General features: G+C 46.5%; 49 protein-coding genes, 1 tRNA gene and 1 pseudogene (1 of these 51 cut by a window edge). 32 read left to right on the top strand and 19 right to left on the bottom strand.

Translation table 11 applies throughout. From position 1 onward, the window contains the following. Positions 1-96 precede the first annotated feature (96 nt). A complete protein-coding gene (locus CRO03_RS07930; protein ID WP_097111085.1) occupies positions 97-1,866 on the top strand; it encodes an N-acetylglutaminylglutamine amidotransferase in 1,770 nt (589 codons plus the stop codon). Positions 1,867-1,939: 73 nt separating this feature from the next. Here the strand turns inward: CRO03_RS07930 and CRO03_RS07925 are convergent, their stop codons facing one another. Next, positions 1,940-2,392, bottom strand: coding sequence for a PA2169 family four-helix-bundle protein (locus CRO03_RS07925; protein WP_097111084.1), 453 nt, complete (start codon positions 2,390-2,392; stop codon positions 1,940-1,942). A 3-nt stretch (positions 2,393-2,395) separates the two neighbouring features. Here CRO03_RS07925 and CRO03_RS18390 point away from each other — a divergent pair, with 3 nt between their 5' ends. The 3 genes from CRO03_RS18390 (at position 2,396) to CRO03_RS07915 (ending at position 4,698) form a co-directional block, all read left to right on the top strand. After that, positions 2,396-2,665 (top strand): hypothetical protein, encoded by a 270-nt coding sequence (locus CRO03_RS18390; protein WP_141397739.1) that lies wholly within the window; start codon positions 2,396-2,398, stop codon positions 2,663-2,665. A 121-nt stretch (positions 2,666-2,786) separates the two neighbouring features. Beyond that, positions 2,787-4,151 carry a PP2C family protein-serine/threonine phosphatase gene (locus CRO03_RS07920; protein ID WP_097111083.1) on the top strand — a complete coding sequence of 455 codons (1,365 nt, stop codon included), beginning with the start codon at positions 2,787-2,789 and terminating at the stop codon, positions 4,149-4,151. Positions 4,152-4,173: 22 nt separating this feature from the next. Continuing rightward, positions 4,174-4,698 carry an STAS domain-containing protein gene (locus CRO03_RS07915; RefSeq protein WP_097111082.1) on the top strand — a complete coding sequence of 175 codons (525 nt, stop codon included), beginning with the start codon at positions 4,174-4,176 and terminating at the stop codon, positions 4,696-4,698. A gap of 90 nt (positions 4,699-4,788) precedes the next feature. Here the strand turns inward: CRO03_RS07915 and CRO03_RS07910 are convergent, their stop codons facing one another. Next, entirely contained in the window at positions 4,789-7,365 is a 2,577-nt protein-coding gene (locus CRO03_RS07910) for a chemotaxis protein CheB (protein WP_245861530.1), read from the bottom strand. Positions 7,366-7,373: 8 nt separating this feature from the next. Continuing rightward, complete coding sequence (locus tag CRO03_RS07905) at positions 7,374-8,000, bottom strand: PAS domain-containing protein (RefSeq protein WP_097111081.1); 627 nt, start codon at positions 7,998-8,000, stop codon at positions 7,374-7,376. Positions 8,001-8,104: 104 nt separating this feature from the next. On the opposite strand from CRO03_RS07905, the gene CRO03_RS07900 reads away from it, so the two are divergent. After that, positions 8,105-9,472, top strand: coding sequence for an amidohydrolase family protein (locus tag CRO03_RS07900; RefSeq protein ID WP_245861528.1), 1,368 nt, complete (start codon positions 8,105-8,107; stop codon positions 9,470-9,472). A 68-nt stretch (positions 9,473-9,540) separates the two neighbouring features. Here CRO03_RS07900 and CRO03_RS07895 read toward each other — a convergent pair whose 3' ends face one another. The 3 genes from CRO03_RS07895 to CRO03_RS07885 all read right to left on the bottom strand — a co-directional run bounded on the left by CRO03_RS07895 (position 9,541) and on the right by CRO03_RS07885 (position 12,463). Next, entirely contained in the window at positions 9,541-9,906 is a 366-nt protein-coding gene (locus CRO03_RS07895) for a hypothetical protein (RefSeq protein WP_097111080.1), read from the bottom strand. Positions 9,907-10,084: 178 nt separating this feature from the next. Next, positions 10,085-10,732: a hypothetical protein gene (locus CRO03_RS07890; protein ID WP_097111079.1), complete on the bottom strand. Its 648-nt coding sequence runs from the start codon at positions 10,730-10,732 to the stop codon at positions 10,085-10,087. Between the two features lie 27 nt (positions 10,733-10,759). After that, positions 10,760-12,463, bottom strand: coding sequence for a phosphate ABC transporter substrate-binding/OmpA family protein (locus CRO03_RS07885; RefSeq protein ID WP_212682385.1), 1,704 nt, complete (start codon positions 12,461-12,463; stop codon positions 10,760-10,762). Between the two features lie 117 nt (positions 12,464-12,580). Here CRO03_RS07885 and CRO03_RS07880 point away from each other — a divergent pair, with 117 nt between their 5' ends. Continuing rightward, the gene (locus CRO03_RS07880; protein WP_097111077.1) at positions 12,581-12,880 is read left to right on the top strand and encodes a 5-fold beta-flower protein; all 300 of its coding nucleotides are present in this window, start codon (positions 12,581-12,583) and stop codon (positions 12,878-12,880) included. 20 nt (positions 12,881-12,900) lie between these two features. Here CRO03_RS07880 and CRO03_RS07875 read toward each other — a convergent pair whose 3' ends face one another. Then, positions 12,901-13,539 (bottom strand): hypothetical protein, encoded by a 639-nt coding sequence (locus CRO03_RS07875; protein ID WP_097111076.1) that lies wholly within the window; start codon positions 13,537-13,539, stop codon positions 12,901-12,903. 205 nt (positions 13,540-13,744) lie between these two features. Between CRO03_RS07875 and CRO03_RS07870 the strand changes: the two genes are divergently transcribed. From CRO03_RS07870 to CRO03_RS07845, 6 genes are all read left to right on the top strand, one after another. Next, positions 13,745-14,164 carry a secondary thiamine-phosphate synthase enzyme YjbQ gene (locus CRO03_RS07870; protein ID WP_097111075.1) on the top strand — a complete coding sequence of 140 codons (420 nt, stop codon included), beginning with the start codon at positions 13,745-13,747 and terminating at the stop codon, positions 14,162-14,164. Between the two features lie 388 nt (positions 14,165-14,552). Then, the gene (locus CRO03_RS07865; RefSeq protein ID WP_097111074.1) at positions 14,553-16,910 is read left to right on the top strand and encodes a heavy metal translocating P-type ATPase; all 2,358 of its coding nucleotides are present in this window, start codon (positions 14,553-14,555) and stop codon (positions 16,908-16,910) included. Between the two features lie 302 nt (positions 16,911-17,212). Then, positions 17,213-19,900, top strand: coding sequence for a TonB-dependent receptor (locus CRO03_RS07860; protein WP_097111073.1), 2,688 nt, complete (start codon positions 17,213-17,215; stop codon positions 19,898-19,900). A gap of 69 nt (positions 19,901-19,969) precedes the next feature. Continuing rightward, positions 19,970-22,501: a glycoside hydrolase family 3 protein gene (locus CRO03_RS07855; protein WP_097111072.1), complete on the top strand. Its 2,532-nt coding sequence runs from the start codon at positions 19,970-19,972 to the stop codon at positions 22,499-22,501. A 64-nt stretch (positions 22,502-22,565) separates the two neighbouring features. Continuing rightward, complete coding sequence (locus tag CRO03_RS07850) at positions 22,566-23,627, top strand: sensor histidine kinase (RefSeq protein ID WP_212682383.1); 1,062 nt, start codon at positions 22,566-22,568, stop codon at positions 23,625-23,627. Further along, positions 23,624-24,430, top strand: a complete 807-nt coding sequence (locus tag CRO03_RS07845) for a LytR/AlgR family response regulator transcription factor (protein WP_097111071.1) — start codon at positions 23,624-23,626, stop codon at positions 24,428-24,430. The genes CRO03_RS07850 and CRO03_RS07845 overlap by 4 nt, the downstream gene beginning before the upstream one ends. Before the next feature lie 354 nt (positions 24,431-24,784). Here CRO03_RS07845 and CRO03_RS07840 read toward each other — a convergent pair whose 3' ends face one another. The 4 genes from CRO03_RS07840 to CRO03_RS07825 form a co-directional block, all read right to left on the bottom strand. Continuing rightward, the gene (locus CRO03_RS07840; protein ID WP_097111070.1) at positions 24,785-25,237 is read right to left on the bottom strand and encodes an Hsp20/alpha crystallin family protein; all 453 of its coding nucleotides are present in this window, start codon (positions 25,235-25,237) and stop codon (positions 24,785-24,787) included. A gap of 25 nt (positions 25,238-25,262) precedes the next feature. Further along, complete coding sequence (locus tag CRO03_RS07835; RefSeq protein ID WP_097111069.1) at positions 25,263-25,733, bottom strand: CBS domain-containing protein; 471 nt, start codon at positions 25,731-25,733, stop codon at positions 25,263-25,265. 132 nt (positions 25,734-25,865) lie between these two features. After that, positions 25,866-26,507: a response regulator transcription factor gene (locus CRO03_RS07830; protein WP_097111068.1), complete on the bottom strand. Its 642-nt coding sequence runs from the start codon at positions 26,505-26,507 to the stop codon at positions 25,866-25,868. Next, positions 26,504-27,547, bottom strand: a complete 1,044-nt coding sequence (locus tag CRO03_RS07825) for a PAS domain-containing sensor histidine kinase (protein WP_170948967.1) — start codon at positions 27,545-27,547, stop codon at positions 26,504-26,506. The genes CRO03_RS07830 and CRO03_RS07825 overlap by 4 nt, the downstream gene beginning before the upstream one ends. A gap of 283 nt (positions 27,548-27,830) precedes the next feature. Here CRO03_RS07825 and CRO03_RS07820 point away from each other — a divergent pair, with 283 nt between their 5' ends. The 4 genes from CRO03_RS07820 (at position 27,831) to CRO03_RS07800 (ending at position 32,201) form a co-directional block, all read left to right on the top strand. Further along, on the top strand, positions 27,831-28,880 hold the full coding sequence (locus tag CRO03_RS07820; RefSeq protein WP_097111066.1) for a sugar phosphate nucleotidyltransferase: 1,050 nt from the start codon (positions 27,831-27,833) through the stop codon (positions 28,878-28,880). A gap of 342 nt (positions 28,881-29,222) precedes the next feature. Continuing rightward, positions 29,223-30,596 (top strand): oxygen-independent coproporphyrinogen III oxidase, encoded by a 1,374-nt coding sequence (gene hemN, locus CRO03_RS07810; protein ID WP_097111065.1) that lies wholly within the window; start codon positions 29,223-29,225, stop codon positions 30,594-30,596. Between the two features lie 83 nt (positions 30,597-30,679). Further along, positions 30,680-32,011 (top strand): prephenate-dependent tRNA uridine(34) hydroxylase TrhP, encoded by a 1,332-nt coding sequence (gene trhP, locus CRO03_RS07805; protein WP_097111064.1) that lies wholly within the window; start codon positions 30,680-30,682, stop codon positions 32,009-32,011. Position 32,012: 1 nt separating this feature from the next. Next, positions 32,013-32,201 carry a YfhL family 4Fe-4S dicluster ferredoxin gene (locus tag CRO03_RS07800; RefSeq protein WP_097111063.1) on the top strand — a complete coding sequence of 63 codons (189 nt, stop codon included), beginning with the start codon at positions 32,013-32,015 and terminating at the stop codon, positions 32,199-32,201. Positions 32,202-32,628: 427 nt separating this feature from the next. On the opposite strand, the gene CRO03_RS07790 is transcribed toward CRO03_RS07800, so the two are convergent. Both CRO03_RS07790 and CRO03_RS07785 read right to left on the bottom strand, forming a co-directional pair. Continuing rightward, a complete protein-coding gene (locus tag CRO03_RS07790; RefSeq protein ID WP_097111061.1) occupies positions 32,629-33,300 on the bottom strand; it encodes a DUF2306 domain-containing protein in 672 nt (223 codons plus the stop codon). A gap of 2 nt (positions 33,301-33,302) precedes the next feature. Further along, positions 33,303-34,019: a hypothetical protein gene (locus CRO03_RS07785; RefSeq protein ID WP_097111060.1), complete on the bottom strand. Its 717-nt coding sequence runs from the start codon at positions 34,017-34,019 to the stop codon at positions 33,303-33,305. A gap of 369 nt (positions 34,020-34,388) precedes the next feature. On the opposite strand from CRO03_RS07785, the gene CRO03_RS07780 reads away from it, so the two are divergent. The 3 genes from CRO03_RS07780 to CRO03_RS07770 all read left to right on the top strand — a co-directional run bounded on the left by CRO03_RS07780 (position 34,389) and on the right by CRO03_RS07770 (position 37,060). Further along, positions 34,389-35,078, top strand: a complete 690-nt coding sequence (locus tag CRO03_RS07780; RefSeq protein ID WP_097111059.1) for a response regulator transcription factor — start codon at positions 34,389-34,391, stop codon at positions 35,076-35,078. Next, positions 35,075-36,379, top strand: coding sequence for a HAMP domain-containing sensor histidine kinase (locus CRO03_RS07775; RefSeq protein ID WP_097111058.1), 1,305 nt, complete (start codon positions 35,075-35,077; stop codon positions 36,377-36,379). Before CRO03_RS07780 ends, CRO03_RS07775 begins: the two co-directional genes overlap by 4 nt. 207 nt (positions 36,380-36,586) lie before the next feature. After that, on the top strand, positions 36,587-37,060 hold the full coding sequence (locus tag CRO03_RS07770; RefSeq protein WP_097111057.1) for a hypothetical protein: 474 nt from the start codon (positions 36,587-36,589) through the stop codon (positions 37,058-37,060). 287 nt (positions 37,061-37,347) lie between these two features. Here CRO03_RS07770 and CRO03_RS07765 read toward each other — a convergent pair whose 3' ends face one another. Further along, entirely contained in the window at positions 37,348-38,004 is a 657-nt protein-coding gene (locus tag CRO03_RS07765; RefSeq protein WP_097111056.1) for a hypothetical protein, read from the bottom strand. Positions 38,005-38,239: 235 nt separating this feature from the next. Continuing rightward, complete coding sequence (locus CRO03_RS07760; protein ID WP_097111055.1) at positions 38,240-39,397, bottom strand: helix-turn-helix transcriptional regulator; 1,158 nt, start codon at positions 39,395-39,397, stop codon at positions 38,240-38,242. A gap of 219 nt (positions 39,398-39,616) precedes the next feature. Between CRO03_RS07760 and CRO03_RS07755 the strand changes: the two genes are divergently transcribed. The 11 genes and pseudogenes from CRO03_RS07755 (at position 39,617) to CRO03_RS07705 (ending at position 51,198) form a co-directional block, all read left to right on the top strand. Then, the gene (locus tag CRO03_RS07755; protein ID WP_097111054.1) at positions 39,617-40,318 is read left to right on the top strand and encodes a DUF4386 family protein; all 702 of its coding nucleotides are present in this window, start codon (positions 39,617-39,619) and stop codon (positions 40,316-40,318) included. Between the two features lie 5 nt (positions 40,319-40,323). Then, the gene (locus CRO03_RS07750; protein WP_141397736.1) at positions 40,324-40,980 is read left to right on the top strand and encodes a DUF2306 domain-containing protein; all 657 of its coding nucleotides are present in this window, start codon (positions 40,324-40,326) and stop codon (positions 40,978-40,980) included. 238 nt (positions 40,981-41,218) lie between these two features. Continuing rightward, positions 41,219-42,148: pseudogene (locus CRO03_RS18525) on the top strand (alpha/beta hydrolase). 267 nt (positions 42,149-42,415) lie between these two features. Beyond that, on the top strand, positions 42,416-43,015 hold the full coding sequence (locus CRO03_RS07740) for a CIA30 family protein (RefSeq protein WP_212682381.1): 600 nt from the start codon (positions 42,416-42,418) through the stop codon (positions 43,013-43,015). Between the two features lie 73 nt (positions 43,016-43,088). Then, positions 43,089-44,324 (top strand): acyltransferase family protein, encoded by a 1,236-nt coding sequence (locus CRO03_RS07735; protein ID WP_097111052.1) that lies wholly within the window; start codon positions 43,089-43,091, stop codon positions 44,322-44,324. Between the two features lies 1 nt (position 44,325). Next, positions 44,326-45,354 carry a serine hydrolase domain-containing protein gene (locus CRO03_RS07730; RefSeq protein ID WP_212682380.1) on the top strand — a complete coding sequence of 343 codons (1,029 nt, stop codon included), beginning with the start codon at positions 44,326-44,328 and terminating at the stop codon, positions 45,352-45,354. 107 nt (positions 45,355-45,461) lie between these two features. Beyond that, a complete protein-coding gene (locus tag CRO03_RS07725) occupies positions 45,462-47,081 on the top strand; it encodes an RNA polymerase sigma factor (protein WP_212682379.1) in 1,620 nt (539 codons plus the stop codon). A gap of 437 nt (positions 47,082-47,518) precedes the next feature. Beyond that, positions 47,519-48,520, top strand: coding sequence for an alpha/beta hydrolase family protein (locus tag CRO03_RS07720; RefSeq protein ID WP_097111051.1), 1,002 nt, complete (start codon positions 47,519-47,521; stop codon positions 48,518-48,520). A gap of 241 nt (positions 48,521-48,761) precedes the next feature. Further along, positions 48,762-49,157, top strand: coding sequence for a hypothetical protein (locus CRO03_RS07715; RefSeq protein ID WP_097111050.1), 396 nt, complete (start codon positions 48,762-48,764; stop codon positions 49,155-49,157). Further along, complete coding sequence (locus CRO03_RS07710) at positions 49,150-49,374, top strand: helix-turn-helix transcriptional regulator (RefSeq protein WP_097111049.1); 225 nt, start codon at positions 49,150-49,152, stop codon at positions 49,372-49,374. The genes CRO03_RS07715 and CRO03_RS07710 overlap by 8 nt, the downstream gene beginning before the upstream one ends. Before the next feature lie 27 nt (positions 49,375-49,401). Then, positions 49,402-51,198 (top strand): alpha/beta hydrolase family protein, encoded by a 1,797-nt coding sequence (locus tag CRO03_RS07705; protein ID WP_097111048.1) that lies wholly within the window; start codon positions 49,402-49,404, stop codon positions 51,196-51,198. Between the two features lie 102 nt (positions 51,199-51,300). Here the strand turns inward: CRO03_RS07705 and CRO03_RS07700 are convergent. Next, a tRNA-Val gene (locus CRO03_RS07700) sits at positions 51,301-51,377 on the bottom strand. Between the two features lie 275 nt (positions 51,378-51,652). On the opposite strand from CRO03_RS07700, the gene CRO03_RS07695 reads away from it, so the two are divergent. Next, on the top strand, positions 51,653-54,517 hold the full coding sequence (locus CRO03_RS07695; RefSeq protein ID WP_097111047.1) for a prolyl oligopeptidase family serine peptidase: 2,865 nt from the start codon (positions 51,653-51,655) through the stop codon (positions 54,515-54,517). Positions 54,518-54,533: 16 nt separating this feature from the next. On the opposite strand, the gene CRO03_RS07690 is transcribed toward CRO03_RS07695, so the two are convergent. Both CRO03_RS07690 and CRO03_RS07685 read right to left on the bottom strand, forming a co-directional pair. Then, complete coding sequence (locus CRO03_RS07690; RefSeq protein ID WP_245861526.1) at positions 54,534-55,568, bottom strand: DUF3080 family protein; 1,035 nt, start codon at positions 55,566-55,568, stop codon at positions 54,534-54,536. After that, entirely contained in the window at positions 55,504-56,913 is a 1,410-nt protein-coding gene (locus tag CRO03_RS07685) for an MATE family efflux transporter (RefSeq protein ID WP_097111045.1), read from the bottom strand. The genes CRO03_RS07690 and CRO03_RS07685 overlap by 65 nt, the downstream gene beginning before the upstream one ends. A 56-nt stretch (positions 56,914-56,969) precedes the next feature. Here CRO03_RS07685 and CRO03_RS07680 point away from each other — a divergent pair, with 56 nt between their 5' ends. After that, positions 56,970-57,596, top strand: a complete 627-nt coding sequence (locus CRO03_RS07680; RefSeq protein ID WP_097111044.1) for a riboflavin synthase subunit alpha — start codon at positions 56,970-56,972, stop codon at positions 57,594-57,596. 24 nt (positions 57,597-57,620) lie between these two features. Here the strand turns inward: CRO03_RS07680 and CRO03_RS07675 are convergent, their stop codons facing one another. Then, positions 57,621-57,671, bottom strand: the 3' portion of a protein-coding gene (locus tag CRO03_RS07675; protein ID WP_097111043.1) for a CPXCG motif-containing cysteine-rich protein. Its footprint extends 150 nt past the window's final position; only the last 51 of its 201 coding nucleotides appear in the window; its start codon lies beyond the right edge, outside the window — the gene reads right to left on this strand; its stop codon occupies positions 57,621-57,623.

Genomic DNA, 57,671 nt, shown 5'->3' with positions numbered 1-57,671 from the left:
ATTTAAGTCAGCGTTTGATCATTTAATTGCCTGATCATCTATCAGGGCAGTGGAGTTAGGTGCGGCTACTGTTGGTTACTTAGGCAGAGGAAAAGTATGTGTGGAATAGCAGGAGAAATTAACTTTCAGGGTAAAGCATCAAGTCATTATGTTAATTCAATGTTGGATCATCTGGCGCCGCGCGGTCCGGATGGCTGGGGTTTAGCCGCGCAGGGCAACATGTGTTTTGGCCATCAGCGCCTGAAAGTAATAGATTTATCGGCGGCAGGGGCGCAGCCGATGCATGACGCCAGCCTGGGGCTGACTATTGTGTTTAATGGCTGCATATACAACTACAAAGCGTTGCGCCATGAGCTGGAGCAACTGGGCCATACGTTTTTTTCAACCAGTGACACTGAGGTAATTCTGAAGGCTTATGCTCAGTGGCAAGAGCAATGTATGAGCCGCTTTAATGGTATGTTTGCCTTTGCTATCTGGCATCGCGACAGTAACAGTACCTTCTTTGCCCGCGACCGGTTGGGTATAAAACCATTGTATTATCACCATAATCGCGATGGTTTCTGGTTTTCATCAACATTACCATCGTTATTAAAGTGCCCGGAAGTGCCAGCAAAGTTAAGCCCGCTGGGCGTGCATCAGTATATGTCTTTCCGGGCTATTGTTGGCGCTGACACCTTATTCAGTAACGTACATAAATTATTACCCGGTCATTGGTTGAAAGTCAGCGCCGATGGAGAGCTGAGTCAGGGCTGCTACTGGCAGCTGACCAGCAAAGTGGACGACAATGACCAGCGCAGTGAGCAGGACTGGCAACAGGCACTAAGGGCTGCCCTATTTACCAGTGCCAAACGCCGGCTCGAAGCAGACGTGCCGGTAGGCGTGTTACTGTCTGGCGGAGTAGACTCGTCGTTACTGGTGGGAATGCTAAGTGAGTTGGGTCAGAAAAAGTTACATACATTTTCAATTGGTTTTGACAATGTGGCGGAGGAGGAGGGCAATGAATTTAAATACTCTGACATTATTGCTGAACATTATGCTACCGAACACAACAAGATTTTTGCCCGCCACAATACTTTGCTAACGCATTTACGCCCTTGTATTGACGCGATGTCTGAACCGATGGTCAGCCATGACGTTATCGGCTTTTATTTGCTGGCACAGGCGGTAAGCCAGCATGTAAAAGTGGTGCAAAGTGGTCAGGGAGCAGATGAAGTGTTCGCCGGTTATCACTGGTATCCACCAATGACGGATGTTGCAGATAATGATGCTGCTGAGCGTTATGCACAGGCCTATTTTTCTTGGGACGAAGCAGAGCTGGCCCGGGTACTGGCGCCCGAATATTGTCTGCGTAATGAATCGTTAAACCTGGTACAGCAGCATTTTGCCAGCTGTGGTTCACGCTTACCGGTAGATAAAGCGCTGCATCTGGATACCGCAGTGATGCTGGTCGATGATCCGGTGAAACGGGTTGATAATATGACCATGGCATTTGGCTTGGAGGCGCGGGTACCGTTTCTGGACCACGAACTGGTCGAACTAGCCTTTCAGATGCCGCATCCGTTAAAACTGCGTGACGGAGGTAAATACCTGTTAAAGCAGGTTGCCAGAGACATTATTCCCAGTGCCGTTATTGACCGGCCAAAAGGCTATTTTCCGGTACCGGCCCTTCGCCAGATGCAGGGCGAGTATCTGGAATTGGCGAAAGAGGTGTTTAGTCAACCTGCAGCCCGGCAGCGTAAATTGTTCAATATGGACTATATCGATGCCATGCTGGCGGCACCTGAGCAGTATACCGGTAAATTTGGATCAAAACTGTGGCAGGTTACTCTGCTGGAACTTTGGTTACAGCAGCACGGCATTCACTAAGCAGATGTGATAGCAGCATTAAATGCAGAGCAAAAAAAACGGCCATTACGGCCGTTTTTGCTGGTAGTCGGTGTTAGTGACTAGTGGCTTTTTTCAATGCCCGCATTTCATCATGGCATTCCTGCATTGTGGTTAGCGACTGCCGCAATGCCGTTTCAAACTGCGGCGGCTGGTTTTCTTTCAGAGCTGCCTTTAGCTCTTCCAGCGTTTTATCTTCGACTTCTTCAAGTTGGCTGATGTAGGTGTGCTCTTTATCAGATGAAACTGCGCCTATTACTTTGGTATACACCTTACGGGCTTCAACAGTAAAGGCAGAGCCATCTTCACGCTTACCATCTTCCTGAATAGCAAAGGGTTGCAGGCGTTCTTTAACCAGGCGACGGGCATTTAGCATCCGGTCAAAAAACTGCGCCAGCTGACGATCATCAACTTTTTCTTTGGCATCACCATAAAAGTCGATGCCACTGTTAAGCACCTGAATAATGTCGTGTACATGTTTAATGTCTGGATTATTTAACTGTGCCATAAGGTGAGTTCTCCATTTCATTTAAAATTTCAGCAGATTTTATTAGCGACGAAGACATTAGCTACACTAAGTTGCCAGGTCCGTGCTGCTGCTGGGACAATTAACTGGGTGCAGCTTACACGCCAATGTCGGCAGCAAGATTTAACTCTTAGCGTTGGAATGGATTATGCTGCTGATTATTATCATAAAAAATATTTGAAGTTTATGCCTTCTGAAGTGATCTGCCCGGTTACCGGCTGGCGTTTCACCGCAACTATTTCATACTCTAGTTAACAAACCTGTAATTTTTACCAGAGGTTTTCTGGCAGAGTCTTGCTAAAAATTGGGTGTTTTCGGCCCGGGTTTACTATGCTACCGTCAGATGACTACTTTCATTAATGGAAGGAATGGTCGGATGGCACCTAATGTTGCTGCCGGAGATAATGTGAAAGTTCAGAGTAAGTCAGATCCAGCCGATGAACTTATGGTGTTCGCAGATGACAGGAACACGCCAAACAACGAATACCAGTATTGGACGGTGCTTATTGTCGACGACGATCCTGAAATTCATCAGGTAACACTGCTGGCGCTGCGCGACTTTTATTTTCAGAACCACAAACTTAAATTTATAAGTGCCTATAGTGCTGCTGAAGCAAAACCCATTTTAACCGGTAATAACGATATTGCGCTGGTTTTGCTGGATGTAGTGATGGAAACCGACGATGCCGGTCTGACACTGGTGCATTATATCCGGGATACTCTGCAAAACCACCTGGTTCGTATTGTACTGCGCACTGGTCAGCCCGGCCAGGCGCCTGAGCAAAAGGTGGTGCAGGACTACGACATTAACGATTACCGGGCAAAAACTGAATTAACGGTGCAGCGTTTAACTACAACAGTGCTGTCAGCGCTACGGGCATACACTGCCATTAAAGAACTGGCTACGTTAAACGATACCCTTGAAGCAAAGGTTCAGGCCAGAACAGCAGAGCTGGCAGTCAGCAATCAGCAGCTACAACAGTCGTTGGCAGAGCTTGAAGCCGGTGAACGTGCCGGTAAGCAGGTACAATTTAAAATGCTGCCACCGGCCAGCTTTCGCTGTGGCGAATATCATTTCAGCCATGCCCTGTATCCATCGGCCTATATGAGCGGCGATTTTGTCGATTATTTTAATGCTGACGATCATCAGGTGGTATTTTATATTGCTGATGTCTCGGGGCATGGCGTGGCATCAGCCTTTGTCACTGTATACTTAAAGCGCTTCGTCAGCTCTTATTACGAGCGGTATCAGCGAGGCAACGCCAATACTTTGCTTGACCCGGCGGCGATGCTCAGTGCGCTTAACACTGAATTACTGCGGGAAAACATGACCAAGTATATCGCGCTGTTTTATGCGATACTGGATACCCGTAGCCACCAGCTTACTTATGCTAATGCCGGTGCTTATCCCTGGCCTTTGCTTCATAATGATCAGCAACAACTGCAGCAGGCAACTTACCTGGAGCTGAAAAGCACACCGGTTGGCATGTTCGATTTTGCCAGTTACCAGAATCATTCGCTTGTCATGAGGGAGGCCAGCAGTTTGTTGTTGTGCTCAGACGGACTATTAGACTTACTACCGCAACAGACAACCGAGCAGAAACTGCAGTTTCTGAAAGACCATAGTGTAAATAACACCGATATAGCCGGGCTACTGCAAAGCCTTAAGGTTAATCCGGATCAGCCATTACCCGATGACCTGACTATACTTAAGCTACGTCGGTACACTAACAATTCTTAACGTAACCGCAAGCGAGTAATTGATGAGTGAGCAAGAACAGGTCCTGTTTGCCAGCATAAATAATTGCTGTTATTTCAAATTATGCGGTGAGCTGCGGTATACCAACGCAACGGGCATGGATGATTTAATTGAACGCTTGTTCAGCACCCGGATAGAGTGTGCTCAGGTGGTTATCGATTTAAATCAGGCAACCTTTATCGACAGCACTTATGTTGGCTTGCTGGCCGGTCTGGCACGATACTGTCAGCAGCAGCAACTGCCAAAACCCACTCTTTTTTCCACCCAAAGTGAAATAAACGAACTGCTGTTTGGCTTGTGTCTGGACCAGGCATTTCAGATTATCCAGCAGCCGACCACTGTACCCCCGGATAATCTACCTGGGGGCACATTGCCTGAAAATACGACAGATATTGCCACTCAGTCATATAGCGAGCAGCAACAGGGCCGGATGATTTTACGGGCACACGAAGCATTGATTGCGCTGAATGATAAAAATAAAGCGGAATTTCAACCAGTGGTTAACTTACTGAAGCAGCAGTTAAAATAATCATCAACCGGCTTAAACTCAACAGAGGGAGACTGAGATGGCGTCAATTCTACCTATGCCACCTGATGTGTTGGATGAGAACCCGGTAAGCTAATGCTTTGACTTTTCACGCAGCGCCGCCTCGAGTTCTTTGGTGGCGCTGATATCCACCAGGGTAATAACGACACCATCAATCATATTATCCAGGGTTCGGTAAGGCATTATCCGCACTGAGAACCAGCGCTCGTCATTCGTAGGTATCTGTTTCTCACAGAATTTCAATGTCCGTAGAGTGTCGAGTGCATCGTCATGCAGATTAGGGTACAGCAGGCTGCTGGTCAGGTCGCTTAATGGCCGGCCTAAATCGCTCTCCCGCAGGTTAATGATATTCGCTGCGCGATCGGTATAGCGGCGGACATTCAATTGTTGATCTAAAAATAAAATGGCGATTTCAACGCTGTTCAGGGTGTTTTGCAGATCGCTTTGAGCGAGGGCCAGGTCGTCCAGTTTGGTCTGTAATTCAGTGTTAATGGTTTGCAGCTCTTCATTCATCGACTGCATTTCTTCTTTGGAGGTGGTTAACTCTTCGTTAGTTGACTGTAGTTCTTCGTTGGTTGATTGTAATTCTTCGTTGCTCGATTGCAGCTCTTCTCTTGAGCTGCGGGTTTCTTCCCGTAAGCTCTGAATTTCAGCGAGGTACTGTTGTTGAACTGCCGCCAACGACATATCAATGCCAGCAGCAGGCGTATGCGGATTGCTCAGCACCACATCACGAAACACAACCATTGTCATACCGTTTAACGCCGCAGGTTCGTGTAAAAGCTGCACGGTGACATCAACCTGCTGGCTATCATCGCCACTTTGCAACGGCAAGCGATGTAATTGTAGTGGCTCAGCTTTATTTTCTGTTTTGTTCGATCTGACTTGCTGTAAGGCCATGGCAAGCGGTGCCCGCAGGCCGTCACGCACCATCGCATGAAAATTCCAGTTGGCTTTGCCGGCGGCCGGCTCAAGATATTTTCCGGTGCGGCCGCTGATATAAATAATATCACCGTCACCGTTCACTACCACAGCGGCGGGTGCGTAAACCTGCAACAGCACCTGATCGGCTGCAGTTTGCAGGCTGTCGCTATATGGGGAAGGAGTTTTGTTCGTCGTCACCGGGTGCTCCTTGGCTAACCGTGATAGTGGGGGGAACGAGGTTACTGCTGAATTGCGATTTTTGTTTGCGATGGGATCTATGCGCTGATAAAACCGCAGCTTTGGCTGCATTGTTGCAAATAACTCATCAAATCTGCCAATAGTTTCTGAACTGCCCAGTAGCAAAACACCATTTTGACTAAGGCTGTAGTGCAGCAATGGCATTAGCGTTCGCTGCAATCTGGCATCAAAGTAGATCAGCAGGTTACGACAGACAATTAAATTTTGCCGGGTAAACGGCGGGTTCAGAATAACATCGTGCTGGGCAAACAACACCATATCGCGGATTTGTTGTTTCACCTGAAAGTAATTGTCATGCCGGATAAAAAACTGATTTAGCTGCTCAGCGCTTAGTTGCTCACTAATTACTAATGGATACTGGCCACGCCGCGCTTTAGCGATGGCATCAGGGCTGAGATCAGAGGCGAAAATTTTTAAGCTGAATTTTTGAAATTCAGGCTGATGCTGTTGCAACTGACAAAACGTCATGGCTAACGAGTAGGCCTCTTCACCGGTAGAGCAACCAATACTCCAGGCCCGCAGCGAGGTCGACTCTTTTTGCTGCGCCAGTAGTGCGGGTAAGGCCGTGTTCGCCATATAATCCCACACTTCAGCGTCACGAAAGAACTCAGTAACGCCAATCAGCAATTCTTTAAACAGTAAGTCATTTTCCTGCGGGTTAACCCGGAGAAAATCTGCATACTGCTGCATCGAGTCAAGCCCGTGAATGCCGATACGTCTTTCAATCCGTCGCTGCAGAGTGCTGGTTTTGTATAAGGAGAAATCATGCCGGCTATGGCTTTGTAACAGGCTGATAATTTGCTGCAATGCACTCGTCGATGTGTCCGATGAGCTGGCGGGTTCGCTCGGTTGCTGGTCGGGCGTGTGATTAGGCATGGATAAATGCGCCCGGAAAGACAGAATATGCGCAGGCAGCTCAGCAGGCCCGGCAATAATATCAACACCGCCACTAGCGATAGCAGATTCTGGCATTGAACTGAATTGTGCCGATGCCGGTTGCTGCGCGGCAGCCAGGCCACCTGCTGCTTTAATTGCCTGCATTCCAAGGGTACCGTCGTTTCCCATCCCCGATAAAATAACCCCAATCGCATTTTCGCCTAGTGCGGCAGCCAGTGAATTAAACAAAATATTCACCGGCAGGCGCATGCCTCTTTGCTCTGTCGGTTTCGTGAGCTGCAATCTGCCATTGTTCAGTCTGAGCTCGGTATTGGGGGCAATGACGTATACCTGGTTGGCACAAACAGTCATGCCATCAGTTACTTGTTGCACTTTCATGCTGGTTGCCCGCTGCAGTAATTCCGGTAGCATGGCTTTTTTAGTCGGATCCAGGTGCTGAACGATGATCCAGGCCAGACCGCTGTCTGGCGGCGTGTGTAACAAAAATTGGTCCAGCGCCTCCAGGCCGCCGGCTGAGGCTCCGATGCCGACAATTGCAGGAACAGTGGTTATTGCAGTGGCAGGGTTCAAAGCAGTACTCACGTCAGCATGATAAGAATAGCTTTATGATCGGGGCTCAGACTGATGGTCAGGCGCAGGCTGTCTTCACTGGCCTTAGTATTTTCGCTTTGGTTGGCCGACGCCGTTGTTACCAGTAAGGTCGCGCGTTGCTGATTACGCTGGGCTCTGGCAAGGGCGGCGACAAATAAAGGGCGGCAAGATGCACTAAGCAGTGATAGGAATGAGCGGCCAGTAAGCGGCCGGCAAGGCTGCTCTGGCCTGGCGTCTGTCAGGAACGCAAACAGGCGCCCCGCGGCATCATTGTTTTTCGTTATGATGCCGTCGGTACCGAGTATAAAACAAGCTGCAGGGTTTATATCAAAGAACTGTTGGTAACAGGCAAATTCGTGGTTAACGTTATGTTCGTTCTGCTGTAATTGCTCCAGCTGTAAATCCAGTTCTATCTGATGAACTTGTAATTCATGCAATAATTTTAAGCCGTCACTGGCCGTATTACCCGCACTACTTAGCCGATAAAGTACAGCCAAAGCATCTGCACTGGCGTTAAAAGCCGTACTTAACTGTGCAGTACCGCTACGCAGCTGCTGCTCAGCCAGTTGTCGCAGTGAAGCGGTAAACTGTGATGGATCATTTGGCTTTGCCATACATATCTTCAGTGACGACTAAACGTACTGTAGTATAGCCCTATTAGTAGACGGTAAATACCTGTTCAGTAAAGTTAACTTTTTATTTCATGGGAAACATCATTATGACAATCAGCAGAATTATTGTTAAAGCGGGCTTATTCAGCTTACTGTTTGTGCTGCCAGTTCGGGCTGATGCACCGGGAGCAACGGTATTTGACCAGGTGCATGTGCTGCCGATGCCTGCCGCTGATGACTCGCCTGAGCAACGGGTACTTCGTAATCAAAGGGTAGTGGTAAAGGGTGACCGGATTATCGCCGTCGGTTCAGCGTCTGAGGTTGCAATCCCGGACGGGGCAACGCGGATTGATGGCCAGGGCCGGTTTTTACTGCCCGGTCTGGCCGAGATGCATGGTCATGTGCCGCCGCTGGTCGATTTCAGTGGTATGCCAGAGCGATATCTCAATGATGTTCTTACCCTTTATCTGGCAGGTGGGGTAACCACAGTGCGCGGCATGCTTGGCCATGACCAGCAGTTACGTTTAAAAGATGATATTGCCAGTGGCAGGCGGCTGGGCCCGACCTTGTACCTGGCGGGCCCCAGTTTTAATCAGCGTACCGTTACTTCGACAGAGCAGGCACGTGAGCGGGTGCAACAGCATAAAGCGGAGGGCTGGGACCTGCTGAAAATTCATCCGGGTTTAAGCCTGGAGCATTATCAGGCCATCGCTGACGAAGCCCGTAAACAAAATATTAATTTTGCCGGCCATGTGCCAGAGGCGGTTGGTATTGAGCAGGCGATTTTGCTTGGCAGTCGCACTATCGATCATCTTGATGGGTATATGGCTGCGCTGGGTGGTTTTGACAAAGCGTTATCGGCTGAGGATATGGCACCTCTGGTAGCGCTTACTAAAGAACATAAGGTGGCAGTGGTACCTACAGAAGCTTTATGGCAAACCATCATTGGTGCGGCTGATGTAACAAAGTTGCAGGCTTATGATGAGCTGAAATATATGCCGGCCCGGGTAATTGCTGGCTGGCAGCGATACTTGCAGGCTGGCAGCGGGGCTTATTACACGGGTGAAACGGCGGCAATACATGCCCAAAACCGCAAGCTGTTGCTGGGGGAGTTAAACCGGGCCGGGGTCACTATTTTACTGGGTACCGATGCTCCGCAATTATTCAGCGTGCCGGGCTTGTCACTGCGCCGGGAAATACCAAAGATGACTGAGGCAGGCATCAGCAACTATGACATTTTGCGCAGTGGCACCGTGCTGGTTGGTGAGTATTTTGCTGACAAAGATCAGTTTGGCCAGGTACAAGCGGGGCAGCGCGCTGATTTATTGTTGGTTGACGGTAATCCATTGGACGATTTGAGCGTGCTGTATCAGCCTGCCGGTGTAATGGTGCGTGGTCAGTGGCTGGGCAGAGACAAGCTTGATGCCATGCTGGCTGATATTGCAAAGGCGCGGCTGGCGGAAAGTAAAGAGTAAGCCTGACAAAAACAGCGCCATCTGGGCGCTGTTTTTTCTAAAACCATTTAAGGTTAGCGGTTTTAAACTCAGTTAAATAAATTTTTTAATACTGACATCCGCTCATCTGCTGGCAACGCCACCAGTTTTTGCTCCAGGGTCCGGTTTAAACGAATAACCGAGCCGCGCTGGAAGCGTAACAATTGCTGTCTGGCAATATCTTCCTCTGACACTGATACCGCAGCTTTAACCGGCTGCAGTAACGCACGACATTCTGCCTGAGTAGGCGTAAAACCCAGTTTACGACTGTAGGCAGCTAACGTCATCTCAGTTGCATCGCCGGTAGCCAGTTGGCAATATTCGGTATTCGAATAAGTATAGGTATTGACACTTGCTTCGCTGTTCATCGATACCAGGGCCAGAGTCGCTACTGCAGTTACAATTGCTAATTTCATTTTAAGTCCCACCAGGTTTGTTTTAACTGCGGATAAGAATACAAGCTGAAGGTGACAGTTCTGTGTAAGATAGACGAGATAAATTACAGCAAAAGCATTAGAAATATTTATGCATGAGGTTTGCGACTTTTTTAGTTGAGCCAACCAGTTTGGCACTGATCATAAAAAGCCAGTCAAACTAGCGACTGCCTGACACTCGTTCCTGAATTGTTTTCAGATGAATAATATTCTTATCCTCGTGGCTTTCATTTTGCTGTGGCGAGCGGCTACTGATATGCAGCGCAGCAAGGCGCTCTTTAATTTCTGCCACTGATTTATGTTTTGCTTCAGTTGCTTCAGTTGCTTCAGTTACTGCAGCTGCTTGTAACTTCGCTCTGATCTGTCCCAGTTTATCGGCTGGTTTAGCCACAACACCCAGTTTTTCCAGGGTAAGACCTTCTTCTGCCATCCGTTGTAATAAGGTTTCTGACGGTAAACGCAGGTGTTCACTTAGCGTCTCCAGCAAGTCCCGAACCTCAACCTGTTGCGATAACGTCAACATAGACATTGCCGCAAATAGCTGTTTTTCTACCAGAAATAAGGTTGCAAGGTGAGCGCGCAATACGCTGTCAGAGCTGTGCTGTAACTCTGTATCTGACGTTTTAGTTTCCTCAAACGCACTAAGGCTAAGACCTTCAGAATGCATTTGCGCCAGTAGCGCCGCTGACGGAATTTTTAACTGCACAAATACGCGTTGAATATTGTACTTTACTATCAACGCTTCGTTAGCGCTGAATGCACTGAACACGTGCTGCAGGTTATTAACGTCAGTTAAAATGCGGTACATTGCTCGCTCTCCTGTAATTAAAGGTGCTTACAGCACCCAGACTTCTACCCGGCGGTTACGTTCACGCCCGGCGTCCGTGTCATTATTTGCAACCGGCAGTAGTTCACCGTAACTCTCTACGGCGACAACCGCTATCCCTCTGGCATTCAGCTCCCGCTCTACTGCTTTTGCACGACGAAGTGCAAGTTCAGCGTTTTTAGCAACCGCGCCAACCGCATCTGAGAAACCCATAAGTACCAGACGGCGGCCCCGGTTATTCTCCATAAAGCGGATCAACCGTTCCAAATCACGCTTCCCTTTGTTATCCAGTTCATTTTCGCCGTAGTTAAAGCGGAAGTTGAGTGACAGACGCTGGCCCTGACGCGCATAGTTGTTATAACTTGCAGGTACACCCTCGGCAGGAAAAACCTGCTCAACCCGAATGTTTTGTGAAATAAGACCGGTTTGCTCGACCAATTGCTGTCCCTCATCAGAAATTGCAAATTGGGCAAAGTCTTTTGCCAACTGAGAGGCTGCAGTGGGCGTGTATAAATAAAGGCGGCGGGATAATGCGTAATCTTCGGTGCTTACGGTAAAGCGGGTCGGATAGATGGGCATACTGTCAGCGCCCTCTGAAATCGCCAACGCTTTGTTGTAAGAAATGTAATTAAGCCCGATAAAGCCAATTGCGGCTTCATTCTGCGAAACACTGACAGATAGCTCTGAACTGGACTCAAAGCGTTGTGCCTGCTCACTTAATGTTTTGCCATGTTTTTGCAGCACCAATGTTTTAAACGTGTCGTAAGTGCCTGACTGATCATCCCTGGCCAACACGACAATCGGTTGATCGACACCGCCAAGTTGTGACCAGCGATTTATTTCACCCGAAAATATCTTTGCCAGGGTCTCAGTAGAAATCGCTTTTAACGAATTGTTCTGGTTAACGATTATGGCTAAGCCATCCATCGCCACGATATGTTCATTACCAATTTTACTCAGGTCGCCCAGCGCCGGTTGCAATTTGCGAACTTCATCTGCCGTGATGCGGCGTGATGACATGCCGACATCAGCTTTAGCAGTCGCTAAATCTTTAAATGCCGTACTGGAACCATGAGCATGCAGCTGCACGGCTACCGGTTTCGCAGCTAATGATAAATTTAGCAAGTTTTCGACCGCTGACCCCTGTTGTTGCCAGGAAAGTTCAGTTGCTTGTTGACTGTTAAAAAATGCTTCCAGTAAAGCAGGAGCAAGCTTCTCACCTACGGTGTTGGAACCATGAACCCGCAGCACCAGCTCAGCGGGTAGTTGGCGAATTGCCGGCTCTGCAGCAGGTTGCACAGAAACTGATGCTGATGCCGTTACCGGTGATGTTTTAACCGTCGGCTCTGCATTAGCCGTTTTAATTGTTGGCTGGCTGGTATAGAACCAACTGCCGGCACCAACCAATGTCAGGGCAAGAACACCTGCCGCAATAAGCCAACGGTTCTTAGCCGGTTGTGTTACTTGCTTTGTTGCTGGGGCCTGGGTTGGTGACGTCGTTGGTTTAAGTGCAGAGTCAATAGCCTGCAACAGTGTGCTCAGCTTTGCGTCCTGTAGCTGGCTTAGCTCCAGCACCACCAACTGGCGATACTGCGGATCATCGCGCATTTTATTAGCAGAGACTTGAATGTCATATTCAGCCAGACACAATTGTTCCAGTTGAGTAAATAGTGAATCTATATTAGTTTGTTGGTTTAAATGAGTCGTTTTCACTGAACTTTACTGTCTAAATACAAAGTGAGACGAGTTTAATAACGACAGATTGCAGTATGATTACAGACAATATTGAATAGCATTTATACAACTAATGAATAGTTCAGGAGTGACGGTATGACCGAGCTGAAAAACCTGCAGGGGCAGCTTTTGCTGTCATTATCCGGCCTACAAATCCTGAACCATCAGGGACAAGCTATTGCCGCTATTGAAGACAACAAACTGTTAAATCTGCAAGGGCAGCTGTTAGCGGAGGTAGAGCACGGCGTTGTTTTTCGTCAAAAAGGTTCACCACTGTTACGGATTGAAGGTCAGCGCGTGGTAAGTCTGTCAGGCCATACCATTGCAACCGTTGATGATGGTAGCGAGCAGCAACGGGCTCTGCTCGCTGCAGCCTATTTACTTTTTATGCAGTAAGAGTGATAAGCAGCTAACCGCTATTGAAAATCTGCGGTGTCCAGATACACCTCGGTGGCCTGAATGCCCATAGCATTAAGTTGCTGTATGGCTGTTATGTCCGCTGGTGCCTTTAAAACTAACGGCTGTGGAGGTGCTTGCTCAGTTCGCAGGATCTGGTCGTAACTTGGCTTGGCAGCGATCTGGTGAATTAAAAAGTAGCTCTGGTTAATTTTAACGACGTCATAGCGCGCTTCGGTAGCACTGCCGGGCTGATTTATCGGCCGCTTGTAAAGCTGGCGGGCAAACCTTACCGGAATATCCTCAAACCAGACCCGGCCGTTGCGCTCAAAGTGGTCATAATACACTGCCGCCCGGGCAGTAAAATTCTCACCGTTTATCAGCTTTTGTAAGTCAAATTGCTCTGGCAGCAACGTCAGCTGTTTCTCTGTGCCCAAATAATCGAGCACTGCCTGCTGCGCTTTGGCTGGTAATGTCAGTTGATAAATTAATTGATAATTATGCGGAGGCTGATATAGCGGTAAATGTGACGCCAGCAGAATATCATCTGCTGCAAATAAAACCATACCATGGTTACCGATATAGCTATGCTGATGTTCAGCTGTGAACGCAACCGAAGGCATAAAAATCAGGAAAATCAACATTAAAGCAATACGCATAATATCATCCGTTAAAACAAAATATTGCTATAGTGTAGCGCTTGACCGGCTGAATTCCCATTTTGCGCTTGCTTCAGCAACAGAAAAAACCATAACATTACCGTTTTTGTTATTTAACAATACTGGCGGCGTTTGTGCTGATATTGTCCTTATATCGTGCTGATGTTGTGGTAAGCACTTATCGTTAAAAATAAGAGGAAACACGATGTGGTTGCAAAAAGAGTTGTCATTAAAGGCAAGAGCGCGCGGCTTTCACTTGATAACTAATGAAATACTCCGTCAATTACCCGAGCTGAATGACTTTTCTGTTGGTATTTGCCACGTTTTTATTAAGCACAGCTCTGCATCGTTAACCATCAATGAAAATGCGGACCCGACCGTCCGCCAGGATTTTGAGCAGTTTTTTAACAGAGCAGTACCTGAAAACGAGCCTTATTATATCCACACCTGTGAGGGCAGTGATGATATGCCAGCGCACCTGAAAAGTAGCTTGCTTGGCAGCAGTGTAACCATTCCCATCACCGGCGGTAGCCTGAATCTGAGCACCTGGCAGGGCATATATTTGTGCGAGCACCGCAACCATGCCGGTAGCAGAACCTTGGTTATTACGTTACAGGGTGAATAATAACAGCGGTTGCCGGCTCTTATAACTGCCTCCGCAACAACGTGCGTGGGTTAAATTCTGAATAACCTCCTTTAAATAAGCGAGCCGGCAGGACAAGGGTCGCGGCAGCTATGCTGTGCTAAGTGGGGGGTGCTTGACGATAGCCATTAAAGGCTCACACCTCTGTGCGATAGCAAACATTGATCAGTTTACTTCTCTATGTCGGCAAGCGAACAGATCAAAAAGTGTTCGCAAGGTAGAGTCACTGAGCCGAAAGTAACTACTATGATGAATTCTTCTGGCAATCTGCGACGAGATGCTAAACACACCCCTGACCTCAGTTACTAAGCTATTCTCTATTTGATTGATGCTGTTTAGGGTTATGCCGACAGAAAAAAGGGAGATCACCATGACAGAAGAGCAACAGGACTATAAACGGGACGCTGAACAACGCAACGAGACTGCAAAGGATCCTGTGTGCGGTATGTCAGTTGAAACGCAGAGCGCGAAGTATCATAGCGAACTTCGCGGGACCAGATGGTATTTTTGCTCAGTACGCTGTCAGACAAAGTTCGAGGCAAACCCTGATCAATTCCTGAACCCAGAGAATAAGCCAGCGGAGCCAATGCCTGCAGGCACAACTTACACTTGTCCGATGCACCCGGAAGTACGGCAGCAGAGCCCCGGTGACTGCCCAATCTGTGGTATGGCGCTGGAGCCAGAAGAAGTCACCCTGCAAGACGGGCCCTCTGCAGAGCTGCAGGATATGACCCGCCGTTTCTGGATTGGCCTGGTGTTAACCCTGCCGGTATTTATGCTGGAAATGGGCGGCCATTTAATTGGCCTTGACCATATTGTCTCGCCGCAGCTTTCTAATTGGATCCAGCTGGCGCTGGCCACTCCCGTTGTGCTTTGGTGTGGCTGGCCTTTCTTTGTCAGGGGTTGGAAATCGGTCGTTAGTCGCAACCTGAATATGTTTACCTTAATTGCTGTCGGTACCGGTGTATCGCTGATTTATAGTTTGGTAGCGACCCTGGCACCTCAGGTGTTCCCCGCTACTTTTCGTCTGGCAGACGGTTTAGTGGCGGTGTATTTCGAAGCAGCCGCTGTCATCGTGGTGCTGGTGTTGCTGGGGCAAGTGTTGGAGCTGCGAGCCAGAGAGAAAACCTCGGGCGCGATTAAAGCCCTGCTCGGGCTCTCTCCGGCCAGCGCGCGCAGATTAGATGAGCAAGGGGCTGAAACTGACGTCGCCCTGGAGCAGGTAAAGGTTGGGGATCGGCTCAGAGTGCGCCCAGGCGACAAAATACCGTTAGATGGCGAGGTGCTTGAGGGCCGCTCAAATGTCGATGAATCTATGGTCACCGGCGAGCCACTGGCAGTCAAAAAAGAAGTGGGGGCTTTGGTAATTGGTGGCAGCATTAACCAGCAAGGCAGCTTTATTATGCGCGCCGATAAAGTGGGCCGCGATACCATGTTATCCCGGATTGTCCAGATGGTCGCCAGTGCTCAGCGCAGTCGTGCGCCTATTCAGGGGCTGGCCGATAAAGTAGCGGGATGGTTCGTGCCTGTTGTTATCGTTATTGCCCTGATTGCCTTTGTTACCTGGTCGCTGCTGGGGCCAGCACCTGCGCTGACCTATGGCCTTATCGCCGCGGTCAGTGTGCTGATTATTGCCTGTCCTTGTGCCTTGGGTTTAGCCACGCCAATGTCAATTATGGTGGGTATCGGGCGGGGGGCGCAAAGTGGGGTGCTGATCCGCGATGCCGAAGCGCTGGAGCGGTTGGAAAAGGTCGACACTGTGGTAGTGGATAAGACCGGCACCCTGACCGAAGGAAAGCCCCAGTTAACTAAACTGGTGCCCGTCGAAGGCTTTACCGAACAGAGTTTAATGCTGTTAGCCGCTGGGCTCGAAAAACACAGTGAGCACCCGTTGGCTCAGGCGATCCTGGAAAAAGCAAAAGAGTTAAATCTGACACCGCCAGACGCAGCAAACTTTGATTCCCCCAATGGTAAAGGGGTTAGCGGCAGCATTGATGGCCAGCGGGTATTGCTGGGTAACCGTTTGTTGATGCAGGCGGAAAACGTCGATACCACTGGCTTTGATGATGAAGCTGAGCAGCTACGGATGGACGGCGCAACGGTTATTTTCGCCGCGGTAGAGGGCAAAGTGGCTGGTGTGCTGGCCATTGCGGACCCCATTAAAACAACCACTGCGGCCGCTATTTCGGCGCTGCAAAAGGACGGGATCCGGGTGGTGATGCTAACGGGTGATAACCGTACTTCAGCAGAAGCGGTGGCCCGTAAACTTCATATCGACGAGGTTGAAGCGGAAGTGCTGCCTGAAGATAAAGGCAAGATTATTCAACGCCTGAAAGACGAAGGGCGGATAGTGTTAATGGCCGGCGATGGCGTGAATGATGCACCGGCGCTGGCAACCGCTGATGTTGGCGTAGCAATGGGAACCGGCACCGATGTCGCCATCGAGAGTGCAGGTATCACCTTGCTAAGGGGTAACTTGATGGGCATAGTTGAAGCCCGGGCTTTATCTTTGGCGACCATGCGCAATATCCGCCAGAATTTGTTTTTTGCCTTTTTCTATAACGCAGCAGGCATACCCATTGCAGCCGGCGTGCTGTATCCCTTTGTTGGGATATTGTTATCACCGATTATTGCCGCGGCAGCGATGTCATTGTCGTCAGTCAGCGTTATTGCTAACGCGCTGCGGCTGCGGGTTATTACGTTAAACTCAGACAGCAAAAAAGAATGATTTTCAGGCATGCCTGTTGGTCCGGTGCATATCCGTGCTTTGCTTGATACCCGACGCCAATAGACACAACAACGCTGCCCCGGTTTGTAACCTGAGCGGCGTTTTCTTTGAGTTATTTACTGCCTCTGCTACGCTCGCCCCCCTTCCCATAGCAGAAATATCGGGTTGTATTACCAGCGGTTCGCTTTACCGAAATGATATAGCCTTTGCTTAGATGACCAGACTAAAGTGCTTAAAAAAATAACAACAGCAGGATAGTTATACCTGCAAAAAAACAAAGCACACTTGGGAGAGGGTTAGACATGCGAAAGCTCAATACGATTACGATAGCCATTTTAATGGCGTTTTCATTGCCGGCAGTAGCGCAGGAAACTGAGCAGGCGTCAGATGAAAAAACAACAAAAGCTGGCGGCAACGACGTTGCAATAGAAGTAATTTCGGTTACCGCAACTAAGCGTAAAACCAAGCTTATGGAAACACCGGTTGCTATATCAGCACTGAGTGAAGAACAGTTGCGGCAAAGCGGGGTTAATAACGTCAAAGATATCGCCGACTTAGTGCCGGGCCTTGATATTTCTATGGCCACTGATCAGGCCGCACCGGTTATTACGATGCGGGGAGTGCGCTCTACCAATATTACCGAGTTGGGCGATCCAGCAGTTGGCGTGCACTTAGATGGTATTTACTCGCCACGGATGCAGGGCGCGCTGGCATTGATGTACGATGTCGAGCGGGTTGAAGCGCTGCGCGGGCCACAGGGAACCTTGTTTGGTCGCAACTCTACGGTTGGCAGTATTAATGTTATTTCAGCCAAGCCTGATTTCAGCGGTTTTGCCGGTAATATTAATGCTGAGGCAGGCAGATTTAACAGCAAAAACCTCGGCGGTTTTGTCAATATTCCGCTAAGTGACGAGTTTGCAGTGCGTGTTGCGGCAAAAGGCTTAAAACGCGACTCTTATCTGGAAGGCTATTGGGATCCAAACCAGTACGATACGCGCCGCCTGAGTTCCGAAGTACTGAATGCGCCGGTGATTTCTGAAGACTCTTATCAGGGTATTGGCTCTACTGTGACACAACGGGAAAACTGGTGGATAGATGGTGCCGGCACCGACCCTGAAGCACAGCGGGTGCGTGCGCTTACCCCAGCAGACAAGAAAGATTTTTATAATAATGCTAACGAGTATTCATTTCGGATCAGTACTTTATGGCAACCGGCACATGGGCTCTTTAGCAACCATACCGTTTTTCAGCACTATGTGAACGACAGTGCCGGTTCACTGGATTTGGTAAACTGTGACCAGCTTCGTGGCCGGCCGGCCGAATTTGGAGGTGATTGTTCGTCGTTTTTACCCAGTGACAATACTTATCAGGCGGTGGTTAACGTACCGGGGGAACTGAACCTGGATATTACTTATCTGCGCAACACACTAAACTACAATCTAAATGATGAGTTAAGCCTGGTATGGCAGCTGGGTTATGAGGACATGGCAAGATCGTCCGCTCAGGACAGTGAGACCGGCCTGGACCCCTGGGATGGCGCTATCTATTTCCTTAAAGGTACCGGTGCAACATCTTATTCAACAGAACTTCAGCTGCAGTCTGACGAGTTTGGCGATCTGGTATGGATAACCGGTATTAATTACTTCTTTGAGAAGACCAAAACCCTGGGTTATTACGATAACCCGATGGACGACAAAGCATTCTGGGATCAGCTGGACCGCTCTACCACCGCCTATGCCCTGTTTGGTCAGGCAACTTATAATATTAGTGATGATTTACATGCTACCTTTGGCTACCGCTACAGCCACGAGACCAAGCAGGATAAGGGCGGCCGCACATATCGCTGCTCGAACGCCGATGGGTGCGCGCCGGGCTGGTTAAACCGCAGCGTGCTTAATGCGTTACCGGTTGACTATTTTAATGACCCCGCGCTGTACGCGTCTTATTTTGCCAATGACAACAAAGGCCAGTGGAGCAATCATGACTTCAGAATTGGCCTGGACTACAACCTGAGTCAGGACACCATGCTGTACAGCTATCTGGCATCAGGCTTTAAAGCCGGCGGTATTGGTGATGTATTCGAAGTGGTGAATGACAGGACCGGTGAGGTTAGCCGCTTCGAAACCCAGTTCGATCCGGAAAAAGTGCTGACATTAGAGCTGGGCGCTAAATCAAGTTTCCTGAATAACTCGCTGAATTTGCAAGCGGCATTTTTCTACACCGACTATACCGATATGCAGTACGCCTCTGTTGGCTCCATTGGCAATGTAGAGCGTTTATCGCCGGTTGAAGACGAAAATGGCGCGCCCATTCTGGATGACAACGGCATGCCGGTGCTGGATTTTCAGAACCAACCGGTGATTGCGTATTACACGCAAAACGTACCGGGTTCAACGATCAAAGGCATAGAGTTTGAGTTTGACTGGAAGCCGTATCAAAATGGCCGGATCACCGGCTATGCCACCTGGACCCATGCCCGCGTCAGCGAAGACTGGATCACCAAGTGGGATTACGATGCAGAATATTTGTTTAACTTATCTTATGAAGAGTCCATTGATCCGGAAAACACTCTGCTGACCACCAATCTTAAAGGCAATGATCTGGCTATGACGCCGCGGTTAACCGCTAATATCAGCTATACCCACAGTTTTGATTTAGGCCGCTTTGGCTATGTGCACGGTTGGTTTAATCTGAGCTGGAAAGATAAGTCCTACACCACCATCTGGAACCTGGATAAGCATCTGGATGACATGAACTTCGCGGTAACTGATGAAGCGGCGCAGTACATTACAGATAAACGTGACGCTTACACTATGGTTAATGCCTCATTAAAGTATGAACCGCAAAGCCAGACCTGGTATGCAGAAATGTTTGTCAGTAACGCCACCGACGAATTGGTACAGTACTGGAACAACACCAGCAAAGGCTTTAGTAAAGGCAGCTTTGGTATGCCACGTTACTACGGTATCAGAGCGGGTTTTAATTTCTAAGCGAAACAGCCGCAAACATTGTGCCCAAACCAGTCTGTTGCATGGCTTGGGCACACCAAGGAACCCGTTATGTTTTCATTATCACATGCTGCCCTAGGCAAAACTTTTTTATTTTGCTCGCTGCTGTTTCCGTTGGGCGTCGTTGCTAACGATAATGGCAGAGTCAGCTGGCCCAAAGCCGACTCTGCCTTAAAAACTGACGCCGCGACAGAGCAACAGCTTGATGCCTTGCTGGCAGAAATGACTATAGAGCAGAAAGTGGCACAAATAGTCCAGCCGGAAATTGGTTATCTGAGTGTTGAGCAAATGCGCAAGTACGGCTTTGGCTCTTATCTGAATGGCGGCAACACTGCACCTTATGGCCAGAAGCAGGCCGATGCCAAAACCTGGCTCAGCTATGCCGATGAAATGTATGCCGCCTCGGTTGACAGCAGCGAGGATGGCAGCAGCATTCCAACTATCTGGGGTACCGATGCGATGCATGGCCACAGCAATGTATTTGGCGCTACGTTGTTTCCGCATAATATTGGCCTCGGAGCGGCCAGAGACGCTGATCTAATTCATCGCATTGGCCGGGCTACTGCTAAAGAAGTGGCGGCAACCGGTATTGAGTGGATGTTTGCCCCTACCGTTGCGGTAGTAAGAGATGATCGCTGGGGCCGCACCTATGAAAGTTACGCCGAAGATCCAGAAATTGTCGCCGCCTATGCCGGGCCCATGGTAACGGGTGTGCAAGGGGATATTGGCGATGATTTTCTTAGTTTTTACCACCGTATTGCCACCGCCAAGCACTTTATCGGTGATGGCGGCACTGAAAACGGCATTGATCGGGGCGATACGCTGGCCGACGAGCAAAGCCTGCGTGACATTCATGCTGCTGGTTACTATACGGCTATAAGTAGCGGCGTGCAGTCGGTGATGGCATCCTTTAACAGTTGGAACGGCAAGCGGGTGCATGGTGATCACTATCTGCTGACCGAAGTATTGAAACAGCAAATGGGCTTTGATGGCTTTGTCATCAGTGACTGGAATGCCCATAAATTTGTCGATGGTTGCGATTTGGAGCAATGCGCCGCGGCCTTTAATGCCGGTGTAGATGTAATGATGGTGCCGGAGCACTTTGAAGCCTTTTACCACAATACGGTGCAGCAGGTAAAAGACGGTGTTATTACAAGCGCAAGGCTGGATGATGCAGTAAGGCGGTTTTTGCGTGCCAAAATACGCTGGGGGGTTTTTCAGCGTGGTAAACCCTCAACCCGGCCGGAATCTTTAAAGCCAGAGTGGTTTAATGCGCCTGAACACCGCGAGTTGGCCAGAGAAGCTGTAAGAAAGTCGCTGGTGCTGTTGAAAAACAACGATAATATTTTGCCTGTTTCGCCGAAAAGCCGGGTACTGATTGCCGGTGACGGTGCCGACAATATTGCCAAACAGGCCGGTGGCTGGAGTGTGTCCTGGCAGGGCACAGACAACACCAATGCCGACTTTCCCAATGCTACGTCAGTTTATGCAGGCTTACATCAGCAAATTACCGCTGCCGGCGGTGAGGTAGAACTCAGTGCCGATGGGCAGTACAGCAGCAGGCCGGATGTTGCCATAGTGGTTATTGGCGAAGAGCCTTATGCAGAATGGTTTGGCGATATTCAGCAACTGGAATATCAGCACGGCAATAAGCACGATTTAGCGCTGCTGCAAAAGTTAAAACAGCAGAATATTCCGGTGGTAACAGTATTTTTAACCGGCCGTCCTTTGTGGGTGAATAAAGAGCTAAATGCTTCTGCTGCCTTTGTGGCGGCCTGGCTACCGGGCTCGGAAGGGCAGGGCATTGCTGATCTGTTACTGACCGACAGCAAAGGCAATATTCAGTATGATTTTAGCGGTAAACTGAGCTTTTCCTGGCCCAAATACGATGATCAGTACCTGCTCAATGTGAGCGATGCGCAGTACCAACCGTTGTTTGCTTATGGCTACGGCCTTACTTATGCCGATAACACCAGGCTGGCGCAACTTTCAGAAGTGACCCGGGCGGTACCAACACAACACAGTGGCGAACAGCTGCCACTGTTTGTCAGAAACCTGGCCGATGGCCTGAGTTGGGCACTAACCGACAGCACAACAGGGCCAAAAACGGTTAATACCTCTTCTGCGGTCAGTGGCGATGGTAAAAGTTTATCGATGCAGTCCGTTAATTTAGCCTATCAGGAAGATGGCCGGAGATTTGTCTGGCAAACTGAGGGTGCCAGTGCAACAGCAAGCCTGAGATACACTTCGACACAGCCACTAACTGTGCTTGGTGACAGTAAATTTTTGCAAATGAACATCCGGCTTGATCAAACACCCTCTGCAGATGTCAATTTAGCCCTGATGTGTCAGCAAAAGCAGTGCTTGCGCTCGGTATCGCTGCAACCATTGTTAAGTAGCCTTGAGCGCGGCCAATGGCATACTATAGCACTGCCGCTGCCCTGCGACGGTGCCAAGGCACCGCAAGTTGTAGAGGAAGCCATGCGGCTAAGTACAAAGCAGCAGTTTAGTCTGGCGCTGGCGGATATCGCGCTGGTTAACAGCCTTGCTCAAACAACAAAGGTGCTTGACTGCGGGCAGTAATCAAGGTGATATCGTGCCTGGTATACCCTATGACCGGCACGATATTCAGCGCTAAGGTAGTAAATTGATAAAGCTCGAATCAAAAACCCAGTTGTTCTGGCTTTGCCAGTATTGTGGTTGGGTAGCCTATGCTGTGCTGACCGAACTGATGATTAAAATGCCAGGCCAGGAGCCACTTAGCATTCACCTTCCGCACCTGTTGCTGGATACCTGCTGCGGATTTTTCATTACCTTGCTTCTCAGAGCAGTTTATTCGCGTCTCAGGTTACAGTCTGCCGGGGTGAACATCACTTTGCATATTGTCTGTTTGCTGGCAGCGTCACTGCTGTGGACCCAGTTTAAGTGGCATAGCTTGCAATGGTTTTATGGCAGTTGGTGGCAGCCGATGACCTGGTTTGATTTTGGCACCTGGACATCGGCGTCGCTAACCATGCTGGCAACCTGGACCGCAGGTTATTATGGTATAAAAATCTACCTGGATAATGCTGAGCAAAAGCATAAAGCGGCTGAAGCACTGCATCTGGCCAAAGAGTCGCAGTTGAAGATGTTACGCTACCAGCTTAACCCGCATTTTATGTTTAACAGCATTAATGCTATTTGTACTCTTATTCTTAAACAACATAACGCCAATGCGGTCGCTATGCTGGAAAAACTCTGTGATTTCCTGCGCTACAGCTTATACACTGACCCGTTAGAAAAAATTACAGTACAGGAGGAAATGGCACTACTGCAAACGTACCTTGATATTGAGCAGTGCCGCTTTCAAAGTGAACTGAATGTACGCATTCATGCTGACAAACCCTGCCATACCGCCCTGATGCCATCGTTGTTGCTGCAGCCACTGGTTGAAAATGCGTTAAAACACGGTATCGGCCAAAAGAGTCACATTGCAATTACTATTAACTTTAGTTGTGATGATAGCCAGTTACATATCAGAGTTAGCGATACCGGTACTGGTTTTAACCTGTCAGAGCCGGCCTCGCGTGGCATTGGCATTAAAAATTGTCAGGACAGACTGCAATTAATTTATCCCGGATCCAGTTGTTTCATGCTTGGCAATGATGACAACGGCGGTGCATGGGTAAATATGTCAATTCCGCTGGAATTGTCAGAGAGGTTGAAATGAAGCAGCTGAACACCTTGCTGGTAGACGATGAATACAGTGCTATCGAGGGGCTGACTATCCGGCTCGCTGCCTTTCCCCAGATAAACATCGTTGGCCATGCGCACAGTGTTGACGAAGCCATGGTATTAATCAGTAAAACGATACCGGATTTGATTTTCCTCGATATTGAAATGCCCGGCAAGTCAGGCTTTGAACTAATCAAGCAACTACAGCCAGAGTCTTGTCCGGCAGTAATTTTTGTTACCGCTTTTCATCAATATGCGGTGAAGGCATTTGAAGTGCGGGCGTTGGATTATTTGCTCAAGCCGGTTAAAAAAGAGCGTCTGGCAGAGGCTATCGCCAGAGTATCATTGCGTCTGGATAGACCAGACAACAAACAACATATGCTGGAAGTGCGGGATATTCTGCTAAATGGCAATAGTGCCCAGCAAAGTGAGCCTGGCAGTGGCTACCGGATTGAGCAGGAGAAGCTGGTAATTCAGGACGGGCACCACCCGGCGCAACTGATCCCCTATGCTGACATTTTATGGATAGATGCCGCCGGCGACTATATGTGTGTCCACACCCAAAACGACACCTTTGTGATGCGGGCCCGCTTAAAAAGCCTGATCAATGATGTGTTGCCAGACGGCTTTGTGCAAATCCACAAATCAACTATCGTTAATTTGCCACACGTAGCTAAGCTGGAGCCGCTAATGAATTCTGAGTACAACCTTATTTTAGTTAATGATAAATCACTGAAAGTCAGCAGAACCTATAGTCGGCAGCTAAAGCTCAGCTTATCTGGCGACAAAACAGGCTGAGTTGCAGGAAATGTGCTACCGGTAGATCTAACCTGCCTAGATAAAGCAAATATGCTATAACAAAAACGCCGCTCAGCTTATTAAGCTTGAGCGGCGTTTTTGTTTGAATTTATTGGTGTGTCCTCGTGGACTCGAACCACCGTTCCGTATCATGTCAAGCGGGGCGGTGTTCATACCGGGTTCCTCTGTTAAATAGTGTGGTCAGACTATTTGTTCAGTGTAGAGGCCATAGCAATGCCCGACTTGATACACATCAAAGCTGTTGTATGCTTACCTATTCAGAGGTATCAAAAATATAAAGGGTAAAAACAGCAGGAGAGTGCCGCGATGACACTCTCCTTGCAATGGGCAGGACTAGTTTATGGTAATGCTCTTCAGTTCTTTTTTCTTGCCTGGTACTTTAGCCAGATGAATTTGTAACAGACCGTTTTTGCATTCAGCTTTTATATGGTTTTGATCCACATAGTCGGGTAAGCGGAAGCTACGCATAAAACTGCCATAACCTCGTTCCAGCCGATGATAATTGTCTCTTTCATCTTTATGCTCATACTTCCGTTCACCACTAATCACCAGCATATTATCGTTAACTTCAACTTTCAGATCTTTGCGCTCCATGCCTGGTGTGTCTAAACGCACCATTATTTCATGCTCCTTTTCAACGATGTCCATAGCAGGTGTCCATTGGGCTTCTAACGGCAAACCATTGCCGCCATTAAACAATGTATTAAATTTTTCATACAAACTGCCAAATTGGTTAAAGGGGTCCCATTGTGCCAGCGGTCCACCGATTGGTATTAAGCTCATCATTCATCTCCTTATTGAGGGGGAAGTTTCAGGCCACAGCCATGGTTTTTGCCAGGGTTCTGTGGGTACAAATAGAGGCCAGCGTATCGGCAACTTCAATGGCTTTTACCTGCTTACCGCTGTCCCGTTTATATGCGGCGGCAATGTCATTCAGCGACAAGATGCCTACCAGCTGTTTTTTGCTATTGATAACTGGCAAGCGCCTGAGCTGGTTGGCCTGCATCAAGTGTTCAGCCTCGGTCAGATCCTGTTCCGGACCAATACTCACCAGCGTTTTAGACATGACATCTTTAACCGGAATATCACTTAATGGCAGGCCCTGAATAAAGCCAGCCATGGCGATATCACGATCTGTAATCATACCTATTGCCTGTTTATCATCATTTAACACCGGCAGGGCACCACAGTCGGCTTCCCACATTATTCTTGCGGCCTGTTGCAAGGTTTCTGCAGCGTGAATACTTCTGATATCCGGATTCATACAGCTTTTAATTTTCATGTGCTTTCTCCATAGGGTTAGCAATGGCTAAAGCATAGCGGTTGCCTGGTCAGAGAGATTTAGGGGAAAGGTATTTTCTGAGGTAGGGGATCTACCTAAACAGCTAGCAATAATTGCCGTAGTAAATAGCTACTATTTGGTTAGCAGCCAGGTCACAGCATGCTGGATAAGGCTGGTATTGTCGGCAATGGCAAGCTTCTCCTTGATATGCTCTTTATGGGAGTCGACTGTTTTGCTGCTCAGGTTTAATTCTTCAGCGATTCGTTTGGTTGCGTAGCCTTTACCCAACATCATATAAACTTCAAGTTCACGGTCAGACAGTTTATCTTCACCGTTACCACTCTGGTTTGGCTTTTGGTTAAATTGATTGTGCAGTAAGGTTTCTGTCATAGTGTCGCTCAGATAAAGCCGCTTCTGCAGCACCCGGCGAATAGCGACGATTACATTGCTAATGGCATCGGCTTTGTTAATGTAGCCGTTGGCGCCGGCTTTGATCACCCGCTCGGCAAATAGCTGCTCATCGTACATCGACATGACCAGAATTGGCAGGGTACTGCCCTGAGCACGCAAGTGTTTTAGCAATTGCAAACCATCACCTTGTTCCAGCACAAGGTCCAATATCAGCATGTCGGGCTTAAGCTGCTGGATCAGCCGCAACCCGTCGGCTACTGTTGCTGCTTCACCACAAACCTTAAGATCAGGCTCGGCCTGAATAAGCGCGATCAGGCCACAACGAAAAACCGGATGATCATCAATTAATAAAATGTTGCTCATGCATTGGCTCCTGCTAACTTGGTGCCAGGTTGATTATAGCGGCACACTATACGGGTACCCGTTGCCGCAGCGGAACTGATTGTCAGCTCAGCCCCTATTACATGGGCACGAAAATGAATATTGCGCAGGCCATGCCCGCTGTTAATCAGCCTGCTGTCCCGGACGTTCAAATCTGACGGTAAGCCTTTGCCATTATCCTGAATAACGAGTTCGATACTGTTGTCTTGCTGTTTCAGACTGACATCTATCTGACTGGCATCGGCATGTTTCAGGGCGTTGTAAATGGCTTCGCGGGCAATCCGGTACAAATTTATGGTAACCGTATAATCTTCTGCTGGCCTTTGCCCTTCACAGATTAAGGTTACCTTGGCTTTATTGTAGTTATTACAGAGCTTAACAAAAGTGTTTAAGGCACTTTGCAACCCCTGCTCTTCTAATTCAACCGTGGCAAGTTCACTAATAATGGCCCTGATATTGTTGACGTTATGTGCCAGCCCATTACTGAGGTTTTGTAGCTGCAGTTGTAGCTGATAATCTGCTGCGGTTAACTGTCTGGTAATAACCTGCAGTTGCATGGTCAAACCTAACAGGTTCTGACCCAGTTCATCATGCAGTTCTCTGCTAATTCGGTTACGCTCTATTTCGCTGATAAGTAACGCTTCTTTTTCTAACTTAACCAGCTCGGACATATCGCGGATAACTGCAATAAAAAAAGGGTACTGTTCAAGTTTGCTTACCGAAATATGAATGGGGAATAAATGGCTGTCTTTGTGTTTGGCTGCCAGCTCGCGACCTACGCCAATGATTCTGGGTATGCCCGCCTGCAGATAACGCGCCATATAACTTTGATGGGCGTTAGCATGCGCCTCTGGCATCAGTACCGAGATATTCTGGCCAATCAGCAGCGAAGGTTGATACCCGAACATGGGTTCAACTGCTTGATTCACCTGGACCACAGTGCCGTGATAATCAGCCATAATGACCACATCGGTCATGGTATTTAAAATGGCCTGTAGCTCTTCCCCATCTGTATCCGGCATTGTAGGCATATTAATCGCGTGTAAATACTTCAATGCAAATAATTGTAGTCTTTATATTCATTAAAGCTAATTTTCCCTGGCTTTGATAGGGCTTTTTCTTACTGGCTATTCCGGCTTAGCCTGATGCTGCTGATTACACATCCCCATTACAATCAATTATTAATGGTAGTCAGTGTGCTATCTGGCCGCTTACTGTTCCACTTAGCGCTTTACCTAAAATGAATGAATCAGGTGTGCATTTCAGCCTGCCCAGACAATTTTTCAGTGATTATCCGGAGCAATTATGACAGCCAGCAAAAATGGTAACAAAACTCAGTTCGGAACAGTAAACAGCAATATGACGGTTGATAATGGAGTTTACCAACCTGAATCCCGCGGTAAATCCTGGGCCATAGTGTTGGCTGGCGGTCGTGGTGAACGAATGCGTGAGGCGATTAGCGAGTGGTTAGGTAGCAACCGGCCTAAACAGTTTTGCCGCTTTACCGGCGAGCATTCCATGCTGGAAAATACCTGGGACAGGGCGCGGCAACTTGTCGGCAATGATCATATTGTCACGGTATCAGTAGCTGATCAGGCTATGTATTTTGAAGAGCTGGACGTGGATACTATCCCCGGAACGGTGTTGTATCAACCTGAACATAATGGTACTGCAGCCGCTGTCTATCTGGCGTTAGCCCATATTTTGGCATTGGATCCTGATGCCAGTGTGATCATTCTGCCCTCGGATCATTTTATTTTTCCTGAAGCAAACTTTGTGGCGCTGGCCAGAACAGCGCTGGGCTATGTCGCTGCTGATCCTGAGCATCTGATATTGCTGGGCGCCGAAGCTCGCTGGCCCAATACCGACTTTGGCTGGATTAAGCCTGCAGTCGTTGGGTCAGGTAGTCAGTTTGCCAGTAACGCAGTGATACAGCCGGTTTTGGCATTTATAGAAAAGCCTGATAATCAGCAGGCAAGACATCTGTATAGTAACAATGCCTTATGGAGCACCATGATTATTGCGACTAAGGGTGAGTTATTGTGGCAACTTGCCAAAGTCTTACACCCGAAATTTTACTTTTGTTTTTTGTATCTGCATCGGCTAACTCTGCAGGAGCGTTATGGAACTATGCAAAAAGAAGCTGTCGACAATGCTGTAGGTAAAACGTTTAAATATATGCCTGAACTGGATTTCTCGAAAGATTTACTGCAAAACATCACGCAGCAATGCCTGGTCCTGCCGATGACGGATATCGACTGGGATGACTGGGGCCGGCCTGAGCGCATATTGCAATCGATAGAAAGATATGGCCTGGACAGTTGGTTAAACGACGCGGGGCGCAGCATGTGTTAGCCGTAAGTTTAAGCTCGGGTTAACACATTCAATTGCTAAAAACACACCGACAGTAGACATATACTGTTAACCCGGCCGACCATCTGGTCTGGCCACATCCAGATCATCTGGGTACGGCTGACAGCAGCGGCCATTACCAGCAAACCTGCTGGACAGCATTGGACCTAAGCGTTTACCGCCGCTTGTACCTGGTTTGCTGTACTTGTTAGCGTAACAGCAATCGGTGCTAAAAACCGCTAAGCCTGCGATAGATCAAGCTTAAACTTTTCATTCGCTTTTATACTGGCCCCAGTAAGCGGGCTGACATAGCTGAGCAATGACAGAGCAATAACAGAGGCAACAATGCAAAGTATTAAATGGGACCCCAAGTTAATCAGCAAGTACAATATTAACGGCCCGCGTTACACCTCTTACCCGACGGCACTGGCACTTAGCAGCAACTTTGATCCGGCGCAAATCCAGGCCGCGATTAAGCAAAGCCCGAATGAGCTTAGCCTGTACTTACATATCCCGTTTTGTCATAAGCTTTGTTACTACTGCGGCTGTAATAAGCTGGTTACCCGTCATCAGCATAAAGCCGATACATACCTGGATGCCTTAGCGCAGGAAATGGCGCTGTATGCACCAATGCTGCAGAGTAAACGCATTAATCAGCTGCATTTAGGCGGCGGTACCCCCACCTTTTTAACCGAAGTTCAGCTAAGCCGGCTAATGGCCTTGCTGCACGACAACTTTACTATTGATACTGATGCGGAAATCAGTATTGAAATAGATCCGCGCAGCTGCAGTGATGACAAATTACGCCACTTACGCACTCTGGGGTTTAACCGGGTTAGCTTTGGGGTGCAGGATTTAGACGAAAAAGTACAAATTGCGATTAACCGGGTGCAGGATACTGATTTGATCCGCCATCAGGTGCAGCTTAGCCGTGAGCTCGGTTTCAGCTCAATCAATCTGGATTTAATCTACGGTCTGCCATTTCAACAGCCAGCCAGTTTCGCTGAGACGGTCGATGAAATTATCCGCCTGAATCCAGATCGCATTTCGCTGTTCAGCTATGCCCATTTGCCGGAGCGTTTCGCTGCGCAGCGCAAAATTGCTGAGAGCAGCCTACCGGATGCGCCGTCAAAGTTGGCGTTGATGCAGTTGGCAATTAACCGCTTTGTGGCGGCCGGTTATCAGTTTATCGGTATGGACCACTTTGCCAGGCCCGATGATGCGCTGGCCAAAGCCCAGCAGGCGGGCAAGCTGCAGCGTAATTTTCAGGGCTATACTACAGCCGGACAGGATGCGCTAATTGGCCTGGGAGTTTCCAGCATTAGTCAGGTAAGCGGTGTATTGTGGCAAAATTGCAAAGATTTACCTGATTACTATGCGGCTATAAATGCAGCTGTTAACACCGGGCAGTTGCCAGTAGAGCGTGGTTTTAGCTTAAACGCTGACGACAAATTGCGCGCAGCACTGATAAGCCAGTTAATCTGCCACTTCGAGCTTGATGTTGAGGCATTCAGCCAAAAGTGGCGCATTAACGGCTTTTGGCAGTACTTTAGTGAGGCGTTGGAACGCCTTACCCCTTTTATGGAAGACGGCTTGGTAGAGGTATACGCCGGGCGCATTAAAGTCACCGGCAGTGGCCGGCTTTGGGTACGTAGTATCTGCGCCTGTTTTGATGGCTATTTAACTCAGGGCCAGCAGCGCTATTCAAAAGTAGTGTAGTGTTGCGGTGTGTTGCGGCAGATCAAAGCAGGCTTCGCTGCGGCCGCTAAAATACCCGCCTTTTATTAGCGACGGAGAAATACATGGCCATTCCTGAACTCCTTTGCCCTGCGGGCAGCTTAAAAGCTCTGCGCCTGGCGTTTGCCTATGGTGCCGATGCGGTGTATGCCGGTCAACCACGCTACAGCCTGCGCGTGCGCAACAACGAGTTTGATTTAGCCGCGCTTGCCACTGGCATCAGTGAAGCGCATGCGCTGGGTAAAAAGTTGTATGTAGTGGTTAATATTGCGCCGCATAACAGCAAGTTAAAAAGCTTTATTGACGATATGGCGCCGGTTGTGGCGTTAAAGCCTGATGCACTTATTGTATCCGACCCTGGTGTGGTTTATTTGCTAAAACAACATTTTCCACAAATGCCGCTGCACCTGTCGGTACAGGCTAATACGGTAAACTGGGCCGCTGTAAAATTCTGGCAGGCACAGGGCATTGAGCGGGTAATTTTATCACGCGAGCTGGCGGTGGAAGAAATAGCGGACATTCGCCGCGAAGTACCCCAGATGGAACTGGAAGTCTTTGTGCACGGTGCGCTCTGTATGGCGTATTCCGGCCGCTGTTTGTTATCGGGTTATATTAATAAACGCGACCCGAATCAGGGTGCCTGTACTAACAGTTGCCGCTGGCCTTATCAGGTACATGCCGCTGTGGAAGATGAAGTAGGGCAGTTCAAACCAATAAGCACCCCTGCGCTATTGGAAGAGCAGGGCCGCCCCGGTGAGCTGATGGCCATTGATGAAGATTTGCATGGCACTTATATTCTGAACTCCAAAGATTTACGGGCTATAGAGCATGTGCCGGCGCTGACTGCGATGGGGGTGCATTCCCTTAAAATAGAAGGCCGTACTAAATCGCCTTATTACGCAGCACGCACCGCTCAGGTGTACCGCCAGGCTATTGATGATGCGGTTGCCGGTAAAGCGTTTGACCCACAGTTACTAACTGAGCTTAACGGCATGGCAAACCGCGGTTTTACCGAAGGTTTTTTGCGCCGGCATAAACCGCAGGACACCCAGAACTACGCCACCAGCCACAGTGCTGGCGAGCAACTCTTGGTTGGCGAGTTTATTAGCGGGCAGGACAGCGAAGGCTTTGCCCTGCTGGAGGTAAAAAACCAGTTTGCCGTTGGTGATAGCCTGGTACTGATGACGCCAGAGGGTAACCAAAGCTTTACCCTGCAAGCACTGCGCGACAAGCAGGACAACGCCATTGTACTGGCGCCCGGCGCTTGCTATCAGCTTAAGGTAAAGTTACCTGCGCAGCACAATCTTAGCTTTGCCATGCTGTTAAAGCAGCTGCCTGCAGTGGTAACAGCCGGCAGTGACCTAGCCATTAATGCTGCAGCTGAGGTGGTGCAATAGCATGCCCGCCGTAATTGAAGTCAGCTGTATTAACTGTGATATGTGCGTGCCGGAATGCCCGAATGACGCCATCAGTATGGGCACCAAACATTTTCAGGTTGACCCACAGCTGTGTACCGAGTGTATTGGCTATTACGATAAGCCTACCTGCATTGCCGTTTGCCCGATAGATTGTATCGGCTTGGTATAAGCAGAAACAAAAACGCCGTTCAGCTTAATAAGCTGAGCGGCGTTTTTGTTTGAATTTTTTGGTGCGTCCTGGTGGACTCGAACCACTCGCTTCCCATGTCGAGGGAGCATTTGGTCAGTGAAAAACTATTTATCTCACTATTCTAAGATATATCTCAATGGCTTTTCCGACTTGAGTTACTTTAAATTCAACCACGGAAGCGAATGAAATATGAAGTATTTCCAGGTTAACGTCATTTATGTTGCTGCCTTCATGCCGGCTTAACCCGGATGATATTACAATAAAACCAATCCCCAACACTGCGAGCAAATGGCGTATTTTAAAGTACTTAGATTTCATTTTTATCCTCATTTCAGTATGCAAAAAGTAACAGCAGCACTGTTAATCAATATTGGTTAAACCATTCTTAGCGAACTGACAACACGGTCTATTGCTCAACAGAAGCCCACTTCTTTTGAAAACTGACTTTTACGATCCAGTAAAGCAGACTCAATAATACAAAAACGACCGGGATAAAAAGCGTGCCATTTTGTGCCAGCATGGCAGGAAACAGTTTAGCCTGCCCCAAAAACACCGCTGCTGTTGCCATAAACAGGGGAAACAACATACGCCACAGATGCCTGATTAGTAGAGCTTTGCGTGACGTTTTGTTGCAGAGCATAAAATAAACGTCTTCGGACAAGGCATAAAAGGTAATTAAACCAAATACTGCAAAAGCGCCTGGGCCAAACCCACCTATTTGCTCAGGACTACTTTTTAGAGCTACATAAAAATAATATGAATAACCTGCAACAAGAGCGAGACCAAAGCCAAAAAGCGGTCGATTGACAATTGACTTAGAACTCGTTTTAGCTCTTATCGTAATAAAAGAACTCAGTACCAAATAACAGACTAAGCCCCCGTTAAGCATTGATAATGGAATATTTTTAGCAATCGCTATAATGATGCCGCTTGTGCCCAAAACAAACATAGAAAGTAGAAATGTCCAGCCTATACGTTTATGTAACTGCTGGCCTTTTTTAAGCAAAATGGCAGCGAAACCAGCCAAAATTCCAACCGTTCCTGCAGCGATATGCAGCACTAATAATGCAAGTAACATGGTTATGCTCCCTGGACTTTGTCTTGCGCTTGAGTATCACCGCCAGGGCATGGCAGACTTTCTGCTTTAGAGCGAAAACCGAAAACAATAAAATAGATAGGCATTACCAGTTGTGTAACCACCAAAGGTAATTGAATTGCCATTATTACTTGCCCTTGAAAAAAGGTATTACCTAATGCAATCAGCTGCAGCAGACAGGCCGCGATGGCGAAAGCGAGGATTAACCTGGCGATTTGCGTCGCCCGATACAGTAAAATATAAAAAAACAGTAAACTCAGGCTCGAAAAAAACAGCGCCAGGTGATGTGACTCATTTCTTTCAGAGACAATTTGCAGCCTGATAAACTCAAGCGTCCCGCTGAGTTCCTGGACACCACGTAGGCGAATGTCACTGATAAAGGCGGTATAGTTAGCCAGGTTGCCATATTCAAACCCGGTTGAAATTAACCCCAGCGCGGCAAACATAATCAGCAGTAAGCAAAGCACAGGATGGCGTTGATAATATTTCTGTGCAGAAATGCTGCCGACCATCACGTTAATAAAGCTAAGTAATAAGGCAATCAGCGTGGCACCGCCAAGAGCGAGCGTTAAATTGGATACATCTACCGTAAAGATATCTGACTTAAAAATGGCCAGAAAACTAAAATTGAGATATATGCCGCCAGCCATTTGCAGCAAAAGCAATATCCCCACCAGAGTACTATTTTTCATTTTTTGCATTTTATGTCACCTTTGTTTGTGCACCGCACATGTATTTGATGCCGCACAGGATAGGAAAAGATGCAGTGGGGATGGTTGCCTAGAGGTAACGCTATGTAACGGAGTGTAACATCGCTGTGGTTGTCAATAGATCAGCAAGACCAGATGGCGGGTTTGGCAGGAAAATTGACGCCTGTTACGCAATGTTACATTCCGTTGCCAGCCAGAGATGAAACTTATTTTTTGCCTGTAATAATAGTCTGCACTGCACGTCGCAGGAACCCGAAGATGAAGGAGCTGATGTTATGAAAAAAATAATCACTATCATGCTATTTGTAATTTTTTTATTGCGATAGGCTTAGATCTGTCCTCTATCAGTGTGGTGACATTATGACAATAAAAGTATTGATAATTGACGACGATAAGTCTCTTTGTGCCCGCCTTGAGGCCTATTTTGCGCAGCATGATCTGCAACTTATTATTGCCAATTCAGCGACAGAGGGGTTGAGTGAGCTCACGTTAGCGCAACCTGATGTCTTATTACTAGATGTGATGATGCCACAAACCGATGGCTTCACCTTATGTAAGCAAATCCGGCTTACCAATAGCATTCCAATTATTATGCTAACGGCGCGCGGCGAACTGTCAGATAAAGTTCTGGGCTTGGAGCTAGGGGCCGATGATTATCTGGCGAAACCATTCGAACCGAGAGAACTGGTGGCAAGAGTTCAGGTATTGGTACGTCGTCAAACATTAGTTGGCAAGGTGTCACCGTCTTTAAGTTTTGGTGAGTTGCAGATTTCAACCAGTAACCATCAGGCAACACTGAAGGGTGAAGATATAGGCCTGACCGGCATGGAATTTAAATTATTGCATTTATTAGCAAGCCACCCTGGAGAAGTGTTTAGTCGTGATCAACTGCTGAACGAACTAAAAGGCATTGATGCTGAAATTTATAGCCGGTCTATTGATATTCTTATGAGCCGCTTGCGGCAAAAACTCGGCGACGACCCCAAACACGTTAAGTTTATAAAAACACTTAGAAATGTAGGTTACACCTTCATTGGTAAATCGGCATGAAAATTCCACATTTGGGCCTGTTTAGCCGACTTTTAATCCTGTTTGCGGTGACTACGATCATCATTTCAATTTGTATTGCCTTAGGTAGCTTTGCCATCACAGAACAACGGGCAAAAATATTTATCAGCGAACGACAAACGCAGCTGTATGAGATGCTGCAACAGATTGCCGAAAACCCGCTTGATAAAGAAAAATTAAAAGCGGATGCCAGGAATAATCGTGTCAGCATTATGGTTAAACGCGGCACACAGCTTTATTCAACAGCCGATAATTTTCCGGAATTCTCTGCTTTAACTGCTGCAGCACAGCCAATAGGAAATTTATTCTTTAGTAAGGTCGGCTCAAAATATTTTTTATACGCCAGCTTTGATGACACCAGTGTCGTTGTGACATCGAAGATAGCCAACCTTATCGTGTACCCGGAATGGTTGATTTTGTGGCCCTGGATAGTCGCTATTTTAGTCCTTATGGCTAGCTATTATGTGCTGAAAAGGCTACTCAATCCGATTGGTCAGGCGATAGAAAGTGCTAAAAGGATTAGCGAGGGAGATTTAGCTTATAGAATTACGGTTCATCCGAAAACGGAGTTAGCCAGATTGACCACAAGCTTAAATAAAATGGCCGCTGATCTGCAAAAACTGTTTCAGTCTAAAAACGAAATGCTTATGGCCATCAGTCATGAACTCAGAACCCCATTAGGCAGAATGAAAGTCTCTTTAGCATTGCTGCAGCAAAATGAGATTACAGCAGATTTGACCAGCGATATTAATTATATGAATGACCTTATTGGCCAACTCCTCGAAGGAGAGCGGCTACAACAAGGTTCAAGAGTATTAAACATCGCCACGTACTACTTACCAACCTTGGTTGATGATGTGCTAAGCGAGACCCGGTTATCAGAACGTGTTGAAATCACATCGGCATTACCTGAGGTAGCGCTCAGGGTTGATGTCGGCAGAATAAAATTTGTTTTACGTAACTTAATCCAAAATGCCATCGACCATGCAACAAGCGAAGAAAAGGTAAAGCTTTCGGTTACCATAACGGAGCCATCACTGCTGATATCGGTGACAGATCATGGGCCGGGCATACCAACAGACATGCTGGAAAAAGTATTTACTCCGTTCTTTCATGCAGAAGACATTAACCACCGTTCAACTGACGGCGTTGGTCTGGCCTTGTTTCTATGCAAACGAATTGCAGAAGCCCATGACGGTCAATTAACCGTGAATAATACCGCCCCGCATGGCTGCCAATTTTCCTTTTCGTTACCGATAAGCTGTATTGCAGCATTTGAATGACAGGTTGTAGTTGGGTTTAGCTGTTCCAATTCAATTTTATTTTAATCTAACCAAATGCTGGTTGAGTTTTGTTTAATAAAGTTTATATATTCATTTTATTTGAATTCAGGTTTTGTATTAGTGGTGTTATTTTAAAATAAGTAGAGCTGTGATAAACGCAACCCCATTAAAAAGTTTGAATAACGAAATAATAAGGCGGCCTTAAAAATGATTCTTATTAACCATACAGGCAACACAGTTTCAAATAAATACAATCAATTCAAATCGGCTGATTTAAGTAGTCAACCACTGCAGCCTGGTCAACAGGCGCCTATGAAAAAAGGAGAAACTGTTTTATTGAGTCAAAATGCACAAAAAATAGTCAGTGGCGAGATAAGTATTGCTAAACGTTATGATGTAGAAAACATGACAGAAAAAGAGCGGGTTTCCATGGCTAACGAATTAAGAGATGGAGGTTTTATTGATGCAAAGGAACACTTAAACTTGTCATTAGAGTTTTCCAAGGTAGCATCAATTCACTTTGGGATTAAAGATAGCAGTAGTGTTAAAACCAATTTTCTTGCAGATGTAATTAACGAATTAGAATTTGCGAAAGCTCACGGGGAAGTTGAAACGGGGATCCGAACTAGGGAAGATGTTATTGCAATTTTGCAGAGAATGAAAAGCTTGAGGAACTCGTAAAATGTTCTTTAAGGTTCGCTTATCTTTACTCATATCTATAATCTCTAGGATTTGAAGACGTGCTTCATTCGTGATCTAATAATCTGTACTAGCTCAGACTAGATCTGACAGACACCGTGACAAACTGGTAACTGTCAGATGTAGTCTGAGCTAGTACATTTAAGTTAAGCAGGTGGCGATTTCAGAGCCTCGCCTAATTTTTTTTTCATTGTCACGTAGTCAAACATATCCATTTTTTTAATAATGTTGCCGTTTTTCAATGCGCAACGGGTAATACCCTCTCAAAGTTATTTGGAAGACCGGTAATTAGAGTACTTTTGCACAACTAACTCGTTAAAAGGCACTAAGAAAGCGGAACCATTAACTGAAATTTTCAGTTCTTTAAGAGCAGAATGTCCCTCGCTTATCGGCATGCATTTGGCTGAATATATAAACTCGTCGATTTTAGTTGAAAATGCTGGATTGATTACTTGTCGGTTAGTCATTTCTAATGAAATAATTTCACCAGAATCTTTAGATACTTCAGCCACTGCATCTAATAAGCGATAGATCTTTTTATCATCACCATCACCGGGAACCGGCGTAAAGTGATACATCCTGTTACCTGTTGAGCCAATAGTAAACTCTGAATTTTCGGGTATTTTGGCTTTCAAAAAATCACATGAGTTTTTACTTAAGCTATCTCCGCCATTTGAAATAATCTTTTCAATCTCTCTTAAAAAAACCTCGTTGTCGCTAGATCTAACTGTAATTGTTTTACTAAAATCGTCATTGGATATAACCGATAAGTGGACGATAGATTCGCCATCGCTAATGCTCATATCGTAATCAAATAGTCTTTCACTTTTACTTGCAATTCTGTGCTCGTGAACTTTACTGAGCTCTTGCGCGAAAACAAGGCTTGAGGCTAACGTTAAACTGAATAATATGCCGATTTGATACATGGGAAACTCCTCCTAAAAAATTTATTCAATAGTGCCTGTTTCTAAGCTGACATTCGTCTTCGCATAGAAGCGAGGACTAAAAATAGCTTTGAAACGTTTGCACGGAGCCAATCGGAAAGTTTGAGGTTTGTTGAATGCCTGAATATTTATACAGATTTATATATAACGATATTGTCAATAAAATTATAATGTTAAGATTGTGGTTTTAATTGAACCTGCGTTATCAAGACGTATATCACGGTTTGCTAATGGCTTTTCTAAATTCATTAGGGGTTTGATTTGTATATTGCCGAAATGCTTTGTAAAAAGAGGAGCGCGAATTAAATCCTGTAGCATATGCTATATCGAACACTGTATCGTTTGTTTTAATTAGAATTTGCTTTGCTTCGTCGATACGAGCTTTATTAATGAAATCGAAGAAGGTTGTATTCAAATTTTGGGATAAGGTTTGTGATACATATTGCGAAGGCTCCCTCACGTGTTTAGAAAGTGTAAGTAGGTTCAATTCAGGACTTAGATGCACTTTGTCGCTACTTAACGCTGCTGTGAGTTTGATGGAGATCCGCTGTAAATCATCGTCATTTAATGCGGAGCGTTCATAAGACTTTTTGTTGATTTCATCACTACTCGCTGCACTTTGCAGGTGCGTATCTTCAAACCCAGGTCTTTGCTTTACTCCGTTTAAGGCAATTAACCAAACAATAGCCGTTAGCAGTATTAATACTCCAGTGTCTGAAACCCCAAAACCCTGTAGTTTATCATCAATGGTCAGCACGACCAGTGCATATAGCCAAGTGAAGATAATGAGAACTAAAGTAAGGCCGAGCCAGTGTAAACTGCGTCCGGTTTCATCTGCATACATTGCTCTTATGCGTGTTCTATATTTTATAGTCCTGTTCATTATGCTTGCTACATAATAGCAACTAAGAATACCCCAACCCAGCACGACAATAAAAAACAAAATTGATAGGGCTTCTAACCATAAAGTGGAGACACCTTTAGATGAAAAAAACATCTGCGTGAAGTCTTGGTCAGGCAAGAAAAACAACGCCATACCGAGCAACAGCATAAAAGGAAGCGGTGTGAAATGCGTCAACATCGACTTTTGCCATTCCCACGGGGTGGGCGAAATGGTGGCCTCGTGGTAAAACCATAGTGAAGGTAAAAAAAGAAAAAATACCGCAGGGATTAAACTTACGTAAAGTTGAATCAGAGCTGGCATTATTTTAAAAACAATGGGGCCAAGAGAAAAAAAGAGTAAACATACTAAGACAAAGACTAGAGGACTTTTGGACTGACTAGTCGGGACCAGGAACAATGAAAAGCTCGCGATAGCGAAAGCTGTTGACGAAAAAAATATATCCAGCATTGCATTATTAAACAAGTTATCCATCCTCCTACAGTAACACAACTCTCGAGCTATCTGTCTGCGCTAATTATAAAGGACGCAGTTAGTGGTTATTAAGCTCTCTTTTGATTGTTCTCTAACCGTTCTACTGCATGCAAATCTAGAAGCAAAGTGTCCTCCCTTTATGGATAAGACAATATATGTTCGCCGTAACGTTAATATCTAAAAGTTCTTTAACTTACACCATCCACTATGGGGAAAAAGATGCTTTCTGGAACTGAAATTTACAACGAACACAATACATATCTACAACGATGGGGAGCAATAGCGGCGTTTATTATGCCTTTATGTTACGTATGCATGTTTGTGATATTTGGTGTGGTGTTAAGCATCCCGCAAACGGATATTTTAATTGAAAAAATTGCATACATCGTTACAAATCAAGCCATTATCAGTGTTGCCTATATTAGCGGTTATCTCATTTTCGGATGTATGTTACTGATTGCTGTGCAAGCTATCCATCGAAGATTAGCAACGGCATCTGCTCACCTAGTTAAAACTGCCAGTGCATTTGGATTAATTTGGGTCGTATTGATGATGTGCTCGGGAATGATTGCCCTTGTAGGTATGAGTACCATGATTAAAGTGTATTCCGATAACCCGCAAAATGCTCAGACGGTATTCTATGTTTACGCCACTATCGTCGATGCGCTTGGTGGCGGTATCGAATTGGTTGGGGGATTGTGGGTGTTGCTACTAAGTACTTGCGGACTGCGGCATCAGCAACTATCCAAAAGTTTGAGCCTGTTTGGGATCATGGTTGGCTTACTGGGTATTTTGACAGTTTACCAAGCCATCCCGGAATTCAAGGATGTGTTTGGATTGACGCAAATTGTTTGGTTTGTGTGGATAGGTATTACTTTACTAGCTAAAACGCAACGTCAAGTGAAAGTATCTTCATCATGAGCATAGTGGCTAAACTTCACTTCTTTGTTGGATGTATCGCTGTAGCCTTAGGGTTTATTGCGATGTTTTCCAAAAAGGGAACTACGATTCATAAGCAAAGCGGAATTATTTTTTCCGGGTCAATAACCCTGTTATGTTTAAGCGGATTTTATCTATCTTATTCCCGAAATTTACAATTTACATTTCTGCTTTCAGCCTTAGCGCTTTACTTAGTATTTACTGGCTTTATAGCGGTTAGAAATAGAGGGCAGGACATCACAATTCTCGATAAGATTGGGCTGGTTTATATCCTTTTATTAACCTTAGGCTGTTTCTTGTTGTCTTACTTAGGCGTTAAATTTTTCTGGGCCTATCCCGCTACTGAGCCACCTTATGAGGCCTACGCATTTATAGGTGGCTGGGGGCTACTGCTCTTAATTGGTGATGTTACATTCGTTAGAACTGTCAGACCAACTATTTCTACAAGGCTAAAGCGTCATCTTACTCGCATGTGTTCAGCCATGCTGATTGCGACCACCGTTTTTTTTCTTGGAAACAATCACGTACTTCCTGAGTCGATGCGCACGGTGCCCATATTAGTTACGCCTATAATATTGGTTTGTATGTTTATGTTGATATATCGACTTGGATTTCAATGGATGAATAGGGGGCTTCATAAATAATTTTACCTGGAAATGTGCCATTTACAAACGTAGTTTTTATCCATATAGACATGTGGGCTCTATGCGTTTATCAACACAGGGTGTATTACCGAAGGGAAACTGGCGCTTGTTACACAATGTTACATTCCGTTGCAAGCGTGAGAAGAAACTTATTTCTTGCCTGTAATAATATTCATCTATAAAAGTGGCAAGGTAACGAAAATAAATTAAGTAATATTAGGAAAAAATAATCACTATCATGAAGTCTAACTTTATTGAAAAGATAGGGGTGATAAATCCTTTGATACCAAACTTTATTTTAAAAAGAAAGTTTTTAGAAGGGGGGTGTATGAAAAAATTAATGATATTGTTATTGGCTTTGAACTTTTCTTTAACGGCATATGCAGAAAACTCGATTTTTCTAGGGACTTCTACATCGTTAGAATCAAAGGTCATGGGTGAAAATAGGCCTTATATGGTTTATTTACCTCCCTCGTACGAAGCAAGTGAAAATACCTATCCTGTTATTTATCTTCTTGACGGCGATACACATAGATTCAAGGGATTTGTCGGTGTACTAGAATCCTTGAGTACAGAAACGCTCGGAAGGCAGGTTCAAGAATCAATCGTCATTTCCATACCGAACACAAATAGATCACGAGACTTAACGCCTTCATCGTTGAAACAGTGGAAGTTTAAAGGCCGTGTTTTAGACACATTTGAATAAACAGGTAATGCTCACCAGTTCGCCACGTTCCTTGAACAAGAGCTGATACCCGCCATTGATACCAAATACAGGACGTCTAAAAAACGGGTGTTGGTTGGTGAGTCGTTTGGCGGTTTGTTTGCAGCAAATACTCTTCTAAAGTCACCATCAATATTTACAGATTACCTAATCATAGACCCAACATCTGTATGGGATAATGACTATCTAAATCGTGCATTTAACGCTAGTAATAAAGATGTAAAGCCTGGTTTTGGTGTATTTTTTGCTTTTGCAAACAATTCTCATCTAGGAGAAGTCGGATTAACTAATTATAAATTGGGTACTACTTTTGCCTCATCTGTAACTGGTAATACTAATGGTATATCGCAACAACTGTACTTTGAAAATGAAACTCATGGCACGGTTGCTTTTTTAGCTTGGTACAATGGCCTAAAAGCCCTTTTACCTCCCACTGAGCATTGATGTGTATAACACATATCGGCTCTGACTCCAGCTTCTGTCACTGCCTCTTGTATGTGCGCTTTTGCTACGGCCGACAAAGCTATCTTGCACAGGCAGCGCCTGAAATGAGTTAATCACTACCAAGGTTAAAACGGCCTGCGATAAAAAATTTCTACTTTTCTGTCACCTTTTCCCTAAGTTTAACCACTAGTAATTGGCAAGCTAAAGCAGAGCTTCTTTTGCTTCGGCTAATAGTGACATAAATTAATTTAATTGAGAAAGCAGATAATGAATATTTTAAGTAATGTATTTTTGGGAACAACACGCAGCCTGATGTTAGTGTCGCTGCTGGCATTTGCCAGCGCGGCAACGGCCAATAACTTAACACCCCTGGTAGACGATTTTAGTGATGAAATAAACAACAGGTTAAGTCAGCCCCGGCAGTTTATAAATGACACCGTAGCCGGGGGCAATACCACTGTCCAGCAGATGGTTTCTGACGGGATTATCCGGGTAAAAGGTGACATTGTGCCTCCAAGAGGACAGCCGGGTTGGGCTAGCTCAGTGTTGCCACTTGCTGCTGTAGGCATCAATTACGATGCCAGCCAATATCAGGGCGTCCGTTTGCTGGTTAAACTCAATAAGGGAAACCTTACGTTGTCGGCAAATAGCAATGAAATCACTAACTTTGATTTTCATTCGGCGCCTGTCGTCGTAACGTCTGATGGTGAGTTTCATGAAGTAAAAGTCGCTTTTGCCTCAATGAAAAGAGGCTGGTCAGAACAAACCGCGTTAAATACCGCCACGCTAAATAGTTTAAGCGTTATTGCCTACAGTCTTCAGCCGGCCGGATTTGACTTCGAGTTGCGTGAAGTCAGTTTCTATTAACCAAAGCAAACAGGCCTGTTAGGTATGCAAAAGAGAACCATTAAATTGCTGATAAGCTGGATATATTAAATCAATGAATAAGCCATTAGAAAATAGTGACAGACTGCAATATCTGGTTGCTGCGCGCGCGCTGGCACTACTTCTCGGTATTGTATTTCATGCAAGTTTGTCATTTATGCCAATGTTTATTGGCTGGGCAGTAATGGATATATCAACGAGCAGCACAGTGACACTATTGGTACTAGTCAGTCACTCGTTTAGATTGGAACTTTTTTTTCTACTGGCAGGCTATTTTAGCCGCATGAGTTGTAACCGGCGAGGTGGATATGAGTTTATTAAATCCCGTTTATTAAGGCTGGCCATGCCATTTTGTCTTGGTTGGTTTGTGCTTCGCCCATTGTTGGTATCAGGTTGGCAAATGGGCGCTCAAAGCATGCAAGGAGAGGTCAATGTTAAAAACGCCTTAGACTCAGCTATCGCAACCTTAACGGCGATCCCCAAAGATCTGTTCGTCGGCACGCATTTATGGTTTCTATACTATCTCCTTTTGATTTCTTTCATAGTGCTTGTTGCACGATACATTGTCGGGTTGAACACTAATCTGAAGAAAAGCGTTAGCTCGCTGCTGTATTTGACAATTGCTGCCGTATGCAAATCTCGTTATTCGTTGTTTATTCTCGCATTACCTGCTGCAACCATACTGTGGTTTATGCAAACCTGGGGCGTGGACACTCCGGATAAGTCTCTGATACCTGATGCTGCGGTTACATTACTTTATGGGTACTTTTTTGCTTTTGGATGGCTGTTGCAGGGTCGTCAGACATTACTACAGGCTTTTATTCAGCTGAATCTAAGCAGAGTTTTTATTTGTGCAATTGCAATCGCCATTACATGCTGGCTTTCGCAATATCAGATGGAAAAAGGCCATTATTATTATGTCCTGCTAAAGTTTGGCTTTGTAATTACTTATGCAGCAATGATGTGGTCTCTGGTATCCATTGTACTGGGGCTTTGCGAGCGTTTTTTAAACAAGCCTGATAAAAAACTCCAATATCTTGCGGAAGCATCATATTGGCTATATTTAATCCATCTCCCTATCGTAATTTGGTTACAAATTGCCTTCGCAGAGCTTCCGCTTCATTGGTCTGTAAAATTGGCAAGTATCTGCGTGATCACAGTTGGATTATCGTTGATGCTGTATGAATTTTTCGTTCGCTCTACGTTTATCGGTAAAGCACTGAATGGTAAACGTTTACAAAGGTCATTTTTAAAATTGAGATTTTTCAGTGGCCAGTTGAGGAGGCGTTGATTTGAATAATAATTTGCGAGGACTAATCAAAGTGTCTTTATTAATAGGCTCTGTAATATCACTGGTGTTTGTACCCTGGGCATTATTGTTTGCCTGGTTTACGCCGCTGCCTGATACGGTTCAGCAAGAGGTGACTTCTGCCTTAGCACATGAGTTTGACGGCATTATTGTCTATGTTGACAAAAAAGGACAGCGTGCCAGATCGTACGCTGCCGGATGGCACAATCGTGAACTCAAAGTGCCGGCGAATAGCCAGGCGCTATTTAAAATTGCCAGCATCAGTAAGTTATATGACGCTGTTGCGGTCAGCAAATTAGTCGCTGCTGGCCGGCTATCACTTGATGAGACGTTAGCTCATTATTTACCTGAGCTTAAGACACGTATTCAGTACGCAGACAAAATTACCCTGAGAATGCTGCTACAGCATCGTAGTGGTATTCCTAACTTCACAGATGTAAAAGATTATTGGAAAAATCCACCGGCTAACGCTGAACAGGCCCTCGCATTAGTCTTGGATTTAACCGCTAAATTCAAACCCGACGAAAAGTATGATTATTCGAATTCTAACTACCTGCTAATTAGCAAGATTATGGAAAAAGTCTTAGGGTATGACCACTTTCAGTTCATCAAAGATGAGATCTTAGTTCCTTTGGGACTTAAGCATACCTTTCGTTCAATTCAGGATGTGGATAAAGAACTGGTGATGAGTGGCTATTATGTTGGTGTAGAGCATGATCTTAAAATGGAAAATGAGTCCATGATAGCTTCTGCAGAGGATGTGGGGGTTTTTCTAAGGGCATTAAACGAGGGCAGTGTGTTTAACAATGGGGAGCAGCAGCTTTATACCAATTTATACAAATATGAGCATACTGGCCTTATCCCGGGCTATCAGAGTATCGCCAAATACCATAAAGAAATAGATACGGTGGTGGTGCAGTTTGTAAATACAACTAATTTTGATGGCGACACCTGGGCGCTATCCGAGATTGTATATAACCGCATCGTTAAAATTGTATCGAATAATAACTGAGATTAACGAATCTTAGCTTTTTGATTTTTTTTATTGGTATTAAGCACCATAAACGATAAATTTTGTCGCCTTTTCGGTGGCTATAGCTACCTGGTTAAAACAGCATTATGTTGAAGCAAATTATGTTTGGAAAACGCAATAAATTAGCAGGCGCAACTGATTTAAACTTAGTGAATTTTTCTCTGGGTGGCAATCGCGAGGCATTTTGCCAAATCGTTTCCCGGTATCAGAATCTGCTGTGTTCAGTAGCTTATTCATCCATTGGTGATCTTAAACAAAGCGAAGATATTGCACAGGAGGCTTTTGTCGAAGCCTGGAGAAAGTTAGATACGCTGCGTGAACCTGAGAAACTGAAAGCATGGCTATGCGCTATTTTGCGTTTTAAGATTAGTAATCACTGTCGGGGGCAAGCGAACCACCCGGTAACGGGGGCTGAAGAACTGCAAGATCACCATTTTGACAATATTCAAACTGAAGAAATGGATGAAGTCGTGATACGTCAACAGCACGAAACGTTATTGTGGAAAGCGTTAGAAAATATCGACCCGACTTACCGGGAGCCATTAATTTTATTTTATCGGGAACAACTGTCTGTAGAGTTAGTTGCGGCAGAGCTTGATTTATCGGTAGACACCGCTAAACAACGTTTGTCACGCGGTCGTAAGTTACTAAAAAGAGCCATGTCGTCATTTGTCGAAGATGCACTGCAACGCAGCAAGCCTGGTGTCGCTTTTACTGCAGCAGTACTTGTAGCCATTGGCGGTATTTCACCACCAACCAAAGCAGCAGGTTTTGGCGCTGCAAGTATAAAAGCCGGCTCATTTTTTAACATCGCTACCGTTTTATCATTGCTAGCGACATTTTCAGGCTTAGCAAGTTCCTTTTTTGGTTTGAAAGCTGCGCTGGAACAATCCAGAACTCAAGCAGAGCGCCAGCTTGTTGTAGTGACTGTCACGCAGTTTATTTCTTTTGCCATTATTTTTGTTTTAAGTATGTTTTCACTTAAAAAACTCGCTTTATCTGCAGCCGAAAATGTCGGCATTTATGCACTTTTAAGCCAGCTATCAGTGCTGGCCTTTGTGCTAACGTACTTATTTTTAGCCAAACGAATGTTCGCCAAAATGCGAGCGCTCAGAGTACGGGAGAGGCTATTTCATCCTGAGTCATTTTTAGCTGAAGCGCAGCACAGAGATTCTAAGCGACGAGAATATAAGAGTCGCTTGAATTTATGTGGCTTACCTCTTTTTCATTTCCAGTTTGGCATGTCCGAGCAAGGTGATAAACCCGCTGTAGCCTGGATAGCAAGTGGCCCTATTGCTCGCGGAGTGTTATTTGCATGGGGTGGTGTCGCTATCGCGCCCATTAGTATCGGCATTGTATCTGTTGGCATAGTTACAATAGGCGGCATTGGTTTTGGCATTCTGAGTGTCGGAACCGTGGCTCTAGGTATTATTAGCTTTGGAGCCTCTGCTGTTGGTTTCAAAGCCTATGCTTCTTTATCCTCACTCGGTTGGCAGGGCGCATGGAGCAACGGTTTTTCGATTGCTAAGGAAGCAGCAATAGGCCCTATTGCTATAGCAGAACACGTCAATAATGCTGACGCTGTTGCATTGCTTCAATTAGTGTTGTTTGAAAAACTCTATCCATTTGTATTAGTCACTATTGCAGTTTTGGTTATCGCGCCGGCTGTTCTGCACGCACGAAAAGTAAGGCAGCGTATGCGGTAACTTATGCTGTGTCCGTTGTTAAGTTTACGGACGCTGTAGGACATTTAATGTGACCGACTGGACACCAAAATGCGCAAAGTATATTTTTTATTAAATTATTTCAATGATTTAAAATTTGATATTGCGTTTGCAGTTGTTAATGAAATGAAGTGGTCCGTGTGATGTTGCTAGTGTTCTGAAATATGTTGTAGCAGGACGAAGACGGTATCGTGGAATGCAGAAAACACCCTTAAAAAGGTACTACTGAATATCAATAAAGAGACGACGTAAAATGGGAAATGTAATGAAACAGAATCGAGCTTATTTTGATGTTGGTAAATTCTTCGTCGCTTTACAAACGGCTGAAAGAACTTAAATCAAAAAGTTAAACGAAAAAATATAAAAGCAACGCCTCAAAGCCATCGGACGCTAACGCTTTGGGTGGTTAAGGTATTGAAATGACGGATGTTAAAATGAAAGAAATGTTTATAATTTTCATGTGTTTATTAATGAGCTCTGCAAATTCCTTTGCGTCAGGAAACTCTGCAATACAATTGAGTCATGGTTGCTCACCATTTGAGTCGTATGATGAATTTATTGATAAGATAGGAAAGAGAAACCCTTTGATACCGAACTTTCTTTTCAAAAGAAAGTTTTCAGAAGACAGTTATATCAACACTGTCGAAAAATTAAAATGCAACATAATAAAATATAATGTTGATGGCATCGAAGTGCAGGGTGTACTCATTATGCCAAAGGTAAAACCTGGCACCAAACTTCCTGTCATTGTATACAACCGAGGTGGCAACGGCACATTTGGCGCACTTGTATTTCCCAGTATATTGGAGAATCTAACACCATTGGCGTTGGACGGCTTTCTCGTAATCGCATCTCAATACCGGGGCCATATGCGAACAGAGCCTGAAAAATATGGGATAGATGAGTTTGGTGGTAAAGACGTAAACGATGTACATGTCCTCATTGATCTAGTTAAAAAACATCCGAATGCTGATATCAACAATATTTTTATGTATGGCGTCAGCAGAGGAGGAATGATGAGTTATATGGTAGCGCGAGAGAGAACGGATATTAAGGCGATGGCCGTGCATGCTGGCAACACAAATTTAATTCTAGACTTAGAAAATAGACCTGAAATGGAAGCTGTATATGAAGCACTCATTCCAAACTATCAAAGCGAAAAATTTACTGAATTAAAAAAACGCTCAGTCATGTACTGGGTTGAAAAGTTGCCTAAAGACATGCCAATTTTGTTACATCATGGCGATGAAGATGACCGGGTACATGTTAGTAATACACGGCAATTCGCGGAAAAATTGGTTGAGTTAAACCACCCTCATAAAGTTACTCTTTTTGAGGGCGAGAAGCATGTATTTTCAGATAAATCAGAAGCGTATAGAGAAATCCTGAATTGGTTCAGAACAAACTCCAATAAAACCTAAAATGGAAGCGCTATTAACCCGTGTTTAAGTGCGGGCCGACCCGTCGAATAATGTGATTGCCGGACGCTTACCCATATTTAGACACACAAAATATTTAATACACGCCAGTTATGTCAGGCTTGCTTGACATGGTAATGTTGCCGTGTCATTATGTCGCACATACCTTACATTGTGTAATGTTTGTAAGTCACAAACCTTGTGGTTTTATCAATCGTGACGAAACCACTTTTAGGAGAATAGTATGAATAAATCTGAGCAAGAGACCAAGTTCATGAAACGTTTTATCGGCAGTATGGTTGTTTTTTTGCTGCTTATCGCGGTGCAGTCATTTTCCCTGGAGTTGTTAGATATGCCTACCTGGCTACAGGTGGTTGTAACAATATTGCCTGTTACACCTTTGATATGTGCCTTTTTTGCCTATAAAGCGCGCTACAAAGCACTTGATGAATATATGAAAGCATTAACGGGTGAGGCATTTTTATGGATGATTGGCATACTTTGCTTTTCGTCTTTTATATACGGGATGTTAGCGATGAAGTTCTCTTTGCCATCGGTGAATCTTGCCCTAGTAATGCCAGTGGTTTTTGGCGGCCATGGACTAATTTTGCAATTACTTATTTGGAAAGACAATGAATAATCGCATTAAGGTATTGCGTGCAGAGCGAGATTGGTCGCAGCAAGCCCTCGCAGACAAGCTCGGAGTATCCCGGCAAGCGGTAAATGCTGTCGAAAGGGGAAAGCATGATCCTTCCTTACAGTTGGCCTTTGACATGGCCACTTTATTCGGACAAAGAATTGAGGATGTGTTTTTTCCAGAGAAAAAATCAGACACAGACAACAACGAAGAAAACTGAACCGACACCGTATACATAGGAAATAACATGAATTGCAAAAACTATAGCGGCTATTTATGGGGTATTGCCATATTTGCTTCCACGATAATTATTGGCTCACTAACTGGTTGTGCTGAAACAACAGCAAACACGTCTTATGCAGACAAAATAGTACAGCAAGTAAACACAGTTAATGCCTCTGCGGCTGTTGATAATGTCGTTGGCGACTGGATGGGCGAGTTGCAAATACCCAACTCCAGCTTAAGACTTTGGTTAACGGTTGAACGTGACGTTGAAGGTAACTTGCAGGCAAGCCTTGATAGCATAGACCAAGCGCCTGGTAAAAAAATGGCGGTTGGTGATATCAGTGTTCAAGATAATCAGCTAAGTTTTAAAATTCCAAAAATATCAGCTAGCTATAGCGGCGAGTGGAATGAACAAACCCAGCAGTGGCAAGGCCGCTTTAACCAGGGCCGTTCATTCGACTTAAATTTTACCCGGGGTAAACCTAAAGCAGATCCTATTTACCCAGAGCTAAATGGAAAGTGGCAAGCTGAAATATCAGGTCATCCTTTAATCGTTAGGATTGAGTCTAATCAAATGGGAACAAAAGCAGTGCTTGACTCACCAGATGAAGGCGTAACTGGCTTACCCATCTCTGCACTGACATTTAGTAATGGCGAAATATCCTTTTTAATTCCTACCGCAAAAGTAACCTTTAAGGGCACTGTTACCGGCTCCGCTAGTCAATTCTCAGGTCAGTGGGTACAGCAAGGCCAGCCTCGTCGACAGCTAACATTTGTCAAGTTAGCCGTTGTAAGTAGTCAGCATGTGCCTAAACGACCACAACACCCAACAGGCCAACAGCCGTATCAATCTAAGCCTGTTAGATTCAAAAATACCCAGGCAACAGGCGTTGAGTTAGCGGGAACGCTAACCTTGCCTAAGGGCAAAGGCCCGTTTGCTGCAGCTATTTTAATATCAGGCTCAGGGCCGCAAGACAGAGATGAAAGCTTTATGGGGCATAAGCCCTTTGCTGTAATAGCTGATTATCTGACTCGCAATGGTATAGCGGTATTGCGCTATGATGACCGCGGCATTGAACAATCTACTGGTGATTATTATTCGGCCACCTCACTAGACTTTGCCAGCGATGCCAATGCTGCCTTTAACTATTTATCCAACCGCAAAGATATTAATGTCAATGCCATAGGCATGATTGGACACAGTGAGGGAGGATTAATAGCTCCCTTAGCGGCTGATATTAATAAAAAAATAGCTTTTGTTGTGTTACTGGCTGGCCCTGGAGTTAAAACGCCAGATTTGATGCTGGCACAACAGGAAGCTATGGCCAGATTGCAAAATGTACCGGAAGAGAAAATAAACAAAATGATGGCTATTTCACGCCAGATTATGGAAAACGTGCGCAAGTCGCCAAACGAAGAGGCGGCAATTAAAACTGTTACAGAGATATTATCAGCTGAAAGTTTAGCCATTCTCGGCACGCCAGACACTGCTAAACCAGACTTCGTCGCGGCGGTTACCTCAGCGTGGTACCGATACTTTATGAGTTACGATCCAGCCCGGTATTTTGCCGATAAGGCGTTGCCTGTATTGGCCCTAAACGGTGAACTTGACGTGCAAGTTCCCGCAGAGCAAAACCTCGCGGGGTTAAAGATAATTCTGTCAGATCATGTTGATGCCACTGTGAAGCAGCTCCCCAGGCTTAATCATATGTTCCAACAGGCAAAAACCGGCAGCATGGCTGAATATAGAGAAATTGAGCAAACCTTTTCACCAGATGCTTTAAAGCTTATGTCCGCTTGGATTAACGCTCGTTTTTAAAGCATCTTTTACTGCCAGCTTTGGAATAGGTGAGTCATAAAATTCATTAAAAAAAACGCCGCAAAGCTTAATAAACTGAGCGGCGTTTTTGTTTGAATTTATTGGTGCGTCCTAGTGGACTCGAACCACCGACCCCTACCATGTCAAGGTAGTGCTCTAACCAGCTGAGCTAAGGACGCACACGTTGGGTTGTTAGCCTGGCGCTGACAACGGCGGCTATGTTATTGCGCTGCTGGCTGGTTGGCAAGTGTTTTTCGTGTTTCAGCCGACGTTTGGCTGAATTTTAGCCGGTCAGCTGGTAATTAACCGCAATTACGGCGGTTTTGGTCGTATCCGGACCGGCGCAACGCGCCTGGCTGCACACATTGCGATTGGCATATGTTAACTTTGGCGTACCGTAAGATGTGTTGCCTGTCAGAAAAATACTTAACATAAACAGGCTTTCGAGGAATTTATGCCAATAACCGCCAGCGGGCTTGCCCGTCGTTTTCGCTTTACCACTGTTATGTTGTTGGTTGCTGCCAGTGTCGGCTGTAGCCAGCTAACAAGCACGGCGCCTGAGCCTGCCGTTACTTCTGCGGCTATTGCTGCCAGTACTGTCGCGACCGAGGGGCTACGGCCGCTTGAGCTGACTGACATTATGAAGTTTCGGGAGATTAGCCAGCGCAAGCTTAGTGAAAACCAGCAATGGATGGTTTACAGCGCTGAGCCGGATTTTGGCGACAGCAGCGGCTATGTGGTTAATTTGCAAAGTGGCCAGCAAATTAGTGTAGAGCGTGGTGATAATGGCCAGTTGAATACTGATGGTAGTTTTGCCCTGTTTCGCCAGCAGGCATCTTTGTTAGCCCGTGAGCAAGCGCCTGATAAAAAGGCACGTGACGCACTGGAACAAAATGCGGTATTGGTGAATACCGCAACGGGCGCTAGCCAGCTGATTGCCAATATTGATCGCTTTGCGTTTACTGGTGATGGCCAGTATGCGTTATTGCTTGAGCGTAAAAGTGATGCTAAAGCCACCAGTCAGCAACTACAGGCGCTGCATTTAGTCAGCGGCGATTTACACACGCTGGCAGAGGTAACTGATTTTAGCGTGGCTGAAAAGGGTAGTTTGGTGGCCTATATCAGTCAGCAACAAACTGCTGATGATGACAAGGGCAACGATAAGCCGGTGCAGCAGCAACTGCAGGTGTGGGATAGTGCCACGGCTACCAGCTATACCGCAGTGGAATATGCTGAACATAAACTACAGCAGCTTAAGTTTAACCCTGATGGTGACCGGTTAGTGGTGATGGCAGGCCCTGACAAAGCAACACTGGCCGAGACGAATCAGGCTGAAGCGGCGCAGCAACTCTGGTTATGGTCAGTTGCGACTAAGCAGGCGCAGCAGCTGAATACCAGCCGGCCCGGCTGGCTGCTAAGCGAACATGCTACGCCGCGCTGGAGCGAGGATGGCAAGCGGTTGTTTATCGGCCACCGGCTGGATAGGGGCAACAAGCCAGCTAAAGTTGAACCGCCGCAAACCGAGGCTGAGCTGTATGACGTAGCGCGCTTACTGGCTGATAGGCGGTTGCAGGTATGGCACGGTAACGATGAGCGGATTAACAGCCAGCAAAAGGCCGAATATAAGCAGGCCGCAAAGCGCACTGCAGCCGCTGTGATCTGGCTGGATAGTCTGGAAATGGTGGTGTTAAGCAACGACGTTGAAGAGCAGCTGCTTGTAACTGAACAAAGTGAGGCACAGCTTATCAGCAGTGGTAAACCGCATTTGACCCAAATGAGCTGGAACGGCCGCTTGCATGATATCTGGCATGTTAATTTGCGCACAGGTCAGCGCCAGCAGGTGTTTAGCGCTAATCGCAGCCACGAGCGGGCCCATTTGTCGCCAAGTGGCCGCTATGTCATTTATCTGCAGCAAGAGCAGTATCAGTTATTCGATAGTGTCAGTGGCAGCACTCAGCCGTTCGCACCAGATGCGCCGGTTTCCTGGGTAGATGAGCAGAATGACCGGCCAATGGCCGCCGCCAGTTATGGTGTGGCCGGTTGGTTGGCTGATGAGTCGGCTGTGCTGGTGTATGACAGGTTTGATATCTGGGCGCTGGGCCTTACTGGCAGCATGCAAAAGCTCACTGGCGGCCGTTCAGCTAAACAACAGTATCGCTTGCAAAAAACCGATGAAGCGCTGGGGCTAAACCCGGATAGACCACAATTGCTACGGATGTATAACGACGCGAACAAGCAATATGGTTTTGCCCGGCTTAATTTAAAGAAAGATTTAACTAACACTGATTTAACCGTGCTGCTGCAGGGCGAAAAACGCTATGACTTTGTGGAAGCGCTGGACGAGTTCAGCCCGGACCAGCCACACTATTTATTTACTGAACAAAGCTTTCGGCAGTTTCCTGATCTGTGGCTGGCCAGTGCCGATTTTAGCGAGCGGCAGCAGCTGACCGAACTTAACCCGCAGCAGGAAGAGTTTATCTGGGGCGACAGCCATTTAATTGAATGGACAGGTGCGACCGGTGAACCATTACAAGGCGTACTGTTAACGCCAGATGGTTATGACGCCAGCAAGCCGTATCCGGTAGTGGTGTATTACTATGAAAAGTTCTCGCAGCGCCTGCACCATTACAACCAGATGAAAGTAAACCACCGGCCCAACTTCCCGTATTACCTGGGCCAGGATTACCTGGTGTTCCTGCCGGATATTCATTTCAGGCCGGCTGCGCCCGGGCCCAGCGCGACTGAATCGCTGGTACCTGGCTTGCAAAAGTTAATTGATATGGGCGTTGCCGATCCAAAAGCCATTGGCTTGCATGGCCATAGCTGGTCAGGTTATCAGACGGCTTTTGTGGTAACAGAAACCGATATGTTTGCCGCTGCAGTATCAGGTGCGCCGGTCGCCAATATGACCAGTGCCTACAGTGGTATTCGCTGGCAAACCGGCCTGGCACGGCAGTTTCAATATGAAACCGGCCAGAGCCGGATTGGCCAGTCGATGTATGAAAACCTCAAACCCTATATCGATAATTCACCGGTATTTTTTGCTGATAAAATTAATACGCCTATGCTGATCCAGTTTGGCGATGACGATGGCGCAGTGCCGTGGGAGCAGGGTATTGAGTACTATCTGGCATTGCGCCGCTTAGGCAAAGAGGTGGTGATGTTGCATTATGAAGGCGAGCCGCATCATTTGCAGCGCTATGCTAATAAACTGGATTACAGCATTAAAATGCGCGAATTTTTTGACCATTATTTGAAAGGAGCGCCAGCACCAGAGTGGTGGGCCCAGGGCGTGCCGTACCAGCAATATGAAAAGTAAGATTACAGGTAGAGCACTAGCCCGGTGTAAGACCAACCGGGCACGCTTTGTTTAATTGCTGCCACCACTGCACATGCAGCATTAATTGCTGCTGCAGTTGCTCCGCAGGTTGCTGGTAACGCTGCTGCAGCGCCGGGTAAAGCGGGGTATCGCGGTACAATTGGGCAATTAGCGGCCAGAGGTCATTTTGGTAGCGGCGTAGCTCAGCTAAGTGTGCCTGCACCTCACCGATAAAAAACTTACGAAATACCGTGGTTAAAATACCGAGCTGCCCGGTGTTCTGGCCGCGTGGGCACAAGCTCTCCGGCGCTATCGCCAGTAATTGCGGGTTAAGCTGGCTGAACCAGGCTGCACTGTAGCGCAGGCTGTGTTGCAGCTTACCCGGAAAATCGTGCTGATACAGGCTGGCGAGACTTTGCTCAATATCGACTTCTGCCGCTTGTTGCCACTGTTGCTGATTGACGAGTTCGGTCAAACCAAGCAGGTTGTTAAGGGCGCTGCTGCTTTCTACAAAGCCGGTGCTTTCCGTGGCAATTAACTGCTGTTTACTGCCTTGCCATTGCTGGCTCAGGGTATCATCGGCCAGCAGCATGTTATTCAGTGCAACCGTTACGCTTTGTTGCTTTTCAGCCAGCCAGTTGGCGACTTGCTGCTGCAATTCCGGGCTGATGTCTTGCTGCTGACACTGTTGTAACCGCGCCAGCAACCGTAGTTCATAATTTAGCTGCATACTGGGTTGAAACACCCGACCCAGGCCACTGTTGCGCTCACCAATTAGCTGATCCAAACCACATTCACGGCTGGCCCAGGCATCCCGTAAATCAAGCCGGATGTCGGGCAGGGGTTGCCTTAGCTTACTTGGCCGCGGTAGAACAGGCACAGGCTCAACCTTTACGGTTAGCTCATCCAGTTCTAATACCCGGGTAAGGCGCTGTTGATAATCGGTTAATTTGGCCTGGCTGTCAGGCTTGCTGCAGCCTGCAAGGCTAGCCAGCAGGACTATGCTTAGAGCTATGCTTGGTACTATGCTCAGCAGCATGCTGAATTTCATTATCAATTCTCTTTATATGTTTGCGTAATATCAGTGCCAGCATAATGGCGGCCGTACTCAGGCCAATAATAATACCGACCCAGAAACCATGGGCACCCATTGGCTGTACCAGCCAGTCAGTTAAGCCTAATACGGCGCCCAGGCCAAAACCGATTGGCCAGTAAGCGAACAGGGTAATGTAAAACACCGGTTTAGTAATTTTCATGCCGCGCAGGGCGCAGGCGGACACGACCTGAATAGCGTCGGATAACTGGTAAAAACAGGCCAGGATCAGCAGCGAGCTGGCCATGGCAATAACAGCCGGATTGGTCGAATACAACGAAGCGACATAAGTGCGCATAAAAAAGGTAAAGCAGGCAATAAAAAACGACATAAATATCGCCATACAAAGCGCGGTAATAATGGCTTTTTTCAGCTCTTTATTATTTTGCTGGCCGACCAAATGGCCCACCCGGATGGTGGTGGCTAAACCAAAACTTAGCGGCAGCATAAACACCAGCGCACTGTAGTTATTGGCGACCTGATGGCCGGCGACCACTATCGGCCCAAGGTGCACTATGGCCAGTGGAATACAGGCAAACAGGGTTACCTCGAAGAAGATAGAAAATGCAATGGGTGTGCCGAGGCAAACGATATACCAGATGTCTTTCAGGTTAGCGCTAAGCTGTTTAGGCCAGTGCCGGTAGGGCCGGGTAGTGCGGCTGTACCAGCCGTAGATCAGCATGGCGCCAAACATCGCTAAAAATACCAGGCTGGTGGCAATACCACAGCCGGCGCCGCCCAATGCCGGCATACCTAATTTACCGTAGATAAAAATATAGTTGGCCGGAATATTTACCAGAATACCGACAAAACTGATCCACATACTGGCTTTGGTATTACCAATACCTTCAAATAAATTGCGGATCACAATATAGCCGGCGGCCGGAAACAGTCCCCAACTGACATAGTAAAGGTATTGCAGGGTTTTATCGCGCAGTTCGTCCTGCATATTAAGCATGCCAATCGGAATGTCGGCAAACAGCATCAGGACAAATAATAAGCCGGCCAGCAGCATTCCCAGATACAGGCTTTGCAGGGTAAAATGACTGACCGGTTCAGTCTGCTTGCTGCCATAGTACTGGGCGACAATAGGGGTAAGTGCCAGCAGCAGGCCTTGTAAGGTTAATACCACAGGTAACCACAGGCCAGAGGCTACCGCCAGCGCCGCCATATCGGTAGCACTGAAGCGGCCGGCCATTACCGTATCGACAAAATACATCATGGTCTGGGTTAACTGCGCCAGCATAATAGGGCCGGTCAGCTTTAACAGAGTTTTGGCTTCAAAGCGGGAAAAGGGTACCATGCGCCATCGTTCGGGTTGGCCAGTAATGGCGCGCAATTTAGCACAATTGAGGTTTTATGTTTACCGGAATAGTTCAGACAACCGCGCAAGTGCGCGAAATTCGCGACGAAGGGCAGCTACGCCGCCTGACATTAAGTATAGCACCAACTAATTTACAGGCGCTGGAGCGTGGCGCCAGTATTGCGATAAACGGCGTATGCTTAACCGTAACAGCCTTTGACAGCGCCGCTGGCTGGGTAAGTTTTGATGTAATTGCAGAAACGCTGGATAAAACGAACCTGGGTAAACTGGATGTGGGCAGTAAAGTTAATCTGGAACGTTCCCTGACCTTTGGCAGTGAACTGGGCGGCCATATTGTGTCTGGCCATGTACAGACCACCGCAACGTTAGCCAGATTATCGCGTGACCAGCATAAGGTCAGTATGGCGCTCAGTCTGGACAAAAGCTTTTTGCCTTACATTCTGGCCAAGGGTTTTATTGCGGTAGAAGGCTGCAGTTTAACCGTGGGCGAGGTGACAGATAGCGGCTTTAACCTGTATCTGATTCCTGAAACCCTGGCGATCACCACCCTTGGCGATAAGCGCGAGGGCGATATCCTGAATATCGAGCTGGATCAGCAAACCCTGACCATTATTAAAACAGTAGAGCGGGTAATGGCACAGCGCTTTAGCACTGAGCAGTAACCAGCACGCCCTGATAATCAGGCCCTAGTAATACTGCTCGTCATCAGCATCCACAAAAATTTGCACACTATGATG

Source organism: Arsukibacterium tuosuense (genome assembly GCF_900215315.1).
Classification (GTDB): Bacteria; Pseudomonadota; Gammaproteobacteria; order Enterobacterales; family Alteromonadaceae; genus Alishewanella; species Alishewanella tuosuense.
This window is presented reverse-complemented; position numbering and strand designations above follow the sequence as displayed.

Excerpts from the sequence above, each read along its gene's own strand:
- CRO03_RS07930 (WP_097111085.1), top strand. The coding sequence starts at position 97 with ATGTGTGGAATAGCAGGAGAAATTAACTTTCAGGGTAAAGCATCAAGT.
- CRO03_RS07925 (WP_097111084.1), bottom strand. The coding sequence starts at position 2,392 with ATGGCACAGTTAAATAATCCAGACATTAAACATGTACACGACATTATT.
- CRO03_RS07920 (WP_097111083.1), top strand. The coding sequence starts at position 2,787 with ATGGCACCTAATGTTGCTGCCGGAGATAATGTGAAAGTTCAGAGTAAG.
- CRO03_RS07915 (WP_097111082.1), top strand. The coding sequence starts at position 4,174 with ATGAGTGAGCAAGAACAGGTCCTGTTTGCCAGCATAAATAATTGCTGT.
- CRO03_RS07905 (WP_097111081.1), bottom strand. The coding sequence starts at position 8,000 with ATGGCAAAGCCAAATGATCCATCACAGTTTACCGCTTCACTGCGACAA.
- CRO03_RS07900 (WP_245861528.1), top strand. The coding sequence starts at position 8,105 with ATGACAATCAGCAGAATTATTGTTAAAGCGGGCTTATTCAGCTTACTG.
- CRO03_RS07895 (WP_097111080.1), bottom strand. The coding sequence starts at position 9,906 with ATGAAATTAGCAATTGTAACTGCAGTAGCGACTCTGGCCCTGGTATCG.
- CRO03_RS07890 (WP_097111079.1), bottom strand. The coding sequence starts at position 10,732 with ATGTACCGCATTTTAACTGACGTTAATAACCTGCAGCACGTGTTCAGT.
- CRO03_RS07880 (WP_097111077.1), top strand. The coding sequence starts at position 12,581 with ATGACCGAGCTGAAAAACCTGCAGGGGCAGCTTTTGCTGTCATTATCC.
- CRO03_RS07875 (WP_097111076.1), bottom strand. The coding sequence starts at position 13,539 with ATGCGTATTGCTTTAATGTTGATTTTCCTGATTTTTATGCCTTCGGTT.
- CRO03_RS07870 (WP_097111075.1), top strand. The coding sequence starts at position 13,745 with ATGTGGTTGCAAAAAGAGTTGTCATTAAAGGCAAGAGCGCGCGGCTTT.
- CRO03_RS07865 (WP_097111074.1), top strand. The coding sequence starts at position 14,553 with ATGACAGAAGAGCAACAGGACTATAAACGGGACGCTGAACAACGCAAC.
- CRO03_RS07860 (WP_097111073.1), top strand. The coding sequence starts at position 17,213 with ATGCGAAAGCTCAATACGATTACGATAGCCATTTTAATGGCGTTTTCA.
- CRO03_RS07855 (WP_097111072.1), top strand. The coding sequence starts at position 19,970 with ATGTTTTCATTATCACATGCTGCCCTAGGCAAAACTTTTTTATTTTGC.
- CRO03_RS07845 (WP_097111071.1), top strand. The coding sequence starts at position 23,624 with ATGAAGCAGCTGAACACCTTGCTGGTAGACGATGAATACAGTGCTATC.
- CRO03_RS07840 (WP_097111070.1), bottom strand. The coding sequence starts at position 25,237 with ATGATGAGCTTAATACCAATCGGTGGACCGCTGGCACAATGGGACCCC.
- CRO03_RS07835 (WP_097111069.1), bottom strand. The coding sequence starts at position 25,733 with ATGAAAATTAAAAGCTGTATGAATCCGGATATCAGAAGTATTCACGCT.
- CRO03_RS07830 (WP_097111068.1), bottom strand. The coding sequence starts at position 26,507 with ATGAGCAACATTTTATTAATTGATGATCATCCGGTTTTTCGTTGTGGC.
- CRO03_RS07825 (WP_170948967.1), bottom strand. The coding sequence starts at position 27,547 with ATGCCGGATACAGATGGGGAAGAGCTACAGGCCATTTTAAATACCATG.
- CRO03_RS07820 (WP_097111066.1), top strand. The coding sequence starts at position 27,831 with ATGACAGCCAGCAAAAATGGTAACAAAACTCAGTTCGGAACAGTAAAC.
- hemN (WP_097111065.1), top strand. The coding sequence starts at position 29,223 with ATGCAAAGTATTAAATGGGACCCCAAGTTAATCAGCAAGTACAATATT.
- trhP (WP_097111064.1), top strand. The coding sequence starts at position 30,680 with ATGGCCATTCCTGAACTCCTTTGCCCTGCGGGCAGCTTAAAAGCTCTG.
- CRO03_RS07800 (WP_097111063.1), top strand. The coding sequence starts at position 32,013 with ATGCCCGCCGTAATTGAAGTCAGCTGTATTAACTGTGATATGTGCGTG.
- CRO03_RS07790 (WP_097111061.1), bottom strand. The coding sequence starts at position 33,300 with ATGTTACTTGCATTATTAGTGCTGCATATCGCTGCAGGAACGGTTGGA.
- CRO03_RS07785 (WP_097111060.1), bottom strand. The coding sequence starts at position 34,019 with ATGCAAAAAATGAAAAATAGTACTCTGGTGGGGATATTGCTTTTGCTG.
- CRO03_RS07780 (WP_097111059.1), top strand. The coding sequence starts at position 34,389 with ATGACAATAAAAGTATTGATAATTGACGACGATAAGTCTCTTTGTGCC.
- CRO03_RS07775 (WP_097111058.1), top strand. The coding sequence starts at position 35,075 with ATGAAAATTCCACATTTGGGCCTGTTTAGCCGACTTTTAATCCTGTTT.
- CRO03_RS07770 (WP_097111057.1), top strand. The coding sequence starts at position 36,587 with ATGATTCTTATTAACCATACAGGCAACACAGTTTCAAATAAATACAAT.
- CRO03_RS07765 (WP_097111056.1), bottom strand. The coding sequence starts at position 38,004 with ATGTATCAAATCGGCATATTATTCAGTTTAACGTTAGCCTCAAGCCTT.
- CRO03_RS07760 (WP_097111055.1), bottom strand. The coding sequence starts at position 39,397 with ATGGATAACTTGTTTAATAATGCAATGCTGGATATATTTTTTTCGTCA.
- CRO03_RS07755 (WP_097111054.1), top strand. The coding sequence starts at position 39,617 with ATGCTTTCTGGAACTGAAATTTACAACGAACACAATACATATCTACAA.
- CRO03_RS07740 (WP_212682381.1), top strand. The coding sequence starts at position 42,416 with ATGAATATTTTAAGTAATGTATTTTTGGGAACAACACGCAGCCTGATG.
- CRO03_RS07735 (WP_097111052.1), top strand. The coding sequence starts at position 43,089 with ATGAATAAGCCATTAGAAAATAGTGACAGACTGCAATATCTGGTTGCT.
- CRO03_RS07725 (WP_212682379.1), top strand. The coding sequence starts at position 45,462 with ATGTTGAAGCAAATTATGTTTGGAAAACGCAATAAATTAGCAGGCGCA.
- CRO03_RS07720 (WP_097111051.1), top strand. The coding sequence starts at position 47,519 with ATGACGGATGTTAAAATGAAAGAAATGTTTATAATTTTCATGTGTTTA.
- CRO03_RS07715 (WP_097111050.1), top strand. The coding sequence starts at position 48,762 with ATGAATAAATCTGAGCAAGAGACCAAGTTCATGAAACGTTTTATCGGC.
- CRO03_RS07710 (WP_097111049.1), top strand. The coding sequence starts at position 49,150 with ATGAATAATCGCATTAAGGTATTGCGTGCAGAGCGAGATTGGTCGCAG.
- CRO03_RS07705 (WP_097111048.1), top strand. The coding sequence starts at position 49,402 with ATGAATTGCAAAAACTATAGCGGCTATTTATGGGGTATTGCCATATTT.
- CRO03_RS07695 (WP_097111047.1), top strand. The coding sequence starts at position 51,653 with ATGCCAATAACCGCCAGCGGGCTTGCCCGTCGTTTTCGCTTTACCACT.
- CRO03_RS07690 (WP_245861526.1), bottom strand. The coding sequence starts at position 55,568 with ATGAAATTCAGCATGCTGCTGAGCATAGTACCAAGCATAGCTCTAAGC.
- CRO03_RS07685 (WP_097111045.1), bottom strand. The coding sequence starts at position 56,913 with ATGGTACCCTTTTCCCGCTTTGAAGCCAAAACTCTGTTAAAGCTGACC.
- CRO03_RS07680 (WP_097111044.1), top strand. The coding sequence starts at position 56,970 with ATGTTTACCGGAATAGTTCAGACAACCGCGCAAGTGCGCGAAATTCGC.